Origin of the sequence: Rathayibacter sp. AY2B5 (assembly GCF_002931645.1) — a bacterium.
Lineage (GTDB): Bacteria > Actinomycetota > Actinomycetes > Actinomycetales > Microbacteriaceae > Rathayibacter.
The window spans coordinates 1-55,286 of sequence record NZ_PSUE01000023.1; the positions used below are offsets into that span (position 1 = coordinate 1).

Genomic DNA, 55,286 nt, shown 5'->3' on the forward strand with positions numbered 1-55,286 from the left:
CTGATCCCCTCTCCACCCGGCCCGGAGCGCCCCCGCGCGACGGGCCGGGGGAGGAGCGCTGCGGGACGCTCCTCCCCCGGCCCGTCGCGCGGGGGCGCTCCGGGCCGGGTGGAGAGGGGATCAGCTCGCGAAGGTCCAGGTGAGCGGGAGCGAGGCGGACAGGCCCTGGTAGGCGTTGGTGGCCGACGAGTCGAGGGTCACGGCGATGGAGAAGGGGGTGGAGGTGCCGGGGGTGACCGGGGCGGTGTTGAGGGTCTTGACGGCGGAGCCGGCGAGGGTCGCGGCGGTGCCCGTGAAGACGGTGGTCCCGCCGGAGGTGATCACGACGTTGAGCTTGCCGCAGAAGTCGGTGGCGGAGCCGGAGGCGCCGGCCGCGACGTTGTTGCTCTGCGAGCAGGTGGCGCCGGGGGTCAGCGTGAAGGTGTTGGCGGCGACGGTGCCGGTGTTCTTCAGCGTGATCGCGGTGGTGACGGTCTGGCCGGGGACCATCGTGGTCGATCCGCCGAACTTGTTGATGGTCGCGCAGGTCGCGGTGTTGGTGCTGATCGAGCCGCCGTCGGTGCTGAGGCAGGTGATGGGGCTGGCGCCGGTCGACTTCTCCTCCATGACGAGCGAGCCGGAGGCGGCGGTGTTGCCGGTGTTGGAGATGCTCGCGACGAAGCCGGACAGGGTGCCGGACATCGAGACGGAGAGGAGAGCGGCGGCGGCGATGCTCGTCGCGATGGCGAGGGGAGCGAAGCGGACGCGCTTGGACTTGGCGGTGTGGGTCGACATGGCAGGACTCCTGATCGGGTGGGGCGGGCTGATGCTGAAGGGGGAGGGTCCGGCTGGTGTTCCGCCGAACTCGATTGACCGCTAAGTTACTTGATGGCAAAGATACATTGCAATCGTTCTTTCACCCCCTGTCCGGGTGACAGGCCGGGACCCCCGAGGGCGACCCGTACGATGACCCCAGCCCTACCCCGAGAAGGACGAATGACCACCGAGAGACCGACCCCGCGCGACGTCGACCAGGACGCGCCCGCCGTGCAGCTGCGGCAGTCGCTCCGCCTGCTCGAGAACGCGCAGCGGCACCTCCGCGCGAGCATCGCCGCGGGCGTGGGCGTGGGCATCTCGGAGCTCACCGCGCTCGAGGTCCTCGGCGAGTCGCCCGACCTCACGCCGAAGTGGCTGGGCCTCGAGCTCTCCCTCTCGACGGGCGCCGTGACCGCGCTCCTCGACCGGCTGGCGACCGCCGGCCACGTCGACCGGCTCGCCAACCCGCAGGACCGCCGCAGCGTCCTCCTGCGCCTCACCGCCTCCGGGGAGCAGCTGCTCGCGCAGGTGGACGAGCGCTACGACGAGGTCAGCGCGGAGGTGCTGAAGGCCTCCCCCGGGCTGAACGGCATGGCGGACGACCTGGCGCGTGCCGCCGCGGTCATCACCGCGCACACGATCCGCTGATCCGCGCCAGTCGCTAGGAGTCCAGCGCCCGGGTCAGGGTCCAGACGTTGCGCCCCTCGGAGCGCTCGTGCTCGAACGTGGTCGTCAGCGCCTGGATGAGGGCGAGCCCGCGGCCCGACTCGGCGAAGACGTCCGGCATCTCCCGCGGCCCCGTGCCGATGTCCGGCGGATCGGCCGTGTCGACCAGCTCCGCGTGGATCGCGTCTCCCTCGACGCGCACGACGAGGCGGCAGACGATCGTCGTCGTCGACGTCGCGTGCTGGATGACGTTGTCGACCAGCTCGACCAGCGCCGTCTCGACGGCCATGCGGTCGCGGGTCGGCAGGTCCGGGCGCTCGCCCCAGAGCTCGGCGAGCATCTCGTGGACGACCTCGCTGTCGTCCGGGGGCGTGCGGAACCCGACGCTGCGCTCAGTCACGGTACGCGTCGCCGGCCGTGTCGAAGAGGGTGAGCACCCGGTCCAGATTGGACAGCTGCAGCACCATCACGACCTGCTCGCTGGGCGCCGCGATCCGCAGGTCGCCGCCCGCCTGCCGCGCGGTCTTGAGAGCGCCGACCAGGGCGCCGAGGCCGGAGGAGTCCATGAACGTCACCGCGCTGAGCTCGACGACGATGCGGGGGCTGCCCTCGTCGATCGCCCGGCGGACGGCCGAGCGCAGCTCCGGAGCCGAGGCCGCGTTGAGCCGCCCCTCCCCCCGCAGCACGGCGATGTCGGGGGCGGTCGTCTCGGTCGTGAACGTCATGCGGGGTCCTTCTCGGCGGAGCGGTCGGCGCCCGTGCGGGTCAGCACGAGGGCGGTGATGTCGTCGGACGCGGAGCCGGAGGCGGCGAGCGCCCTCAGCGCCTGCAGGAACTCGGCGGTGTCGGCGGAGTCGCGGGCGAGGTCGACCGCGCGCGCCAGGGACTGCAGGGTCCCGTCGTAGAGGTCGAGGACGCCGTCGGTGAAGGCCAGGAGCGAGTCGCCGACCGCGAGCTCCACGGTCTGGGTGATCCAGCCGCCGTCCTCCGCGATGCCCAGCGGGAGGCCCAGTGCCGCGAGCCGCTGGAACGAGCCGTCGGCGCGGAGGAGGACGGTGAGCCCGTGGCCCGCGTCGACGAAGTCGATCCGGCCGGACGCGGTGTCGAGGCGCCCGTGGAAGAGGGTCGCGAAGGTCTCGGTGGCCGTGAAGTCGTCGTGCAGCTGGGCGCTCACCGCGCTGACGACCGCGTCGGGGTCGCCGCCCAGGCGCGCCCGGAACGCGGAGCGGATCGACGCGGCCACGATCGCCGCCGCCGTCCCCTTGCCCATCACGTCCACGAGGGTCAGGTCGACCGTCTCGTCGTCGCCGCGCCAGCTGTAGAAGTCGCCGGTGATCGTCCACCGCGGCAGCGAGAGCCCCGAGAGCTCGTAGCCGGCGGGGTGGTGGAGGGAGGAGGGAGCCATCTGCGTCTGCATGTCGGCGGCGCGGTCGCGCTCCGCCGTGTCGCGCAGCTCCCGCTCGACCCACTCGCCGAACTCCTCGAGCAGCTGCCGCTCGTCCGGGGTGAGGCTCCGGGGCACGAAGTCGATGAGGCAGAGGGTGCCCAGCTGCAGGTCGCCCTCGACCGACAGCGGCCGCCCGGCGTAGAAGCGGACGTGCGGGTACCCCGCGACGTGCTCGTGCCCGGCCCACGCCTCGTCGGCACCGAGGTCCGGCACGACGAAGGTGGTGCGCTTCTCGAGCGTCGCGTCGCAGAAGGTGCCGGCGCGCGGGTAGGCGAGCACGGCGTCCGGACGCTGCGGGGACTTCGTGAACAGCGTGGTGTCGTCGAGGAAGTGGATCTCGGCCACCGGCACGCGGAACAGCTCCTCGGCCATCCGCGTGATCCGGTCGAAGCGCTCCTCCGGAGCCGACCCCATCATCTCGAGCGCCTCGAGCGCCACCAGCCGCGGATCCTGCTCGGCCTCGATCATCCGTGCCCCCTTCCCCCTGCGCGCCGCGCCGGGACTCCCCGGAGCGCACACGCACCTCCGACCGTATCGCCCCGCTTGACGGGTGGGGGACCTTCGGCGCCTCTGTACCCCTCACGGGGTACGGCTGTCGCAGATCGCGCGGTCGGGAGCGTCGGCGGTGGCCGATCCCGGCCGTCCTCGCCTCCGCCTCTTGCCGCCGGACGGAGCGGACCCCTACTCTTCACCCGACGCTCCCCCGGCGACCCGCGAGCACCCGAAGCCCGCAGGCTCGTGGGCGTCGCCTCAGGAGCGCCCGTGCCCACCCAGCCGCGTCCCCTCCGCCGATCGCGCGCGGAGACGAACCGACCCTCTCGATCCGACGCGCCCCGGCGCGGGAGCCCGCTCGCTGCGGCGCTCCTGCTGGTGACCGCCCTGATCCTCCCGCTCGCCACCGCGCCGACAGCGTCCGCCGTCGACTCGGCGGGCGACGAGTACGACGCGATGCGCCTCGCCCTCGTCGCCGATCTGACGGGCACGATCCCGGGAAGCGGGAGCGTCGGCGGCCTCGCCGCGGCGAAGGGCCGCCTCGTCGCCGAGGCCGAGGGCTACTGGTCGACGCTCGAGACCGACGGCGGCGAGCCCTGGCCCGACCTGGTCACGGGCACCTCGGCGGTGGAGGTGTGGGCCGCCTACAAGCGGGTCACCGTCCTCGCGACCGCGCTGAAGACCCCCGGCACCGCCCTCAGCGGCGACCCGGCGCTCCTCCGCGACGTCGTCACGACCGCCGACTGGCTCTCGGCGAACCGCTACAACCGCTCCACCACCGGCACCTCCCGCTGGTGGGAGCAGCAGATCGGCATCCCGCTCGAGCTGAACAGCATCACCGCCCTCCTCTACCCCGACCTCTCGGCGGCGCAGGTGCAGGCCTACCTGTCGGCCTCGACGCGCTTCGCCGACACCGTCACCCGGACCGGCGCCAACCGCGTCTGGACGGCGGCGGTCATCGCCGGGCGGGCGGTGCTGCTGAAGCAGCCGGCGAAGATCGCGGAGGCGGCCGCCGGCATCGACCCGGCGCTGCGGACGGTGGCGTCCGGCGACGGCTTCCACGCCGACGGCTCCTTCGTGCAGCACAGCGTCTTCGCCTACAGCGGCGGGTACGGGCTCTCGATGCTCGACACCCTCGACGACCTCTACGCGCTGCTCGACGGCTCCCGCTGGGAGATCACGAGCCCGGAGGGGCTCGGCGTGTACGACCGGCTCGCCTCCTCCTTCGCCCCCGTCACCTGGTGCGGCGCCGTGATGTCGACGGTCCGCGGCCGCGAGACGGCGCGGGCGGAGTCGGAGGACGGCGACGTCGGCGTCCAGCTGCAGGCGGCGGTGCTGCGCCTCGCCGACAGCGCCCCTCCCTCGGCCAGGACACGGACGAACGCGCTGGCGAAGAGCTGGCTGGCCTGCAACTCCGGCAGCCCCGTGAGCATCGAGACGGCCGGATCCGTCAGCGACGTCGTGCGCGCGCGGCTCGTCCTCGCCGACACGGGCCTGACCGCGACCCCGATCGGCTCGGGCGTCCGGGCCTTCGCCGGGATGGACCGCTTCACGCGGACCACGGCGACCTCGGGCTTCGCCGTCGGCCTGTCGAGCACGCGGATCGCGCGCTACGAGTCGCTCAACGGCGAGAACCGCAGCGGCTGGTACACCGGCGACGGCGCGACCTCGCTCCACCTGGGCAGCGGGCGCCAGTACGACGACGGCTACTGGGCCACGGCGAACCCGTACCGGATGCCCGGCACCACCGAGGACACGATCGTCCGGAGCGCGGGCGAGGGCGCGTCGTCCCGCCCGACGACGACCTTCACCGGGAGCCTCGAGAGCCCGTCGCGGCGGACGGGGATCGCGGCGCTCGACTTCGACGCGGCGTCGGTGAGCCTGGTCGCGAAGAAGGCCTGGTTCACCTTCGACGACGAGATCCTCGCGCTCGGCTCCGGGATCACGGCGACCGACATGTCCGGGACCGGCTGGGACGGGGCGCGCCGGCGCGCGGAGACGGTGATCGACGACCGCCGCGACGTCGCTCCCGATGCGAGGCTCCGCGTCGACGGCGTCCTCCGCGGTGCGGAGGCGACCGCCACGAGCACCGCCCGCTGGGCCTCGATCACCGGCTCCGCGGAGTCGGTGGGCTACGTCTTCCCGTCGCCGATCGCCCTGACCGCGCAGGGACGGACCCGCACCGGAGCCTGGAGCGCCGTGAGCGCCGCCGGTCCGACGGCGCCGGTGACCGGCCACTACTACTCCCTCACGACGAGCCACGGCACGAACCCGACCGGCGCCTCCTACGCGTACACGGTCCTCCCCGGCGCCTCCGAGGCGGCGACCGCCGCGTACGCGGCGGACCCGGACGTGACCGTGCTCAGCAACACACCCCAGCTGAGCGCCGCCCGCGACCGCTCGACCGGCACCGTGAGCGCCGTGTCGTGGAAGGCCGGGACCACGAGCCCCGTCCTCGTCGGAGGCACCCGGGTCGCGAGCATCACCGGCGCCGGACTGGTCTCGATCCGGGAGGACGCGGACACGGTGACCGTCTCGACCGTCGACCCGACGCAGGTCTCGACGAGCGCGCTCACCGTGACGCTCGCGCGGCCGACCGCGGGCACGGTGTCCTCGAGCGCCGCCCTGAGCGTGACGAGCAGGACGAGCACCGCGACGACGATCACGTTCCGGCCGAGCGGGCTGAAGGGAGCGACGGCGTCCATCGTGCTCGCGAAGAGGGCCGCCACTCCGGTGCCGACGGCCACGCCCACGCCGACCGCCACCGCCGCGCCGACCTCGACGCCGACCGCCACCGCGACTCCGCTCGCCGCCGTCGGGGCCGGCACCCACCAGAACGGCTCGCCGGCCGTCGCCGTCACGGGCACCTGGTCCACGACCTCCTCCTCCGCGGACAGCGGCGGCGGCGTCTCCTTCTCGTCGACAGGGGGCGCCTCGGCGACCCTCCGCTTCACCGGCACCGGAGTCTCGTGGGTGAGCCGCCGGTCCAGCACGTCCGGGATCGACGAGGTCCGCCTCGACGGCGTCCTCGTGGCCTCGGTCGACCGCTACAGCGCCACCATCCGCTCCGCCCAGACCGTCTGGACCAGCGGGACCCTGCCCGCCGGCACCCACACCGTCACGATCACCCGCGGCAGCACACGGAATCCGGCGGCGACCGGGGGCAACCTGATCCACGACGCCTTCGTCGTGAGGGGCTGACGGCCCGGCTATCACCGGCCGCGGTGCCTGGCCAGGCCGCCCCCTCTCCTGATAGGCACACCGTCTCTCTATCCCTCCGGCTCCTGCGCGGGCCGCAGTCGTCTCGGACCACACCGCGAGATCGCCTACCGGCCGCCCCCCGAAGCGACCTCGGCCGCCGGGCGGAAAGTAGCGGTGAGGCAGAACTACCGTCGATAATGGTTCGGGTCGTCGGCCGAGCAGCCCTTTTTGCTACTCCGTCTCAATAACAGCGTCACGATCAGCAGCGCAGGGAGTCTCGAATGACAGCGTGGGTAGTTCGAGCCGGGGCGAGTGGCGAACGCGACTCCTGGACCCTCGAGAAGTCGATCGCAGGAGGCGGGTTCCACGAGGTCGAGGACCTTTCCCACCTCACTTTACGGGGCCAGATCGCCGCATCAGTGGAAGCGGGGTTCCCAAGGGACTCGCAGCCGGGTCGGCTCGCGAACTACACCGGTCAATTACTCGCCCTCCGGACCCTCATCGAGCCGGGCGACATCGTTGTGACTCCACTGAAGTCGACGAAGCGAATCGCGATCGGGGTGTGCACTCGCGGCTACAGCTTCGATGCCGACGAGCCTGATCCGACACGCCGCCATACCATCGGGGTCGAATGGAGAAATTCGGAAATCTCCCGCGGTTCCCTCAAGGACGATCTTCTCAACACGGTGAATGGCGCAATGACCATTTTCCGCGCAACGAAGAACAATGCAGAGGCAAGATTGCGAAGCGTGATGCAGACAGGGGTGGATCCGGGCTCCGGACCGATCAGCGCTCCCCAGAGCTCCGCGGTTTCCGCTGGAATGGACGAAAGGCGAAGCACGGTCGAGGACGTAACGGACCCTCGAAGCGTTCCCACTCTTCAGGCAATCCGCGACAGGGTGAGGACTCACCTCATCGAGAACTTCGGCGGCCACAAGTTGAGCCACCTTGTCGGCGATCTCCTGAGGGCCGAGGGCTACACCTGTGATGTGTCACCCGAGGGGCCCGATTTCGGGGTAGACATCATCGCCGGACGCGGTCCGCTCGGTCTGGATTCTCCGACCCTCATCGTCGAGGTCAAATCTGAAGCAGGTCAGATAGGTGCGCCTGTTGTACGAGGCCTCCAGGGAGCGATGGCTTCGAACAAGGCTGATCAGGGTCTGCTCGTAGCCTGGGGCGGTCTGAATCGTCAGGCGCGCACCGCCATTCGCACCGATCGCCTGACGATCCGCGTCTGGGACTCAGAGGACCTTCTTGATCGTTTGTTCATGGTCTACGAGCGCTTGCCCGAAACCACTCGATCGAGAATCCCACTGACGAGGACGTGGATTCTTGACGAGGACATCGACTCTTGAAGACCTGAAGGTACTTGGCGGCAAGCAGGATCTGAGAGCCTGCGCCGCTTCTCCCGAAACTCCCGGGTCGATCCGTTTCGCCTCACCCGAGGGGCGATCAAAATGGTCATCAATGCCTACTCGAGCAAGTGGACGCGTTGAACACGGTGATTTCTGCGCGCAGGTAGTATTCATGCATGACAGTCGCGAGTCCGCCACGCCACAATCGCCCCGCCTCCTTCTGGGTGGCACTCATCGGTGCTGTGATAGTCGCCGTCCTTGCCGCTGTCGCGGTCGCAGTGACAGTCGTCACACAGCAACAGGAACTCGCACGAGCGTCTGAGGCGGCGACGAATTACGCAGCTCAAGTGGACGACCTGCGGGACGCCCTGGACGAGGCGGACTCGCGTCTCGACGTCTGCGAGGCGGAAGCAGACCTCCTTGCAGCGAACTTCGACTCGGCTCTGGCCTCATTCACCGCGATGCTCGCCGCCAGTGACTCGCGAGATGACGCCGCTTTCGCAGAGAGCTACGCGAATCTGGCTGTGTCTCGTGACAGTCGAGATTCGTATATCGGCTGCTGATCCGAAGGTTTCAGCCCATTCGGCGTGAGCCTCGGTCGCCGGTCCTCGGGCTGAGGGTGTCTTGGCCAGGGAGTGCCCCGTCGCTATGGTGCAGATCTCCAAAATTCCCCATTGGCGACGCAAGGGCTGTGTCTGGCCCGATCGCTCCTCCAGCTCGCCACTCACGACCGCCCGGCTATCACCGGCCGCGGTACCTGGCCAGGCCCTCGCCCGGCGGCGGGCGGGCGCGTAGCGTCGCACGGACCGATCGACCCGCCGGGGTCACGACGAGAGGACGCGCCATGAGCAGCACGAGCGACATGATCCGGAGCCACCCCGAGGAGCTGCGCGGCGTCGATCCGGAGGTCCTGGCCGAGTGCATCGACGCGTGCGGCGCCTGCGCGCTCACCTGCACCGCCTGCGCCGACGCGTGCCTCGGCGAGGAGTCGGTCGCCGAGCTGGTCCACTGCATCCGCACCGACCTCGCCTGCGCCGACGTGTGCGCCGCGACCGGCGCCGTGCTCTCGCGCCGCGGCGTCGTCGGATCCGCGGCCGTCCGCGCCCTCGTCGAGGCCTGCCTCCTGGCCTGCCGCGCCTGCGCCGACGACTGCGAGCAGCACGCCGAAATGCACGAGCACTGCCGGATCTGCGCCGAGGCCTGCCGCCGCTGCGAGCAGGCGTGCGAGAGGCTGCTCGCGCAGCTCTGAGCGCGGGCGCCACCGCGGGACACCTCCCCCACCGGACTCGACGGGCGGCTGTCAACCGTCCTGCCCTGAGCGTCCGGCGCTCCTACGGTCGGTGGCGAGCACGGCGTCGTCGGGGCTCGGAGCGATTGCAGGCGGTCCTTCCGTCCCCGACGATCCGCAGACGCTCGAGATGGAGGACGACCGTGGCCCAGACCAGCACCGAGCGCGACCGCACCGCGCCCGACCCCGACGACTCCCGCAAGCCCGACGGACCGACCGAGGTCACCAAGCGCTCCTGGGGCTACGTCCTCAAGAAGACGCTCCGCGAGTTCGGCGCCGACCAGTGCACCGACATCGCGGCCGGCCTCACCTACTACGCCGTCCTCGCGCTGTTCCCCGGGCTGCTCGCGATCGTCTCGATCCTCGGCCTCTTCGGCCAGGCCGAGACGACGACCTCGACGGTCCTCGACCTGCTCGGCGGTTTCGTCTCCGCCGACGTCCTCGACACGGTCCGCGGCCCCCTGCAGGAGCTCACCTCGGCCCCCGCCGCCGGTCTGGCCTTCGTCACCGGTGTCCTCGGCGCCCTCTGGTCCGCCTCCGGCTACGTCGGCGCGTTCGGGCGCGGCATGAACCGCGTCTACGAGATCGACGAGGGCCGCCCGATCTGGAAGCTGCGCCCCACGATGCTCGCCGTCACCCTCGTGACGGTCCTCCTGCTCGTGATCGCCGGCCTGATCCTCGTGCTCAGCGGACCCGTCGCGCAGACCATCGGCGACGCCGTCGGCCTCGGCGAGGTCGCCCTGACCGTGTGGAGCATCGCCAAGTGGCCGGTTCTGATCGCGATCATGGTCGTGATCGTCGCGGTCCTCTACCACTGGTCGCCGAACGTGCGGCAGCCGAAGTTCCGCTGGACCAGCATGGGCTCGATCCTCGCCCTCGCCGTCTGGGCGCTGGCGTCGGCCGGCTTCGCGTTCTACGTCGCCAACTTCAGCAACTACAACAAGACCTACGGCGCCCTGGGCGGTGTGATCGTCTTCCTCCTCTGGCTCTGGATCACGAACCTCGCCCTGCTCTTCGGGGCGGAGTTCGACGCCGAGCTCGAGCGCGGCCGCCAGCTGCAGGCCGGCATCGAAGCCGAGGAGCACATCCAGCTCCCGCCCCGCGACACCCGGCAGAGCGACAAGAAGGCGGAGAAGCACGCCGAGGACGTCGCCGACGGCCGCGAGCTCCGCGAGAGCGCCGGGCGCCCCCAGCGGTGATCCCGATCGGGCGGGACCTCGGGGCCCATTAGGGGAGCCGCCTCCCCGCGGCAACCCTCTTGAGGGCCCGCGGGCGGCGCGCGGAGGCTGGACGCCTGCGGAAACTGCACTACTCCAGCGGCCACCTCCTCGTCGGCGACCTGACCTGCAAGGCGGTCCTCCGGTACGCCCGGGCCCTCGCGGACGTCAACAAGTCGGACGTCGTCTCGGTGCCTGTCCTGACCGAGGGCGGCGGCCGCGCCTACGCCCACCTGCTGATCGGGCCGGCGAGCCAGCTCTGGTCGCTGCCGATCGACAGCAGCGAGGTGGAGGAGCCGGACGACGCGGAGGTCATCGCCCACATCGAGCTCGAGACGCGCCGCATGCAGCCGGCCCGCCCCTCCTGGAGCGAGGAGATGACGGACATCCCGCCGCTGGACTTCCTCGAGTACACGGACATCGCCGACCTCGAGGACGCCCGGCGCGACCCGACGGACTAGGCCGCCGCCGGCTCCTCGGTGGAGCGGGAGTCGCTGAGGGACAGCGAGCCGATCGTCGCGATCACGCCGACGAGGACCGCCACGACCAGGAAGGCGACCCGCTCACCCGCGAAGAAGCTCCGGACGAGGTCCGCGCTCCACGCGCCCGCCGGGAGGGTGGTCGCCACCAGTGCGGCGATCAGCGTGCCGACGACGGCCGTGCCGATGCTGGTGCCGATCTCCTGGGCCGTGTCGTTGAGCGCCGCACCGATCGACGTGCGGTTCGCGGGCATCGCCTCGACGAGGGCGACGGCGCAGATGGTCATGATCGTCCGCAGGCCCACCGTCATCACGACCATCATCACGGCGATCGCAAGGTAGCCCCGGTCCACCGCCCAGGACATCCCGAGCAGCGCGCCGACCAGGAGCCCGGTGCCGATCAGGCAGGCCGCGCGGTGCCCCAGCTTCGCGGCGAGGCGCTCGGTGATCGGAGTGGCGGCGAGCATCGTGACGATGACGGGCAGGTTCGCGAGGCCGGCGCGCACCGGGCTCCAGCCGTAGGCGTACTGGAAGTGCAGGATCAGGCCGAACAGGACGCTCGCGAAGGCGACCGAGGCGCCGAGCTGCGTGAGCGCCGCTCCCCGCGCGGGGCCGGCGCGGAAGATCGCGAGGTCGATCATGGGCGAGACGGCGCGGCGCTCGCGGACGACGAATCCCGCGACGGCGGCGACGGCGCCCGCGGCGCAGGCGATCGTGAGGAGCGACAGCCAGCCGTTCTCGACTCCGCTGGTGAGTGTGTAGCAGCCGAGCCCCACCGCGGCGACGGTGAGGGCGGTCCCCGGCAGGTCGAGCCGACCGGAGGTGAGGTCGGCGCGCTGGTCCGCGGGGACTCCGAGGCGCACGCCGATCCAGACCAGCAGCGCGATCGGGGCGTTGACGACGAGCAGCCACTGCCAGCTGACGGTGCTGAGGATCGAGCCGCCGAGGAGGGGGCCGAGGACCATGCCGGACATCCCGACGATCATCACGATCGTGATCGACCGCATGCGGAGCCTCTCGTCGTCGAAGAGCCGGAACACCAGCGACATCGTGACGGGCGCCATGGCGGCCGCGGCGCAGCCGAGCGCCGCGCGGAGGGCGATCAGCTGGCCGATGTCGGTGACGAGGACGACGGCGAGGCTGATCAGCCCGAACGCGGCGAGGCCGGTGAGGAGCACGCGGCGGCGGCCGAACCGGTCGGCGGCGGACCCGGCTGTCAGCAGCAGCCCGCCGAAGGTCAGGGAGTAGGCACCGGTCACCCACTGCAGTCCGGCGGTCGACCCGTCGAGTGAGCGTCCGATCGTCGGGAGGGCGATCGAGAGCAGCGTGTTGTCGACCATCTCGACGAAGAACGCGAGGCAGAGAGTGGCGAGCGGGAGTGCCGCGGAGCGGAGGGAGGTGTGAGCGCGGGACTCGGCGGAGGTGGTCGTCGGAGCGGACATCGAGGCGCCTTTCTATCGAACGCCGTTCGACTCTCGTACGGCGTTCGAAAGTATGGAACGCCGTTCGGTAAGATGCAAGCCATGCCTGCAGATCGCCCGACGGAGACCGCTGCCGCGCCCTCCCCCGCCCGGGGCCGCCGCCGAGCGTCGCACTCGCTCGACGCCGTGCTGGCCGAGGCGATCGCGATCCTCGACGAGTCCGGGGAGTCGGCCCTCACGTTCCGCGCGCTCGCGGCCCGACTCGGCGGCGGCGTGGCGAGCATCTACTGGTACGTCGGCAGCCGCGACGAGCTGCTGGAGCGGGCGACCGACGAGGTCATGGGTCGGGTCCTCGCCGACAGCGAGCCGCTCACCCACGGGCCGGACCCGATCGACAACGTCCGCGCCGTCGCACTGGCCCTCTTCGACGAGTGCGTCCGCCGACCCTGGTTCGGCCTCTACATGCTCCGCACGACCGGGGTGCAGCCCAACTCGATGGCGATGTACGAGCGCCTCGGGCAGCAGCTCATGGCTCTCGACCTGACGCCCCGGCAGCGGTTCCACGCCGTGTCGTCCATCGTCAGCTACGTCGTCGGAGTCGCGGCCGACCTGGCGCAGCCGCCGCCCCGCGAGTTCCTCGAGAGCGGGATGGAGAGGGGCGAGTTCCTCGAGCACCTGGCCGACCGCTGGCGCGCCCTCGATCCGGAGGAGTTCCCCTTCGGCCACCACGCGGCCGACGTCATGGCGACGCACGACGACCTCGACGTGTTCCGCTCCGGCCTCGACCTGCTGCTGGCCGGGCTCCGGCTGCAGGCGGGGCGGGGCTGAGGCCGGGTCAGCTCCCCGAGGTCCGCCGGATCGCGACCACGGTCACGTCGTCCGCCAGCAGCCCCTCGGCCGCCAGGCGGGTGACGCCGGCGACCGCGTCGGCGGCGGTCGCGGGGGCGGCGACGGCCGCGTCGGCCACCCGGTCGAGGGCGGCGAGGGAGCCGTCGAAGAGGTCCAGCACGCCGTCGCTGCAGATCAGCAGCAGGTCGCCGGGGTGGAGCCGGAGGCCGGTCGGCTCCCACTCCTGCGTGCCGAGGAGGCCGAGCGGCAGATGGGCGGAGGGGATGCGCTCGCGCGAGCCGTCGGCGCGGCAGACGATCCCGAGTCCGTGCCCGGCGTCGACGAGGGCGATGTCGCCGGTCGAGGCGCTGAGCCGCAGGTGGAGGAGCGTGACGAACGCGTCGTTCGCCGACAGGTCCGGCTCGACGACCCGGTCGATGAGCGCCATCGTCGCCGCCGGGCCGAGGGCGGGAGGGGTGACGCGCAGGGCGGCGCGGACCGTGGCGGCGATCATCGCGGCGCCGACGCCCTTGCCCATCACGTCGGCGACGGTGACGGCGAGCCCGTCGGGCGTGCAGCGCCAGTCGAAGAAGTCGCCGCTCACCGTCCCGCTGGGCACGCAGGCGCCGGCGACGTCGTAGCCCGGGAGGTCCGGGACCGAGCGGGGCTCGAGCCGCCGCTGCACCCTCTCGCCGTCGGCGAGCTCCTGCCGCGAGCGGGCGGCGCCGGCGGTGAGCATCTGCGCGACCTGCTCGCCGCTGAGTGACGCCATGCTGAACGACACCACGACCAGCAGCACCAGCGTGATCAGCGTGGTGGTCGGGGTCCCGAACCAGGTCGCGAACAGCTCGCTGCGCAGCCCCGCGGCCAGGAACACGGCGAACCGGAGCGCGTAGTAGAGGGAGAGGGCGCCGGAGCTCAGCAGCAGCGGCCAGCGCGTGCGCGAGCGCCCGGCGCCGAGCAGCGTGATCTCGCGGGTCGACAGGCCGATGAGGAGCGCCATCGAGGCGAGGTAGAGCAGCCCTCCCGACCAGTCGTTGACGGCGGGAGAGTCGAGGCTGGACACGCCCGTCACCACCACGGTCGGAGCGACCACCAGCCACCACGGCGTCGGTCGGCCGCGGAGGGAGCGGCTCGCCGCCCAGACCGCGGCGGCGCCGGCCACGATGAGCCCGTTCCCGAGCGGATTCGCCCACACCTGGTCGGCCGTGCCGTCGCGGAGGTAGGCGAGCGAGCCGCCCATGAACAGCGCGAGCGCCGTGCACCACCAGAAGCTGAAGGACGAGCGCGTCGACCGGTAGGTGACCAGCGCGAACAGCAGGAAGAGGGTGAGGGCGGTGACCCCGAAGGCGACGCGGAGGGTCGTGGCATCGAGCAAGGCGGGTCCGTGGCCCTTCCAGGAGACCGAGCGGCGGAGCGGCGGACGGGCGCCGTGATCAAGGGGATCCTGGCACGGCGCGCGGGCCGCTCGGGGCGCGCCGTGGAGGCCGGCCCCGGGGATCCGCGGCAGTGCGGCCCGTCCGCCCACCCGACGGGGGGAGCAGGAGGGGGGGCTCGCACGTTCGAGGAGAGACCACCGCCCTCGCGCTCGATACAGCATCGCGTGTACCGTCGCTCCCGTGCTCGCCACCGCGACCCTCACCCACTCCGCTGCTCTCGCGCGCCTCGGATCCGCCCTGGCCGACGAGACGCGGTCCCGGATCCTGCTCGCGCTGCGCGAGGCTCCGGCCGTCCCCTCCGACCTCGCGGACGCGCTCGGGGTCTCGCGGCAGGTGATGTCGAATCAGCTCGCGTGCCTCCGCGGATGCGGGCTGGTCGAGGCCGTGAAGGACGGCCGGTACACCTGGTACCGGCTGGCCGAGACCCGGATCGCCGGGGCGCTCGACCACCTGCTCCGCCTGGCCCTGGTCGTCGATCCGGACTGCTGCTCCGGCGACGACTGCCGCTGCGCATGACCGCCCTGCGCACTCCGCTCCTCCCCGCCCGCCGCCGCGTGCTGCAGAGGCGCATCCGCTGGATCGTCGGCGCGACCATCGGCTACAACGTGGTGGAGGCGATCGTGGCCCTCGCCGCCGGGACGGTCGCCTCGTCCACCGCGCTCGTCGCCTTCGGCCTCGACTCCGTGGTGGAGGTGCTCTCCGCCGCGGCCGTCGCCTGGCAGTTCTCGGGCCGCGATCCGGAGGCGCGCGAGCGCACCGCTCTGCGGGTGATCGCCGTCTCGTTCCTCGGCCTGGCCGCGTTCGTCGCCGTCGACTCGGTCCGGGCGCTGCTGGGATTCTCGGAGGCCCAGCACTCCCCCGTCGGCATCGTGCTGGCCGCCGTCAGCCTGCTGGTGATGCCGGCGTTCTCCCTGCTCGAGCGCCGGACCGGCCGCGAGCTCGGCTCGGCCTCGGCCGTCGCGGACTCGAAGCAGACGCTCCTCTGCTCGTACCTCTCCGCCGCCGTCCTGGTGGGCCTGCTGCTGAACAGCACGCTCGGATGGACGTGGGCCGACCCCGTCGCCGGCCTCGTGATCGCCGCGGTCGCCGTCCGCGAGAGCCTGGAGGCCTGGCGCGGCGAGTCCTGCACGACGCCGATCTCCGCGCTCACGAGCGAGGACTCCGAGGCCTGCGGCTGCTGCTGACGGGGCGGTGCTGTTCCCTCGAGGAGGGCGGGCTGGGACGCTCCCCCGGACCGGTCGCGACAGCCGCGCGTCGGATCGCGCGCAGCCGTTGCACGCGGCGTGGGCCGCGGGCAGGCTGAGGCGCATGTTCGTGGTGGATCCTGGACCGTCCGAGGAGTTCGAGCTTCCGACGCCCGACGAGGTGACGGCACGCTTCGGCGGGCCCCTCTTCGCGCTGACGCCTCAGCCGTCGATCGAAGAGCTCGGCGTCTCGACCGTGAGTACCACGTCGGAGGGGCGGACCCACCTCGAGTCCGCATCCCTCTCCTACGCTCTGTGGCGGAATCCGGACGACCGCAGCGATCCGGTGAACCTGGCCGACCTCGACGACGACCTGCGGGCCGAGCTCGACGGGCCGCCGCGTCGGCCGCTCCCCGACAGCCTGATGAAGGTCCGCGAGCAGATGAGGCACCCGATGCTCTGGGAAGCCGTGAGGACCACGGTGCCCCTCGACTCCGACGGGCCCTGGGCTACTCCCGAGCAGGCGCTGGTGCAACACCTCGAGCACGTGCTGATCAATCAGTTCCGGAACGAGCGGGTGCGCGGCGGCCTGCCGGGAGACCTGCTCGGGCCCGTGACCGAGTCGGCCGTCGAGCACGGCGTCCCGGTCCTGGTGGACGGCGTGGCACGCGACGGGATGCGCGTGGACACCGACGCCCTCGTGGTCGGCCTCGGCGTCGCGTTCGAGGACCGCGTCCTCACTGCGGTCTTCGCCCGCGCCGAGCTGCCCTACCTGGAGACAACTTTCATCACGAGGCCTGCGGCCCTCTAGACGCCCGGCAGGTGGGTCTCGACGGGCGCTCGGAGGGGCGTCCGACCGCCACATCCCTCCTCCGAGCCGCGTCTTCTGGTCGGTGAGCTCGACGGATCGGCCGGGAGCGATCGCGGGGCGCCATACTGACCGGATGGATCGAGCGGAAGCCGACGAGCGGCGTCGGCTCAGAGCGCGGCGGAGCGAGCTGCGCTCGCGGATCGACGCGGATCCGCTCGCCCTCGAGGCGCGGCAGCTGCTCGCGCAGACCTATCGCGACGAGGGCTACGACGATCAGGCCGGCCGCTGGGGCGTCCTCGTGCCCGGGTGGACGACTGCTCGCGAGCGCCGGCTCTTCGTCGCAGTGATGGAGCGGACCGGAGCGAGCACGGAGGAGCGCCTGCGGAGACTGCTGGCGCTTCCGCCGGAGTCGCCGCTGGACCTCGGGGATCTCGGGGAGCTCATCGCGGACTTCGAGGCGGAGCAGGCCGAGGTCGAGCGGCCGCATCCGGACCTCGACGGGTGGCGGTGGATCGCGAACACCGGGCGGATCCTCTGCGGGATCGCACTGGTGCATGCGGTCGCGGCGATCCAGATGCTGCTGTCGGAGGCTCCGATGGAGGAGTTCCTCGTGGCCGCCCGACTCCTGCTCGTCGGAGTCGCGGCGCTGCTCGTCCTCTCCGCCGCCTTCTTCACGGCGGTCGTGGTCCGGCAACAGCGTCGCCGCCGACGGGAGAAGTGAGCGGCGGCGCTGTCGGACGGGCCTCGAGCCGTACACATGCCCGCGCTCAGGCCTCGAAGGGCAGCCTCTGCACCTGGCTGATCAGCGGCTCGGCGAATCCGGGAACCCGCACGACGATACGGAGGGCGGAGTAGGCCGCGGTGAGCGTGGCGGGGATCCGGGCCCGGAAGATCCCCGACGCGTCGGTGCTCGGTCGGAAAGCCGTGACCCAGGCGTCCGTGCCGCGGGGAACGCCCTGGAACTCGAACTGCTGCTGGAGCGGCGTCCCGTCGCCGGCGAGGAGCTCCAGGAAGACGTCGCCCGAATCGCCCACGCCCGTGAAGAAGACGTAGAGGGTGGGAGCCGCCGAGGTCGACGCCACCGCGGCGGGAGCGCCGACGACGGCGATCACGACCGGAGCGGCCCACGCGGCCTGCACCAAGGAGCGGCGCCGCGGATCGGCGACGGCGGGGCGGTCGGAGCTGAGCGGCATGCCGGGTCCTGTCGGATCGGGAGGGAGGCGCGGAGTCGCTGCGGAGAGCGGCCTCCCCAGTCTGAGGTCAGCCGCCCGCTCGCACACGGATCAGGGCACCCCCCGTTCAGCACCGCGGAGACGCCGATCAGCCGACATCCCGGCATCCCCTCACCGACCGCCGACCCGCGCCTCGACGACGTGCCGGCACCCGACCCCGCCGCGCTCCAGCTCCTCGCGCTCGCGGCGGAGCCCGACGCGGACCCGCCGCGCCTCGGCCAGCGGCAGCACCGCCTCCGGATCGACGGTCGCCAGCAGGACCGCCGCCCGCGACCTCGCCGCCACCCGCACGTCGAGGCACGGCGTCGCCTCGGCGAGTCCGAGCAGCGCGGCCACCAGCAGCTCCAGCTCGACCGCCGTCGCGTGGAGCACCAGCACCCGCGAGGCCGGGCTCGACGGGCGGCGGACGAGGAGCGTCGCTCCGGTCATCGTCGCCGCCCTCCCCTGCCCGGGACCGGTCCGGGAGGTCCGCCCCGCCTCGGCCCTCGGCGACCGCCCGCGCGACGTCGGCGTGCACGCATGGGGTTCCTTCTCTCGTCCTGCTGCGGTGCGAACCGCGCCGCACCTCCATCCCACGACTCGGGCACCCGGCCGGGGAGAGGGTTGCCACGCGCGCGTCGGCGGGTCAGGAGGCGCCGGGGCGGCCGGGGATGAGAGGGTTGCGCGATGTCCACTGCGAGCGTGCCGTCGCCGCGCGCCGGAGTCCGGACCCGGCGCTTCCGGCGCCTCGCCCGCACGGGATTCGCCGTCAACGGACTGATCCACCTCCTGATCGGCGGCCTCGCCCTGCGCGTCGCGGTGAGCGACGAGACCTCGCGGGAGGCGGACGCGTCCGGAGCGATCGGGCGCATGGCCGACTCCCCCGTCGGGCTCGTGGTGGTCTGGGCCGCGCTGGTCGGGCTGGTCGCGCTCGGCCTCTGGCAGCTCTCCCTCGGCGGGCGCTCCTCCGCGCCGGGGCTCCCCGCCCGCCTGGGCCGCCGGATCGTCGAGTCGGGCAAGGGCTTCGCCTCGCTCACGCTCGCGGGCACCACGCTCGTCTTCGCGCTCGGCGGCTCGACGAGCTCGTCGGCGACGATCCGCCGCATCAACACCGAGCTGCTGACGAGCACGGTCGGCGTCGTGATCCTCGTGATCGTCGGCGGGATCGTGCTGGGCAGCGGTATCGGCTTCGTCGCGATCGGGATCCGGCGCGGCTTCCGCAAGCTCGTCCGCATCCCCGAGGGCCCGACGGGGACGGCAGTGCTGATCCTCGGCGCGACCGGCTACATCACGAAGGGGCTCGCTCTGGGCCTGGCCGGCGGGATCTTCGTGGTCGCGGCGCTGACCGGCGACGCTCGCCAGGCGACCGGGCTCGACGGGGCCATCCACTTCCTCGACGTCCCTCCGTACGGCACGATCGCCCTGACCCTCGTCAGCGCGGGACTGGTCATGTACGGGCTGTTCCTCGTCGCCCGGGCGAAGCTCGCGAAGCTCTGAGCCGACGCGGCAGTCGTTCACAGTCGCCACCCATATCGCTGAGTATCGTTCGGAGAAACAGGAGGTCATCATGAACGGATCGTCATCGACCGGCGCGTTCGGCACCGGCACGCCCATCGAGAGCATCTGGCGCGCGATGGAGCAGGCCCGCTCCCGCATGGAGAAGCGCGTCGGCTCCCGGGTCGGCCGCGGGGACGTGCGCACCGCGGTGCTCGCGCTCCTCGCCGAGCAGCCCATGCACGGCTACCAGATCATCCGCGAGATCGAGGAGCGCAGCGGAGGCGACTGGAAGCCGAGCCCCGGCTCCGTCTACCCGACCCTCCAGCTCCTCGCGGACGAGGGCCTCATCACGGCCGACGAGCAGAACGGCCGCAAGACCTACACGCTGACCGACGCCGGCCGCGCGACGGTCGCCGAGCACGGCACCTCGACCCCGTGGAACGACTCCGACCACGTCGACTTCGGCGCCCTGCCCAAGGCGGGCCTCGAGCTCGCCCAGGCCGCGGCCCAGGTCGGACGCTCGGGCACCCCCGAGCAGATCCGCAAGGCCGTCGCCGAACTCGAGGACGTGCGCCGCCGCCTGTACGCGATCCTCGCGCAGGACTGACCCGGGTGGCCTCGGTCAGCCCGGGTCCTGCCGCCCCGGGCCACCGAGAGCGGGAGGACCGGCGGCGCTACCGCCGGATCCTCCGCTTCGCCGCGTGGCATCTCGCGGTCACCTGGTTCTTCGACCTGCTCCTGCCGCGGGTGGGGCTCACGCGCGTCGCGCTCCGCACCCGGCCCGGCCGGATGCGCCGCTTCGCCCGCAGCTTCCACGTGCTCGCGGTCGACCTCGGCGGCCTGATGATCAAGGTCGGCCAGTTCATGTCGTCGCGCCTGGACGTGCTGCCGCCCGAGATCACCCGGGAGCTGGAGGGGCTGCAGGACGAGGTCCCGCCCGTCCCGTTCCCGCGGATCCGGGCGCTGGCCGAGTCCGAGCTCGGGCTGCCGCTCGAGCGCGCGTACGCCGGAGTCGACGAGTCGCCCGTCGCCGCCGCCTCTCTCGGGCAGGCTCACCGCGCCCGGCTCTCCCCCGTCGACGCCGAGGACACCGGCTACTCCGCCGCCATCATGAAGGTGCAGCGGCCGGGGATCGACCAGATCGTCGAGGTCGACCTCGCGGCTCTGCGCCGCGTCGGCGGCTGGCTCAGCCACGTGCGCCTCGTCTCGGACCGCGTCGACGCCCCGGCCCTCGTCGAGGAGTTCGCGGTCACCAGCCTCGAGGAGATCGACTACCTGCAGGAGGCGGCCAACTCCGTCCGCTTCGCCGCCGACTTCGCGGGCGACGCCCGGGTGGCCGTCCCGGACGTGGTCTGGGAGCGCTCGACCCGCAAGGTCCTCACGCTCGAGGACGTCACCGCGATCAAGATCACCGACCACGCCGCGCTGCTGGCCGCCGGGATCGACCCGCGGGAGGTCGCTCCGGTCTTCGCGGCCGTGATGTTCGACCAGCTCTTCACCAACGGCTACTTCCACGCGGATCCGCACCCCGGCAACGTCTTCGTCACGCCGACCCCCGGGGGCGAGCTGCCCTGGCGCCTCACCTTCATCGACTTCGGGATGATGGGCGAGGTGCCGCCGAGCACCCGCGCGGGCCTGCGCCGGATGCTGATCGCCGCCGCCTCCCGCGACGGCAAGGGGCTCGTCGACGCGGCCCGAGCGGTCGGCGTCCTCCTCCCCTCGGCCGACTCCCGCGAGCTGGAGCGGGCGCTCACGCAGCTCTTCGCCCGCTTCGGCGGCATGGGCTTCGCCGAGCTGCGGGAGGTGGATCCGCGCGAGTTCCGCGACTTCGCCGTGCAGTTCGGCGACGTCGTGCGCGCGCTGCCGTTCCAGCTCCCCGAGAACTTCCTGCTCGTCATCCGCGCGATGTCGCTGACCTCGGGCGTCTGCAGCGCGCTCGACCCGGCCTTCAACCTGTGGGACTCGGTCGAGCCCTACGCGCAGCAGCTGATCCGCGAGGAGCGCGGCTCCGTCGTGCAGGACGTCGGCAAGCAGGCCGTCGACACGCTCGGCCTGATCTGGCGCCTGCCGCGCCGGCTCGACGAGCTCGTCACGACCCTCGACGACGGCGAGCTCGCGGTCACCGTCCCCACCATCGAGCGCCGGCTGAACCGGCTCGAGGGCACCGTCCGCCGCGTGATCTCGGCCGTGCTGTTCGCGGGCCTGCTGATCGCGGGCGCCGTCGTGCGCCCGGACGACAGCGGCTTCGGGACCGTGCTGATGACCGCGTCGGCGCTGCCGCTGCTGCACGCCCTGCTGGCCCGCGGCCCGCGCGGCTGAGAGCCGCCGTCAGGCCGCGGCGGCCGCGTCGCATCCGTCACCTCCTCCGCCCACCTCACCGGCGGCGCGGTCGACATCGGCTACACGGACGCGGACAGCTGGCTCGCGCAGCACGGCACCGACTACGGGCTCTGCCAGACCTACGCGAACGAGATCTGGCACTTCGAGCTCGCCACCGAGCCGGGCGGCGACTGCCCGGAGCAGCTGCCCGACGCGAGCGCGACCTGAGCCGCTCTCCCGCGCTCCCGGGATCCGATGCGTCGCGAACGGTCGTCATCGGAGCCGCGTGGGAGCCGTTCGCGACGCATCGATCGCGCAGGCGGCCGGGCGACCGGGCTCAGCGGCTGGTGAGCAGCTCGACGAACTCGTCGGCCATCGCGAGCTGGGCGCTCAGCGCCTCGCGGCGCTCGCGGGCCTGCGCGACGAAGGCGTCGAGCTGCGCGCGGACCTCGGCCGGCGCGTCGTCGCCCTCGGCCTCGAGGGTGTCGATCACGCGGAGCAGCGCGGCCATCTCCTCCAGCGAGAAGCCGAGCGGCTTCATGCGGCGGATGAGGATCAGGCGGTCGTAGTCGGTGGACGTGTAGAGGCGGAAGCCGCCCTCGGTGCGGCCGGACGCCTTCACGAGGCCGATCTCGTCGTAGTGGCGCAGGGTCCGGAGCGAGAGGCCGGTCCGCTCGGCGAGCTCGCCGATGTGCATGGTGCCGATCCTGCTCACCCCTTCAGATCTACCCTTACGTGAGGGTAGGGTTGCACGTGCTGCTGACACGCCTCTGCAAGCTTGGCATCCCCGCCCGCTTCCGCCGACCCGATGCCGCAGTCCTCCGCGCTCCTCGTCGAGCACCCCTCCCACTCCCTGGAGCCGCCGCGATGGCCCTCGCCTCGAAGACCCCTGCCCGCCCGCACGCCGAGCCCACCGTGATGACGGCGCTGCGCACCCCCCGCATCCTGACCCGCGAGGTCCTCGCCGGCCTCGTGGTCGCGCTCGCGCTCATCCCCGAGGCGATCTCGTTCTCGATCATCGCGGGCGTGGATCCGCGGGTCGGCCTCTTCTCGTCGTTCGTGATGGCCGTGTCGATCGCGTTCCTCGGCGGACGCCCCGCGATGATCACCGCCGCCACGGGCGCCGTCGCCCTCGTGATCGCCCCCGTCGCCCGCGACTACGGGATGGACTACTTCATCGCGACGGTGATCCTCGCGGGCGTGTTCCAGATCGTGCTCGGGCTGCTCGGAGTGGCGAAGCTCATGCGCTTCATCCCCCGCAGCGTGATGGTCGGATTCGTGAACGCGCTGGCGATCCTGATCTTCTCGGCGCAGATCCCCAACCTGATCGGCGTGCCCTGGCTGGTCTACCCGCTGGTCGCCGTCGGCATCGTGATCATGGTCGTGATGCCGCGCCTGACGAAGGCCGTTCCGGCGCCTCTCGTCGCCATCGTCCTGATCACCGCGGCGGTCGTCGTCACGGCGGTCGCCGTCCCGACCGTGGGCGATCAGGGCGAGCTGCCCCGCAGCCTCCCCGAGCTGTTCGTGCCGAACGTGCCGCTGACCTGGGAGACCTTCACGACCATCGCACCGTACGCCGTCGCGATGGCGCTCGTCGGGCTCCTCGAGTCGCTGATGACCGCGAAGCTCGTCGACGACATCACCGACACCCCCTCCCGCAAGACCCGCGAGTCGCTCGGGCAGGGCGCCGCGAACGTGCTCTCCGGCCTGTTCGGCGGCATGGGCGGCTGCGCGATGATCGGCCAGACGATGATCAACGTGAAGGCGTCCGGCGCCCGCACCCGCATCTCGACCTTCCTCGCCGGCGTGTTCCTCCTGATCCTCGTCGTCGCGCTCGGCGACCTCGTCGCGATCATCCCGATGGCCGCGCTGGTCGCGGTGATGGTGATGGTCTCGGTGGCGACCTTCGACTGGCACAGCATCCGCCCGTCGACCCTGAAGCGGATGCCCGTGGGCGAGACGGTCGTCATGATCGCCACGGTCGTCGTGGTCGTCCTCACCCACAACCTGGCGATCGGAGTCGTCATCGGCGTCCTGGCCGCCATGGTCGTCTTCGCCCGCCGGGTCGCCCACTTCGCCACCGTCGAGCGCACCCTCTCGGCCGACGGATCGACGGCCCACTACACGGTCACCGGCGAGCTGTTCTTCGCCTCCAGCAACGACCTCACCACGCAGTTCTCCTACGCGGAGGACCCTGCGCACGTCGTGATCGACCTCTCCGGCTCCCACATCTGGGACGCCTCGACCGTCGCCGCGCTGGACGCCGTCACGACCAAGTACGAGCGCCACGGCACCCGCGCCGTGATCGCGGGCATGAACGACGCCTCCACCCGGATGCACGGCCGCCTCGCCGGGAATCTCGGCGCGGGGCACTGAGGGTCGGGGCTGCGGGACCGCACGCGCAGCCCCTCAGAGCGGCGCGAGCACCAGCGACCAGAGCCAGCGCCCGCCGACGACCCGGTGCACGACCACGAACAGGGCGGTGATCGCGAGTCCGACCGGCAGCAGCACGGCGCCGGCCGCGAGGCGGTCGGGGGGCACGGCGAGCAGCAGGCCGAGCGGCACCGACGCGCAGGCTGCGACCAGCGCCGCGACGAGAGCGGCGCGGCGGTCCCGGGTCGGCTGCGGCACGACGCCGATCCGGCGCCGGACCAGCCAGTGGGCGAGGGCCCACGCGGCCGTGGTCCCGAGGGCGGTGCCGCCCGCGATCGCCGGCACGACGAGTTCGGCAGGCAGGAGGAGCCCGCCGACGAGCGCCCCCACCGCGACGCCGACGGCCGAGACGACCTGGGTCGCCAGCGAGTCGCGGGCCCGACCCAGCGCGAACATCGCCCGGTTGAGGACGTAGGTCTGGCTGAAGCCGACCAGGCTCAGGGCGAGCAGCTGCAGGACTCCGCCGATCACCGGTGTGCCGAAGACGAGCTGCGTGAGCAGTGGCGCCGCCGCGACGAACAGGAGCGTCGCGAGCAGAGTGACGGCGAGCACCGCGTCCTCGGTCCGTCGGAGGTTCACCGCCGCGGCCGCCCGATCGCCGCGGTGCAGGTCCCGGCTGAGCGGCGTGAACATCGCCGTGGCGACGGAGACGACCAGGATGCCGTGCGGCAGCAGGAGCAGCAGCTGCGCGCTCGAGAAGGAGTTGAGACTCGGCCCGTCGACGCCGGCGCGGTTCATGGCCTGGCCGGCCGCCGTCGCCGCGTTCGAGACGACGATGTACGACACCTCCGCGACGAGGGCGCCGAGGAACACCCAGACCGCGTCCCGCGACACTCCGCCGAGCCCGGCGACGCCGAAGCGCGGCCGCAGGCGGACGCCGACGGACCGCGAGAACGCGACCGCGATCACCCCCTGCACCACGATCGCCGCAGTGGCAGTGCCGCACAGGAGCGCCACCATCTCCGGCGTCCACTCGTCGGCGGGTGTCGACGCCGCCTCGGGGTGGATCAGGAGGAACACCGCGATCCCGAGCACCGAGATCACGTTCGCGCAGGCGGGCGCCCACGCGCCCGGCCCGTACTTCTCGGCGGAGTTGAGCAGCTGAGAGAAGACGGCGAAGACGATGTAGAAGAAGATCTGCGGCAGGCACCAGTAGGCCATCTGGGTGGCGAGCAGAGCCCAGTCGGCCGACCAGCCCCCGGCGTAGAGCCCGACGATCAGCGGTGCCGCGAGCGTGCAGGCGGCCGTGAGGAGCGCCGCTCCGCCGAGGCACACGGTGAGCAGCCGCTCGAGGGTCCGCACGCCCTCCGGTCCGTCGGCCCGCGCCCGGACCATCTGCGGCACGAGCACCGCGCCGAGCACCCCGCCCGCGATGAGCCCGTACAGGTAGGTGGGCGCGGAGTTCGCGACCTCGAACACCTGCCCGCCGACCGACGCGCTCGTGCCGCCTACCGCCACGATCAGGAGCGCCAGCCGGACGAACCCGAGGATCCGCGAGACGAACGACGCGACCACCATCCCCCCGGTCGCGCTGCGCATCCGGGCAGCATAGGCGGTGCGACCCGGGTCGCCACCGACCGCGGCGCCCGCCGGGGTCGATGCGTCACGAACGGTCGTCACGGGCGCGGGAGAGGGGCCGTTCGTGACGCATCGATCCCGAGGGGGGGCGGGGTGGGAGGGCGAGCGGGCGGCGCTAGACGCGCACGGGTGCGACGGAGGCGCGGCGGATCAGCCGCGTCTCCAGCTCCATGCGGGTGGCCGAGGCTCCCGAGGCGAGCGGGGTCGCCGACCGGTGCGCCTGGTGCAGCATCCGGAAGGCGATGGCGCCCATCTCGCCGATGGGCTGCTGGATCGTGGTCATCGGCGGGGTCGCCCAGGCCGACTCCTCGACGTCGTCGAAGCCGATGACGCTGAGGTCGCGGGGGATGCGGAGGCCGGCGTCGTCGGCGGCCTCGTAGACGCCGAGCGCCATCACGTCGGAGCAGGCGAAGAAGGCGGTCGGCGCGTCCGGCTCGGCGAGCATCAGCCCGGCGGCCTCGCGGGCCAGCTCGCGGTCCCAGTCGCAGTAGGCGACCCGCGGATCCTCGACCCCGGCGGCGCGGAGCGCGGTGGTGAAGCCGTCGATCCGGGCGCTGCTGTAGAGCTGGGTGCGGGTGCCGCCGAGGACGCCGAAGCGGGTGTGGCCGGCGTCGAGGAGGTGCTCGGCGGCCATGCGGCCCCCGTCCCAGTTGGTCGCGCCGACGCTCGCGACGTCGGCCGGCGGCCGCGTGCTGGGGTCGACGACGACGACGGGCAGCTCGGCGGTGGTCAGCAGGTGCAGCTGCGCGGCCGAGACGTTGACCAGCACCACGATGGCGCCGAGCGAGGGGCGGCGGAGGAGGCGGCTGATCCAGGCGCCGTCGTCGCGGGCGCGGGTGAGCACCAGGTCGACCCCGGCGGCGGAGGCCTCGGCCTCGATCCCCTCGAGGACCGGTCCGATCCAGGTGCCGCCGATGTGGCCGACGACGACGTCGACGATCTGGGCGGAGTGCGGATCCTCGACCGGCGGGCGCAGGCGCGGGCGGCGGCGGTAGCCGAGCGCGTGCGCCGCCTCCATCACGCGCAGGCGGGTCGCCTCCGAGACGTCGGTGCCGCCGTTGAGCACCTTCGAGACGGTGGGGACGCTCGTCCCGGCGCGCTCGGCGATCAGCGCCATGGTCGGGCGGGTGGTCGCTCCGGAGACGTCGTCGTGGTCGGGCATGTGCTCACCGTAGCGGATACCGACTTTCGCAACTAGCCCTGCGCCAGGACGGCTTGCTCCGCCGGGAACCGCGGTGCATGATGGTCGGACGCCGGGGCTCCCGCACAGAAGTTGCGCAAGTCCTGTTCGATGACGAACCGCGGAGCGATCCGCCCGCACGTGAGGACGACGATGACCGACCACTCCCCGACCACTCCCGGCAAGACGGCCCTCGTCGTCCGAGGGGGCTGGGACGGCCACCAACCGGTCGAGGCGACCGAGCTGTTCCTGCCGTTCCTCCGCGACAACGGCTACGACGTGCGCGTCGAGGAGTCGACCGCCGTGTACGCCGACGAGGCCTACATGCGGACGGTCGACCTGATCGTGCAGTCGAACACGATGACCTCCATCCAGTGGGAGGAGTTCCTGGGCCTCCGCGCGGCGGTCGAGCGCGGCACAGGCCTCGCCGGCTGGCACGGCGGGATCGCCGACTCCTACCGCGACAACTCCGACTACCTGCAGCTGATCGGCGGCCAGTTCGCCTCGCACCCCGGCAAGCACCCGGACGAGCGCACCGGCGAGCAGTCGGACAACTACATGCCGCACACGATCGAGATGACGGCCCTCGCCGCCGACCACCCGATCACGCAGGGCATCACCGACTTCGAGCTGGTCACGGAGCAGTACTGGGTGCTGCACGACGACTACAACGACGTGCTCGCCACGACCACGCAGGCCGTCCGCCCGTGGGACCCGTGGAAGCGCCCCATCACCTCCCCCGCGATCTGGACCCGCCTCTGGGGCGAGGGCCGCATCTTCGTCTCGACGCCGGGCCACCGCGTCGAGATCCTCCAGGACGACAACGTCCGCACGATCATCGAGAGGGGAATGCTGTGGGCGTCCCGCTGAGAGTCGGCATCATCGGCGTCGGGAAGATCAGCGAGCAGTACCTCGCGAACCTCCCGACCTTCCCCGGCCTCCGCCTCGTCGCGGTCGCCGACCTGAACCAGGAGCGGGCGCAGCAGGTCGCCGACGAGCAGGGCGTCCGCGCCCTCACCGTCGACGCGCTGATCGACGACCCGGAGATCGACGCGGTGCTGAACCTCACGATCCCGGCGGCGCACGTCGAGATCGGCACCCGCGCCCTGAAGGCGGGCAAGCACGTCTTCGCCGAGAAGCCGCTCGGGCTGAACCCGGCCGAGGCCGCGCCGATGCTCGACCTCGCGGACGAGCTGGGCCTGCGCTTCGCGAGCGCCCCGGACACGGTGCTCGGGACCGGCGTGCAGACCGCGCGCCTCACCCTCGACTCCGGCGCGATCGGCACCCCGATCGCCGCGCAGGTGCACTGGGCCGCTCCCGGCCACGAGCGCTGGCACCCGGCGCCCGAGTTCTACTACCAGCCCGGCGGCGGCCCGCTGCTGGACATGGGCCCGTACTACCTGACGGCGCTCGTGCACTTCTTCGGGCCGGTCGTCCGCGTCACGGGCCTGGCCACCCGCTCCGACCGCCCGCGCACGATCGAGACCGGGCCGAAGGCGGGCACGCCGATCGAGGTGACGATCGACACGCACATCACCGCGCTGCTCGAGCACGCGAGCGGAGTCGCCACCACCGTCACCGTGAGCTTCGAGGTCTGGCGCAGCCGGGCCCCGAAGTTCGAGGTCTACGGCACCGAGGGCACCATCTCGGTCCCGGATCCGAACATGTTCTCGGACCCGGTCGAGGTCGCCGTCCGCGACGAGGACTGGCGGGTCGTCCCCGACTCCGCCGGCGTGATCGACACCGGTCGCGGAGTGGGACTGGCCGACCTCGCGGAGGCGATCGCGGAGGACCGCCCGCACCGCGCCTCCGGCCGCGTGGCCCTGCACGTGCTCGAGATCATGGACGCCGTGCTCCGCTCGAACGAGGAGAAGGCGGTCGTGACGATCGCGAGCACCGCCGAGAAGCCCGACGTGATGCCGCTGCGCACGGCGGGCTCGATCGGCGCCTGACAGCGCCGGGGGGCGACGACGGGAGGCGGGGGATCGCCGCCAGCGCGTCGCTCCCCGTTCGGGGGTGACGGCGGGGGGCGACGCCGTAGACTCGGCGGATCGACGGTCCTCAGCCGCCGCCGCACGCGGAGGGGGATCGGCCGTGGCAGTCGGCTTCCGGCGGAGCGGTGAGCTCCGTGCCCTCGCGCGCCCCCGGCTCCGGGCGGCCGGCGACCCGCTCTCCCCCGAGGACCACCGCTCCCGGCTGTCCGGTTGGCTCAGCATGCCCGGCGGGCCGGGTCTCGTGCGCCCCTCCGCCCTCGCTCCGGCGTGGGAGGCGCCCCTGCTCCGGCTCGTGCGCGCCGGGGCGCCGGCGGAGGACCTGCACGAGGCGACCACCGGCTCCCCCGAGGGCTCGCGCCTCGCGGCCGTCGTCGAGCTCGTCCGCGACGCCCTGCACTCCGCGGACGACGATCGCGCTCTGCGGCTCACCGGCTGGCTGGTGCGCATCCGCTACGACCCGTCGGCCGACTCCTTCCTCCGCCGCTACGGGATCGCGCTGACCGTCCGCCTGCCGCTGAGCGGCGGCCTCGACGTGGAGGTGCCGCTCGACGCCCCGGCGCTGCGCCTGCTCTACGCCGAGCTGGCAGCACCGATGGATCCGACCGCGGCTGTCGTGGCGGTCGAGACCCTGGAGCCGTCGACCCTCGCGGCGTCGACGCTCGCCTCCCTCTACTCCGCCCGCCGCCGCTGGAGCGACGTGGCCGAGTTCTCGGCGCCCGTCGAGAACGTGGACGCCGCCTCCGCCGCGGTGCTCATCCGCCGCGGCGTCGCTCTCCGCGAGCTCGGCCCGATCGAGGGCGCCCTCGAGGCGTTCGACCGCGTGGTGCGCCCGACCGTCACCAGCGCGCGTCCCGTGGAGCTGCGGGCGGAGGCGCTGCTCGAGCGCGCGAGCACGCTCCTCTCGGACGGGCGCACGGCTCCTGCTCGGCGCGATCTGGAGCGCGTGCTCTCCCGCTACCCGGACAGCGCCGCGGCGCACGAGCTGCTGGCGGTCACCGGGCGCTGACGCGACGGAGGGGCGCACCCTCTGCAGGATTCGTCCCTCCGGGGAGTGCGTCGGCTCAGTGCGTCGGCTCAGCCCTCGGCCTTCGAGGGCTTGCCCTCGGCGGGCAGGACCTCGTGCGGGGTGTCGCGCTCGTCCTCGCCCTCGGCCTGCGACGGCTTGTCGGACTGGTCGTCCGGGTCCTCGACGGGGCTCGGGGTCTGGTCGCTCATCGGAGTCCCTCCGGCTCGTCGGACGTGGCGGACGGCTCGGGGTGCGCCTCGAACTCCATCCAGGCGCGGTCCAGATCGGCCTGCGCCGACTCGGGCTCGCTGGCGAAGTAGCCGTCGTAGATCGCGCGGCCGCCGTGCTCGGGCAGGTCGTCGCGACCGCCGAAGGCCTGCGCGAAGCGGCCGACCTCGTCGTCCCTCTTCTGCTGATCCCGCAACCAGGCGGGGAAGGTCTGCGTCATGGTGACACCTCTCTCTCCTGCCCTCCAGCCAATCGCCCGCCGCGGATCCGGGCAAGCCCTTCCGCCGCGGGCCCCGAGGGGCCAGGCTCCGCCCTGGAGGAGCGGCGCTCCGCCCTCTAGAGGACATGTCCGCTACAGGGCGCCCCCGCCCCCGCCGCGGAGGAGAGCCGGCCCCTAGCGTGAGCCCGTGACCGACCCCGCTTCTCCGCGCCCCGCCCGTACCGCCGCGGGCCTGCGCCGCACTCTGCTCGCTCTGACCGCGACCGTCGCGCTGCTCGCCGGCACCGCGGCTCCCCTCGCCTCCGCCGAGCCGGACCCGGTGCCGGTCGGGAACGACCACCTCGCCAACGGCGTCGCCGCCTGGGGGCGCTACCTCAACGGGGAGTGGGACGTGCCGGCGGGCATGTCCGACCTCACGGACGTCGCGAGCAGCTACAGCCACACCCTCGCGCTCCACACCGACGGCACCGTCGAGGCCTAAGGAGCGGATCTGGAGGGCGAGCGGGACGTGCCGGCCGGGCTCCGCGAGGTGACCGCGATCTCGACCGGGTACCTCCACAGCATCGCCCTCACGATGGAGGGGACGGTCGTCGCGTGGGGCGACGACCGTCAGGGCCAGACCGACGTCCCGGCCGGACTCGGCGGCGTGACCGCCGTCGCCGCGGGCAGCTACCACACCCTCGCTCTGCGGGGCGACGGGACCGTGGCGGCCTGGGGCTCGGATCAGTTCGGAGCGACCGACGTGCCGGCGGGTCTCTCCGGAGTGGTCGCGATCGCCGCGGGCGGCTGGAACAGCCTCGCGCTGCGCGCCGACGGGACGGTCGTGGCGTGGGGCGGCGACGACAGGGGCGCGTACACCGCCCCGGCAGGCCTCCGCGACGTCGTCGCCGTGTCGGTCAGCTACTCCCACAGCCTCGCCCTGAAGCGGGACGGCACCGTCGTCACCTGGGGCGACCCCGCCGACTCCGGCTTGCCGCGGGTCCCCGCCGATCTCGGCGGCATCACCGCGATCGCCGCCGGCATCGGCTTCAGCGTCCTGCTGACGTCCGACGGCACCGTCGTCTCCCTGCACCCCGACGGCGACACGGAGCTGGACGTCCCGGCCGGGATCACCGGCGCCACCGGCATCGCGGTCGGCTTCAACCACGCCTTCGCGATCGGCCCGCTGCCGACCCTCACCGCCGACACCGCCGAGACGCTCGTCACGACCGGGACCCGCTACTCCGCGACCTTCACGGCGTCCGGCCCGGCCGCGACCTTCGAGGTCTCGTCCGGCGCCCTTCCCGCGGGGGTGGCCCTCTCGCCGGAGGGCGTCGTCTCGGGCAGGCCGACCACCGCAGGCGACTCCACCTTCACGGTGAGCGCGCGGAACGCGTACGGCACCACGGCCGGCGTGCCGCACACGGTCACCGTGGTCCACGCGAACACCCCGCCCGTCGTGACGGTCGCCTCCGCCACCGACGGCGCCTCCTACGAGAAGGGCTCGGAGCCGAGGGCCGCCTGCGCGATCACGGATGCGGAGAGCGGAACGTTCAGCGAGGAGGCCGTCGTCACCGGCACGCTCGTGAACGGCCTCGGCACCCGCACGGCGACCTGCACCTGGACCGACCCCGGAGGACTGACCACGACCGCCACCGCGACCTACCGGATCGTCGACACCGGCGTCCCCACCATCGCCGCGACGACCACGCCGACGGCTCCGAACGCCGCGGGCTGGTTCCGCTCCCCCGTCTCCGTCGGCTTCTCCTGCGCCGACGGCAGCGGCTCCGGGATCCGCAGCTGCACCCCCGCGCGGATCCTGCGCGAGGGCCCCGGCCAGAGCGTCACCGGCACCGCCGTCGACAACGCGGGCAACCGCGCCACGACGACCCGCAGCGGCATCGCCATCGACACCACGAAGCCGCAGCTCTCGTTCACGTCGAGGCCCGAGGGGTCCTACCCCTTCGGCACCGTGCTCCCGGAGGCGCGCTGCCTCGCGGACGACGCGCTCTCGGGCCTCACCGGCGACTGCGTGATCACGGGCGGCGGCCGCTCCGTCGGACCGCACGTCTACCGGGCGACCGCGACCGACCGGGCGGGCAACGTCTCGACCCTCACCGCGTCCTACACCGTGACCCCGTGGGTGATCGGCGGGCTCAGCACCTCGGTGAAGAGCGTGGCCGCCGGAGCCGCGACCGGCATGACGTTCCAGGTGACCTCGACGTCCTCCGCGGGAACGTTCCGCCACTCCGCCCTCGCCGACGTGCGCAGCGTCACGCAGAAGCAGACCTCCTGCACCGCCGGCGCCGTCCTCACCGAAGCGCCGACGACCACCCTGACCGGACGCCTCCGCTACGACACCGCGACGAACCGCTACGTGAAGGCGTGGACGGTGCCCGCGAAGCGGGGCACCTGCTGGACGCTGACGGTCACGACGGCGGACGGCAGCACGGGGAGCGCCCGGTACTCGGTGAAGTAGCGGCGCCGGACGGCCGCCGCGGTCCGGTCAGGCTCCCGCCGCGGCGTACCGCTCCGCGAGCACGCGGAACGCGGCGGCCAGCTCGGGCGGCTCGGCCCCGGCCATCGGAGCGTCGAACCGGCCGAACGACGCGGCGAGCGCCTCCCACGACCAGGCGCCGAGGGCGAGTCGGCAGCCCGCGTCGCCGAGGTCCTCCACCTCCCCGTCGCCCGCGTAGGGCAGGACCTCGGCGGCGGGCGCCTCCAGCACCACCGAGCCGCGGCACGGCCACCCCTCCCCGGGCGCTCCGCCGCGGAACCGCGCCTCCAGGAACTCGGCGGGACTCCGGACCGGCAGCGCCCGGCGGCGGAAGCGGGCACCGCGGGGTGAGCGCGGCTCGAGCCGGTCGACGCGGAACACCCGCCAGTCGTCGCGGTCGAGGTCGAAGCCGATGAGGTACCAGCGGCCCTGACGCGCGACCAGGTGGTGGGGCTCGACGCGGCGCACCGCCTCCGCGTGCGCGAAGCGGAGCACCTCCGAGGCCCGGACGGCCGCCGCGACCGCGACCAGCCGCTCCGAGGGGACCGCGGGAGCCGGCGCCGCCGCGACCGTGAAGCGCAGCGCATCAGCTCGGGGCCGGAGCCGGGCGGGCAGGACCTGCCGCACCGTCGCCAGCGCACGGGCCGACGCCTCCTCGAGCCCCGCGATCGGCGCGCGCAGGGCGGCGGTGAGGGCGAGCACCTGCTCGTCGTCGAAGAGCAGCGGCGGGAGCTCGGCGCCGGCCTCGAGCCGGTACCCGCCGTCGGGGCCCTTCGCCGCGTCGATCCGGTAGCCCATCGTGCGGAGTCGGTCGACGTCGCGACGCACCGTGCGCGGCGCGATCCCCAGGCGCTCGGCGAGCACTCCGCCCGGCCAGTCGCGGCGGGTCTGCAGGAGGGAGAGGAGCAGGAGGAGCCGCTCGGTCGTCGTGGGCACGTCCCGAGGGTATTCCGAGAAGAGGACCGTCACCGTCCTCTTCTCCTGGGAGCGTCGGGGCACCGGGTGTTCGACCCGGCACGACTGCGAGGAGCGCACCATGAGCATCACCACGACGACCCACCTCAACTTCCGCGGACAGGCCCGCGAGGCACTGGAGTTCTACGCCTCGGTCACGGGAGGCCGGGTCGACGCGATGTCCTACGCGGACGCGAACGCTGTCACCGCGCCCGACGAGGCCGACCAGCTGATGTGGGGCCAGGTCGTCTCCGAGGCCGGCTTCCGCGTCATGGCGTACGACGTCCCCGCGCACACGGCTTACGACCCGGGCACGATCCCGGTGTTCGTGTCGCTGCGCGGCTCCGACGCCGACGAGCTGCACCGCCTCTGGGACGGCCTCTCGGAGGGGGCGGCGATAGTCGTGCCCCTGGCCCCGGCGGCCTGGTCGCCCCTCTACGGGATGCTGCGCGACCGCTTCGGAGTGACGTTCGTCGTCGACCTCGAGGTCGCCTGGGGCTGAGGCCCGCGGGCTCGGCGGCGGGGCGCGTCCCACTGCGGACGCGCCGGCCGCCGACTCGGTACGCTCAGCACCGGATCCGGTCGGAGGGACGCTGCATGCTGGAGACGATCTCCGAGGCCCTCTCGCTGGTCACCCTCCCCCTCGGCGTGCTGTTCCTGCTCGCCGCGTTCGTCGCGGCGCTCATCGACGGACGCTGGCTGACGACGACCGCCTACCTCGAGGAGGGTCCGCCCCTCGCGCTGCACTGGGTGACCCGGGCCGGCGAGGTCCGATCGCGTCCGCTGTCCGCCGGGGACCCGCTGACGCCGACGCGGTCGGACCAGCGGGAGGTGCACTACCGCGAGGAGGATCCGCACCGCATCCGCCTGCACCGGTGGAGCGACGCGGTGCGGGCGCTGCGCCTGACCGGCCTGATCCTGCTCGGGGCGGGCGTCGTCCTCGGGATCCTGTCGACGGTGCTGGCGGTCCTCGCCTAGGCGGCGCCCCGTGCGCGAGGATCGGACCCGTGGATGCGGAACGGGTTCTCGGAGACGGACGGGCCGACGGGGTGTGGTGCCGGCTCGGGGAGCCGCTGACGGTCGCGCAGATCGCTCGCGGCGGGCCCGCGTGGCTGTGCCTGGACGCGCAGCACGGCGCGTTCGACGACGCCGCGGTCCTCGCCTCCCTTCGCGCGCTCGGCGTCGTGAGCGGAAGGCCGCCCGTCGGCGTCCGGGTCGCGAGGCTCTCCGACGCGCTGATCGGCAGGGCGCTCGACGCCGGAGCGGACGTCGTCGTCGTCCCGATGATCGAGACGGTCGAGGAGGCGCTCGCGGCCGTCCGCGCCGCGCACTACCCGCCGCTCGGCCGCCGCAGCTGGGGGCCGATGTCCGATCTCTGGGGCGCCGCTCCCCCGTCGGCCGCCGAGGCGCGCACCGCGCTCTGGGTCATGATCGAGACGCAGGCCGGCCTCGACGCCGTCGATCGGATTCTCGCGGTGCCGGGCGTGAGCGGAGTCTTCGTCGGCCCGTTCGACCTCGCGATCGGCCTCGGACGGGACCTGTCCGACCTGCTCGCCGCGGACGGACCGGACGACCCGCTGCCGAGGATCGCCGCGGCGGCCCGGCGCGCGGGCAAGGGCGCCGGGGCCTACGCGGGCGACCGCGAGCGCGCCGGGCTGCTGCGAGCGCTCGGCTTCCCGAGGGTCGCGGTCGCGACGGATCAGTCGCTGATCGCGCTCGGCACCGCGGCGGCGCTCGACGCGGACGCCGCCGACTCCGGCTGCTGAGCCCGAGGCCGGGCACGGGGCCGGCCGCCGGTCACCGGCGAGGGCTCCCGCCGGGGGGATGCACGGGCTCCGGCGGCTCGGGGACGAAGCGGAGGCCGCCGGCGGAGTTCGCGAGATCGGTGAGCGCCGAGATCCAGGCGGGGTTGATGCGGGGCATGCGGCCGCCGGCGTAGGTGTAGCGGAGCGTGTGCGAGGAGTGCAGCCAGATCGCGCTGCGGCCGTCGCTCATCCCGTTCTCGTCGCGCCAGGTGAGCAGGCACGACTCCCCCCGGCGCAGCTTCGCGGTGAGGACGATCTGCAGGTGGGCGAGCACCCGGTCCTCGACGTCGATCTCGACCGATCCGTCGTAGTGCAGCTTCCCCATCGGCGTCTCCCGGCCTCGTCCTCGGAGGACGGGCGCGCCTCCGGCCCACCATCCTCGGATGTCGTCCAGTGACCAGTTCGGGGCGGCGACAACCGGCGGATCAGCTGGTATCGGCGGATCCGCTGGTCTCGACGGGGCGGGGCTCAGGCCGGCGGGTTCGCCGACATGAAGTCGCGCATCGGCAGCAGGTTCTGGAGGGGCGCGAAGTACCCGAAGCGGGGCAGGTCGAAGACCACTCCCGCGACTCCGGAGGATCCCATCGCCGCGATCCACTCGAGCGCGGCCGGCATCGGCACCTTCAGCACGCGCGACGCGTCCTCGTCGGAGAGGCCGGCGTGCAGCGCCCCGGCGCGGGCGCGCTCCCCCGTGGTGAAGGCGAAGACCATCGGCCCCGACTCCAGGCCGCCGACGAAGGGGGTGGGCGCGTCGTCCGGCCCCCGCGCGATGAAGCACCACATCGGCAGGGCGTAGACGCTGCGCCAGAGCGCGTCCATCGCGGCGAAGCTCTCGGGGTCGGCGCGCAGGGCCTCCGCCCGGGCGTCGATCTCGACTGTCTGATCCATGGGGCTCCCCTCGGCGCCGGCGATCGGCGCGGACCTCCACGCTAACGATGCTCCCGTTGGGCCGCACCCGCGATCGATCCGTCAGCAGCGGCCCGTCCCGGCGGCGGGCACGGGCCGCGGGCGACGGATGGATGCGGTGGTGGCTGTGCGAGCCGTCCGCTGATCCGCTCGGCCACTGGCCCCGTCCAGGCGGTTAGGTTAGGTTAACCTTCGCAACCCCCACCACCCCCTTCGAAGGATCGCCGTGCCCGCCACTCGCACCCCCCTCCGCCTGACCGCCGTCGCCTCGCTCGGCCTCGCCGCGCTGCTGCTCACCGCCTGCTCGGGAGGAGCCGACGCCGGCTCCGAGGGCACGTCCGAGAGCAGCGCCGCCGAGAGCGGCGAGGGCTTCCCCGTCACCGTCGACCACGCCTTCGGCAGCACCACCGTCGAGTCGGCCGACCGCGTCGTCGCGACGAGCTGGACCAACCAGGACGTGGCGCTCGCGCTGGGCGTGACCCCGGTCGGCTTCACCCGCGCCTCATACGGCGACGAGGACGGCGACGGCCTGCTGGTGTGGACGAAGGAGGCGCTCGACGCCTCCGGCGCCGAGACCCCGACCCTGTTCGACGAGACCGACGGCGTGCCCTTCGAGGCGATCTCGGACCTCAGCCCGACCGTGATCCTCTCGGCCTACTCCGGCATCACCCGGCAGGACTACGACACCCTCAGCCAGATCGCCCCCACCGTCGCCTACCCGGGCCTGCCCTGGGGCACGACCTGGCAGGACTCCGCGAAGCTCGACGGCGCCGCGCTGGGCCTCGAGGACGAGGCCGTCGCGAAGGTCGGCGAGATCGAGAGCGACATCACGCAGACCACCGCGTCCTACCCGCAGCTCGCGGGCACCACGTTCATGTACGGCTGGTACGACCCGACCGACGCGAGCACCTTCACCTACTACACGCCGAACGACGCGCGCGTGAAGTTCGTCGAGGACCTGGGGCTCGACGTCGCCCCGAGCGTCGCCGAGCTCTCCGGCGACTCGGAGGCGTTCAGCGGCACGATCAGCTCCGAGAACGCCGACCAGCTCGACGCCGACGTGCTCGTCGTCTACGGCGACGACACGACCCTCGCCGCGCTGCAGGCCGACCCGCTGCTCTCCAAGATCCCGGCCGTCGAGCGCGGCTCCGTCTACGTGCTGGAGGACGGCTCCTCCGCCGCCATGGCCACCTCGTCGCCGAACCTGCTCAGCATCCCGTGGGTGCTCGACGAGTACACCGCCGGCCTCGCCGCGGCCGCCGACAAGGTGTCGTGACCCGCACCGCACCCACCCGGAAGACGAGGGCGACCGCGCTGGCGGTCGCCCTCGTCGCGCTGGCCGTCGCCTCGGTCCTCTCGCTCGTGTACGGCTCCCGCGAGATCCCGCTCGGCGAGGTCTGGCCGGCGCTGACCTCGCCCGATCCGGCGTCCATCGTCGACGCGGCGGTGCAGGGGCGGGTGCCGCGGACGGTCCTCGCGATCCTGGTCGGCGCCGCGCTCGGGCTCGCCGGAGCCGTGATGCAGGGCCTGACCCGCAACCCGCTCGCCGATCCGGGCATCCTCGGCCTCAACTCGGGCGCCTCGCTCGCGGTCGTGCTCGGGATCGCCGGGGTCGGCGCGACGAGCCTGCCGCAGTTCATCTGGCTCGCGTTCCTCGGAGCCGCCGCCGCCGGGGCGTTCGTCTACGCGGTCGCGTCGCTCGGCCGCGAGGGCGCCACTCCGCTGAAGCTCGCCCTCGCCGGAGCCGCCACCGCCGCCGCGCTCACCTCCCTCATCAGCGCGGTCCTGCTCACCCAGGAGACCACGCTGAACCGCTTCCGCTTCTGGCAGGTCGGCGGAGTCGGCGGCGCCGAGACCGCGAGCATCCTGCAGGTCCTCCCGTTCCTCGCGGTCGGCGCGGTGCTGGCCCTCTCCAGCGCGCGAGGGCTCGACGCCCTGGCGCTCGGCGACGACCTGGCGACCGGCCTCGGCCGGCGCGTGGGGCGCATCCGCCTGGTCGCGGGGCTCGCGGCCGTGCTGCTCTGCGGCGCCGCGACCGCGATCGCCGGACCGATCGGATTCATCGGCCTGGTCGTCCCGCACCTCGCCCGCCGCGTCACCGGCCCCGCGCACGCCTGGCTGCTGCCCTCCTCCGCTCTGCTCGGCGCCCTGCTGCTGCTCGTCGCCGACGTGGTCGGCCGCGTGGTCGCCCGGCCGAGCGACGTCGAGGTGGGCATCGTGACCGCGCTGATCGGCGCCCCGGTGCTCATCGCGATCGTGCGCCGCTCGAAGGTGCGGGCGCTGTGAGGACCGCGGAGGCGCCCGCCGCGGTCGGCATCGCGGCCGGCCGCACGCTGCGCCGTCGGCGCACGGTCATCGGCTGCGCGGTCCTCGCGGTGCTCGTGCTGGCGCTCGTCGTCGTCTCGCTCACGGTCGGCAGCACGGTCTACTCGGTGCCGGAGGTCGTCCGCGTGATCCTCGGCGAGACCGTGCCGGGCGCCTCCTTCACCGTGGGCACGCTGCGGCTGCCGCGCACCATCACGGCCGTCCTGGTGGGCGTGGGCTTCGGAATGGGCGGCGTGATCTTCCAGACGATGCTGCGCAACGCCCTCGCCAGCCCCGACATCATCGGCATCACCTCGGGGGCGAGCGCGGCGGCCGTCGTCGCGATCGCGTTCTTCGGGCTCTCGGGCGGCGCGGTCTCGGTGATCGCGGTCGCGGCCGGGCTCGCGACCGCCCTGATCATCGCCGGACTGGCCGAGGGCGGCGGAGTGATCGGGGCGCGGCTGATCCTCATCGGCATCGGCGTCGCGGCGATGTTCCAGAGCGTGATCGCCTACGTGCAGACCCGCGCCGACTTCGAGGACGTCCAGGAGTCGCTGCGCTGGCTGACCGGCAGCCTCAACTCGGCCGCCTGGCCCTCCGTCCCGCCGCTCGCGCTGACGATGCTCGTGCTGGTGCCGCTGGCGCTGCTGCTCTCGGGCCGGCTCGGCGTGCTGCAGCTCGGCGACGAGTCGGCGACCGCGCTCGGGCTCGACGTGCGGCGCAGCCGGCTGGCCCTGCTCGCGGTCGGAGTCGGCCTCGTGGCCGTCGCGACCGCCGCCACCGGCCCGATCGCGTTCGTCGCCTTCGTCTCGGGGCCGATCGCGCGGCGGATCCTGCCGAGCGCGCGCACGCTGCTGATCCCCTCCGCCCTGGTCGGCGCGGTCGTGGTGCTCGCCGCCGACCTGCTCGCCCAGTACGTCGTCGGCGCGCTGTTCTCGGGCGCGCGCTTCCCGGTCGGCGTCGTCACCGGCGCCCTCGGCGCGCCCTTCCTGCTCTGGCTCCTCGCCCGCCGCAACCGCTCCGGAGGCTCCCTGTGACCGACGCCCCGCCCACCCTCGCCGCCGACGCGGTCACCCTCGCCTACGACGAGCGCGTCGTGGTCGACGGGCTCTCGCTCGCCGTGCCGCCCGGCCGGATCACGGTGATCGTCGGCGCGAACGCCTGCGGCAAGTCGACGCTCCTGCGCGCGATGGCGCGGCTGATCACCCCGCGCTCGGGGAGCGTCCTGCTCGACGGGCGCGCGATCCACCGGCTCCCGACGCGCCAGGTCGCGCAGCAGGTGGGGCTGCTGCCGCAGACCCCGATCGCCCCGGAGGGGATCGCCGTCTCGGACCTGGTCGCCCGGGGCCGCTACCCGCACCGGGGCCTCTTCGGCCGCGGCTCCGGATCGGACGACGACGCGATCGTCGAGGAGGCGCTGCGCGACACCGGCACGCTCGAGCTCGCCGACCGCCCCGTGGACGAGCTCTCGGGCGGGCAGCGCCAGCGGGTGTGGATCGCGATGGCCCTCGCCCAGCGGACCGACGTGCTCCTCCTGGACGAGCCGACGACCTACCTCGACGTGTCGCACCAGGTCGAGGTGCTCGACCTGCTCACCGACCTCAACCGCTCGCGCGGGACGACCATCGTGATCGTGCTGCACGACCTCAACCTCGCCGCCCGCTACGCCGACCACCTCGTCGCCGTGCGCGACGGAGCCCTGTACGCCTCGGGCACGCCCGCCGAGGTGGTGACGCCGGAGACGGTGCGCGCGGTGTTCGGGATGGAGTCGCGCGTGATCGAGGACCCGGTCTCGCGGACGCCGCTGGTGCTGCCGATCGGGCGCCACCACTCGGGCTGAGCCCGGCCGGTCAGACTGAGCGGTCAGGCCGGGGCCGCGGCCAGGGAGGCGCCGTCGACGAGCGTGCAGCGGAGGAGCTGCTGCTCCCGTCGCGCGGGGTCGCCCTCGATGAGGATCTGCACGGCGCGGCGGCCCATGTCGCGCCGGGGCAGCTCGAAGCCGGCCTGCCAGCCGGTGCGATCGGCGGATCCGGAGAGCGACACCAGCGACAGGTCGCCCGGCACCGCCACCCCCTCGGCCTCGGCGGCCTCCTGCAGGAGGACGAACTGCTCCTCCTGCTCGGCGAGGACGACCGTGACGCCCTCGGCGGCGATCCGGCGGATCCACTTCCGCGGCGACGCCTCCGGCCCCGGGACGAGGTGGAGGAAGCCGTCGCCGAGCTCGGCCCGCGCGCCGGCCATGCGGTCGGTGTACGACTCGACGCCCTCGCCGTGGCCGGCGTAGGCGAAGCGGGTGTGGCCGAGGGCGCGCGCGCAGGAGATCAGCTCGCGGACGATCGACGCGTAGTCGGCGGCCACGTAGGGCACGGGCCCGCCGGCGTCGTCGCGGCGGCCGACGCTGACGAAGGAGAAGCCGCTCGCGTTGAGGAACTCGAGCTCCTCACGGGGCATGCGCTGCCCGAGGAGGATGCAGGAGTCGGCCAGGCGCAGCCGGGTGGTGCCGCCGCTCAGGCCGCCGCGGCGGCCGCCGACGCGGCCGCTGGTCAGCAGGAGGAGGTCGATGTCGCGGTTCTGCGCCTCCTCCTCGATGCCGGCGAGGAACGGATGGAAGAAGTCCTCGCGATCGAGCGGGAACAGGCTCTCGTAGGTGTAGACGCCGATCATGCCGGTGCCGACCTGCTTGAGGCGGCGCGCGATGGGGTCGGCGACGTACCCCGTCTCCTGGATCGCCTTGAGGATCCGCGCCCGCGTCGCCTCCGGGACCCGGGCGAGCTGCTCGCCCTTGTCGTTGAGCACGAACGACACCGTCGTCTGGCTGACTCCCGCGAGACGCGCGATGTCCTTCTGCGTGATCCGCGGCACCCGGACACCCCCGCTTCATCCTGGTAATAGGTATTACGTCTTGACCTCAGGCTACCGATGACGAAGGATCGCCGTACGCCCATCCGGGGCGAGAGAGGGCGGAACGTCGACGATGATGAATCCCGCAGACCCAGACAACCAGACCACGGCCTCCCCGAGGCCCGATCGGCAGCACAAGCCCGATCACCAGCCCGAGCACGATCCGCAGCGCAGGCCCGACAACTCGCGCCGCCTCTTCCTCGCTGGGGGCGCCGCCGCCCTCGCCGGCGCGGCAGGAGCCGTCGGCGCCGCCACTCCGGCCGCCGCCGCGCCCCCGGCCGACGCTCCCGGGCAGAAGAAGCGCCTGAGCGTCACCGAGGGGCCGATCTCGCCGCTCGACAAGGAGTTCCGCTGGGACGACCGCGCCGGCGCCGACAACACCCGCGCAGTGCAGGCGGCCATCGACAAGGCGATGACCGCTCCGGGCGGCGAGGTGTCGCTGCCCGCCGGCGAGATCCGGGTGACGGGCCTCGCGGTCGACTACCGCGGCTACCCGGTGCAGCCCGAGAACGGGCCGCCCTACGGCTACGCCGGGCCGAAGATCGTCGGCGCCGGCATGCGCCAGACGAGGATCGTCCAGATCGAGGGCTCGACCCGCGACATCTTCACCGTCTCCGGCCAGACCGGCGACGCGGCCGGCCCCGCCAACAACAACAAGGCCACCGGCGTCGTCCTCGCCGACTTCGAGATGACGGGCACGTCCTCCGGCGGCCACGGGATGTCGCTGCGCTCGCTGGTCAACTGCGAGTTCCGCAACCTGTGGATCCAGAAGACCGGCAAGTCGGGCATCTTCCGCGAGCGCGCCACCTTCGTCTCGGGCGTCGACGACGAGTACTCGTACGCCAACTCCTGGAACAAGATCAAGATCGTCGCCCCCGCGGGCTGGGGCGTGGAGGACTCGGGCAAGGCCTCCATCGGCGGCTCGATGACCAACGTCGAGGCGATCAGCCCCGCCCTCGGCGGCTTCCTCCTCGCGCCGACGAACATGACGCTGCTCGACTGCCAGGCCATCGGCGGCACGGTCGGCCTCCGGTCGATCCGCAACGAGAACCGGCGCTCGGTCAACTCCGGCCTGACCCTGATCAACTTCCGCTCGGAGGGCTCCCGCGACGGCTGGGAGGTGCTGATCGAGGCCGGCACGAGCCACATGATCGTGAACCCGAACTTCTTCCCGACCTCGGGCGCGAACTGCCTCGGCGTCGGCCTGACGAACGGCGGAGCGGACTTCGAGGTGCGCAACCTCACCGTCCTCGGCGGCTTCTACGGGCTCAGCCTCGGCCGCTTCCCGCAGCAGAAGGCGATCGTGCTGGGCAGCGACTCCTCCCAGACGCGCCTCGTGAACCCGTTCATCGAGCGCGGCGCCGCGGGAGTGGACGAGGGCTCGCTGATCGTCGACGAGGGACGCCTGACCTCGTTCGAGCTCGGCCGCGGCCGGGTGGAGCGCGCGGCCGGCTACACCACGATCGCCCGCGCCCCCGAGACCATCCCGACCCCTCCGGCCGGGCAGGTCAACGAGGGCTGGGAGCGCTCCGGCGACACCTGGCGGAAGGTGGCCGTCTTCCCCGACGGGCACCGCGTCGTCATCGCCTCCTGACCCCGGGCGGCGGCGCCCTCCGCGCCGCCGCCCTCCCCCACCGCACACGGAACGAGCACCAGAACGCATGCATGACGACAGCACCCGCATCGAAGCCCGCATCGCCCGCTTCCGCGCCGAGAGCCTCCGGCCGGCGATCCACCGGGCGGTCGAGCCGCTCGGGATCGAGTCGTGGACCGCTCCGGGCGAGCCGGTCCCCTTCGAGCAGGCGCGGGCCGCGTCCTACGCGCCCGCCCGCATCGGGGAGCCGTGGGGCGCCCCCTGGGGCACCGTGTGGTTCCACGTGCGCGGCGAGATCCCCGCCTCCTGGGTCGGCGTCGACGGCTGCGAGCCCGAGCTCGTCGTCGACCTCGGCTACACCGGCGCCCAGTCCGGCTTCGAGGCGGAGGGGCTCGTCTTCACCGCGACCGGCACGGTCGTGAAGGCCGTCGAGCCGTTCAACCAGTCGGTCCCGCTCGACCGGCTGCCCGGCCGCGAGGCGGGCGACCGCACGGTCGAGCTCTACATCGAGGCCGCCGCCAACCCGAACATCACCGGCGACTGGTCCTTCACCCCCACGGCGCTCGGCGGCCGCCCCGCCGACGGCGCCCTGCCGTCCGACCCGCTCTACCGCCTCCGCCGCCTCGAGCTCGGGCTGCTCGACCGGGAGGTCTGGGAGCTGGAGCAGGACATGGCCGTGCTCGTCGGGCTGATCGGGCAGCTGCCCGAGTCCTCCCAGCGCCGCGCCGAGATCGTGCGCGCCCTCGACCGCGCCGTCGACGTCCTCGATCCGGACGACGTGTCCGGCACCGCCGCCGCGGGCCGGGAGGCGCTGCGGACCGTCCTCGAGCGGCCCGCCTCGGCCAGCGCGCACCACCTGCACGCCGTCGGCCACGCCCACATCGACTCCGCCTGGCTCTGGCCCGCCCGCGAGACCGCCCGCAAGGTGGCCCGCACCTTCTCGAACGTCTGCGACCTGATCGAGCGCGAGGAGGGCTTCGTCTTCGCCGCCTCCTCCGCGCAGCAGTACGCGTGGCTGAAGCGCGACCACCCGGAGCTGTTCGAGCGCGTCCGCGGCCACGTGCTCGCGGGCCGCTTCGTGCCGGTCGGCGGGATGTGGGTCGAGTCGGACACGAACATGCCCGGCGGCGAGGCGCTCGTGCGCCAGCTGCTCGAGGGCAAGCGCTTCTTCCTCGACGAGTTCGGGATCGACACCGAGGAGGTCTGGCTCCCGGACTCCTTCGGCTACTCCGCGGCGCTGCCGCAGATCATCGCCGGAGCGGGCGGGCGCTGGTTCCTCACGCAGAAGATCTCGTGGAACGAGACCAACACGATGCCCCACCACACCTTCTGGTGGGAGGGCATCGACGGCACCCGCGTGTTCACGCACTTCCCGCCCGTCGACCTCTACAACTCCGACCTCTCCGGCGAGGACCTCGCCCGCGCCGAGCGCCAGTACGCCGAGAAGGGCAGCGGCACCATGTCGCTCGTGCCCTTCGGCTACGGCGACGGCGGAGGAGGCCCCAACCGCGAGATGATCGCGGCCGCCCGCCGCACGCGCAGCCTCGAGGGCTCGCCGACCGTCGAGCTGTCCACGCCCCGCCGCTTCTTCGAGGAGGCGCAGGCCGAGTACCCGGACGCGCCCACCTGGTCGGGCGAGCTCTACCTCGAGTTCCACCGCGGCACCTACACGTCGCAGGCGCGCACCAAGCAGGGCAACCGCCGCAGCGAGCACCTGCTCCGCGAGATCGAGCTGTGGGCGACCACGGCCCTCGTCCGCGCCGGGGTCCCGTACCCGGCCGACGAGCTGCGCGAGATGTGGCGGACGGTCCTCCTGCAGCAGTTCCACGACATCCTGCCCGGCACCTCCATCGCCTGGGTGCACCGCGAGGCGGAGGAGAACTACGCCCGCATCGCGCAGCGGATCGAGGAGATGATCGCCGAGGCCGTCCGGGCCCTCGCCGGCGAGGGCTCCGCGGAGCTGCTGGTGAACTCCTCCCCCTTCGCCGTCGGGGGCGTGCCGGCGCTCGGCGCGGCCGCGGCCGACCCCGCCGCGGAGCACTCGGCCCCGACGCTCCGCTCCGACGGCGACGCCCACGTGCTTGACAACGGGCTCGTCCGGGTGCGGATCGGCGCCTCCGGGCTCCTCGAGTCGGTCGTGGACCTCGCGAGCGGCCGGGAGGTCGTGCCCGCCGACGCCGCCGCGGGGCTCCTCCAGCTCCACCGCGATACCCCGAACAAGTGGGACGCCTGGGACCTCGACGACAACTACCGCCGCACGGTGGAGGACCTCGTCGGCGTCGACTCGGTCCGCGCCGGCACCGTGAGCGACCCGCTCGGCCGCGAGGTGCCGGCGGTCGTGATCACCCGCTCGTTCGGCGGCTCCACGGTCGTGCAGACCGTCTCGCTGCAGATCGGCCGGGCGGCCGTCGACCTCGACCTCGACATCGACTGGCACGAGCGCCGCAAGCTGCTCAAGCTCGCCTTCCCGCTCGACCTGCTCTCGGACCGGGCGACGTCCGAGATCCAGTTCGGCCACGTGCACCGCCCGACCCACGTGAACACGACGTGGGACGCCGCCCGCTTCGAGACCGTCGCGCACCGCTGGGTGCACGTCGGCGAGCCGGGCTTCGGCGTCGCGGTCGTCAACGACTCCACCTACGGGCACGACATCACCCGCGACCGGGCCGCGGCCGGCACCCCGACGACCACGGTCCGGCTCTCGCTCCTGCGCGCGCCGCTGTTCCCCGACCCGGACGCCGACCAGGGCCGCCACCGCCTCGCCGTCTCGCTCGTGGTCGGCGCCGAGCTGCCCGACGCCGTCGAGGCCGGCTACGCGCTGAACACCCCGGTCCGCAGGCTCACCGGCGCCGCGCCCGTCGCTCCCCTGGTGTCGATCGACGACCCCTCGGTGATCGTCGAGGCCGTGAAGGCGGCAGACGACGGGAGCGGCGACGTGATCGTGCGGATCTACGAGTCGCTCGGCCGCCGCGCCACAGCGACCCTCCGCGCCGCCTTCGCCGTCCGGGCGGTCACCCGCACCGACCTGATGGAGCGCCCGACCGAGCAGGTCCGCATCGAGAGCTCCGTCGAGGCGGAGTCGGCCGACGTGCGGCTCGAGCTGCGCCCGTTCGAGATCGCGACGGTGCGCCTGGCGCGCTGAGCGCGAGGGGACGCGGGGCGGGAGCAGGCCGGGCCGGCTTGCTCCTGCCCCTGCGTCATGTGGTCTGCTCGATGCACAAGGTCCCGATCGGAGAGGTCCCCCATGCAGTCGTTCCCCGCCCCGCCCCGCCAGGTGCAGATCGGCGACGCCGCCGCGTTCGCCGGCGTCACTCCGCGGGCGATCCGCCACTACCACCGGCTCGGCCTGCTCCCCGAGCGCGAGCGGGGCGGCGACGGCCGCAGGCGCTACGGCTACGACGACATCATCCGGCTGCTCTGGATCCGCCGCCTGGCCGACGCCGGGGTCGCACTCGAGGACATCCGGGACGCCTTCGCCGTCGCAGCCCCGGCCGGCGCCGAGGACAGCGCCGACCGCGAGGACGAGGTCGCGGGCGTCCTCGCCCGGCTGGACGACGCGCTCGCCGCGCAGGAGGAGGAGCTGCAGCGGAAGCGGGCCTCGGTCCGGCGCATGCGGACCCTCGGCGGCCGGCTGGGGCTGCTCGACGACATCGTCTCGCGCCGCCTCGAGGGCGCACCCGAGGGCTCGCTGCGCCAGGCCGACCTCGACACCCTGCTGGTCACCGAGCGGATGTTCGGTCCGCTGGGCGCCGTCTCCCAGGCCGGCCGCTTCGTCGTCCTGGCCGCCGATCCGGCGCTGCGGGCGGAGGCCGACCGCGTCGACGCCGCCGAGGAGGCCCTCGACGACACGGTCGCCGAGGACGACCCCCGGGTGGAGCAGGTGGCGCGGGAGCGGCACGCCTTCGAGGCCCGGCTGATGCGCGTCGTCGAGGAGTCCGGTCAGCTCGAGGAGGACGAGGCGATCTTCGACGCGTGGGACGAGGCGCATCCGCCCGAGGACCCCGCGCCGGCCCCCGATCCCACGCAGGGCTCCCGCGCCCGGAGCGCCGGCGAGATCATCCGGAGCCTGCCCTACGACGTCTCGCCGGCCCGCCTGCGTGCCATGGACCTGGCGATGCGGCTGGGGATGGAGGAGGCGCCGACGCGCTGAGACGCGGGGTCACGCCCGTCCGGTCACCCGAGGACCTCCCGCAGCACCTCCAGCGCCCGCTCGCGGTCGCCGACCCCGCCGCCCTCGTGCCCGCTGTACGGCCACACGTCGATCGACGTCTCGCCGCCGGAGACGTTGTGGGAGGCGAAGACCGTCGAGGGCGGGCAGATCGGGTCCATCAGGCCGACCGAGCGGTGCACCCGGCAGCGCAGGCGCCGCGAGAAGTGGACGCCGTCGACGTAGGAGAGGGTCCGCTCGACGGCGTCGAGGTCCTCGGGGCGGGTCGCCAGGTAGCGGGCGATCTCGACGTAGGGCGCCTCGTTCGTGACGGTCGTGGCGCGGAGGACGTCGGAGAGGAAGGGCACCAGGGCGATCGCCGCGCGCACCCGGGGGCGCAGCGCCGCCGCGGCGGTCGCGAGCGCTCCGCCCTGGCTGCCGCCGAAGACCGACACCCGGTCCGGGTCCAGCCCGGGGAGCGCCTCCACGGCGTCGACGGCGAGCGCCGCATCCGCGATCAGGCGCCGGTAGTAGTAGGTCTCGGGCGACTCGATGCCGCGGGTCGTGACCCCGGGGTACGCGGGTCCGCTGCCGTGGGGGTCCGGGGTGGCTCCGGAGCGGGCGAGACGGCCGGCTCCCTGGCCTCGCGCGTCGACGACCAGGTGCGCGTACCCGGCGGCGGCGATCCAGAGGTGCTCGATCGGACGGCCCCGTCCGCTGCCGTACCCGGGGTACTCGATCACCACGGGGAGCGGGGCGCCCGGGTCGACCGCGGGGGTCACCAGCCAGGCGGCGATCGGCTCGCCCGCGAAGCCGGGGAACCGCACGTCCCGCACCCGCACCAGCGGGAGGCCCGCGTCGACCGGCGCGGCGCTGACGCCGGGGCCGCCCTCCCGCCCGAGCGCGAGGGTGGCCCGCCAGAAGGCGTCGAAATCGTCGGGCTCCGCGACCTCCGCACGGAACTCGCGGAGTGCGGCGAGGGGGCGATCCGTGAACACCGGGTCAGCCTTTCAGACCGGAGTGCGCGAGCCCTTCCACGAACTGCCGCTGAGCGAGGAGGAACACGGCCAGCACGGGCACGACCGTCATCGTCGCCGCGGCGAGCTGCACGTCCCACATCTCCCCGCCGTAGGCGTCGGTGAAGCGGGTGAGCGCCTGGGGCAGGGTGAAGAGCTCGGGTGAGGTCAGGTAGACCGTCGGCTCGAGGTACATGTTCCAGGACCCGAGGAAGGTCAGGATCGCGACGGCCGACAGCGCGGGCTTGGACAGCGGCAGGAAGATGCGCCGCCAGATCCCGAAGCGGCCGAGGCCGTCCAGGCGCGCGGCCTCCTCGAGCTCGCCGGGCATCGCGATGAAGTACTGCCGCATGATGAACGTGCCCAGCACCGCCGGCGCTCCGACCATCGGCACCAGCAGCAGCGGCACGTGGGTGTCGATGAAGCCGAGCTGCCGGAAGATCTGGAACAGCGGGATGATCGTCACCTCCGTCGGCACCAGCAGGCCGGTCAGGACGACGAGGAACACCGCGTTGCGTCCCGGGAACGGGATCCGGGCGAAGGCGTAGCCGGCCAGGCTCGACACCAGCAGCGTGACCACGGTGACCGTGACCGCGATGTAGAGGCTGTTCCAGTACTGGAGCGCGAACGGCTGGAACCGGAACGCCTCGGCGTAGCCCGCCAGGCTCGGCGAGTCCGGCAGCAGGGTCGGCGGGTTCGAGAAGATCTCGTTCACCGGCTTGAACGACGAGGCGATCATCCAGAACGTCGGCACCGCGAACGGCAGCACGAGCAGGATCAGCGTCACGACGAGCAGGGCGGTCATGAGCGGGCTGCGGCCGCGGCGGCGCTTGACGGGCGGCTCCGGGACGGCTTCGAGGCGTGGCGTGAGCGGGGTCCCCTGCTCGACGACGGCGTCAGTTCTCATAGAAGGCCCATTTCCTGCGCAGCTGCCACTGCACGACCGTGAGGATCAGGACGAAGAGGAGCAGCATCAGCGAGAGCGTCGCGCCGTAGCCGATGTCGCTGAACTCGAAGGCCTGTTGGAACACGTAGTAGACGAGCACTGTCGTCGACAGTTCCGGCCCGCCCTCGGTCAGGACGGCGACCTGCGCGAACGCCTGCAGCGAGCCGACGATCGTGAGGATGCCGGTGAGGAGCAGGGTGGGCGAGATGAGCGGGAGCGTGATCCGGAAGAAGATCGCGCGGGGGCTCGCGCCGTCCAGGCGGGCCGCCTCGTAGAGGTCGCCCGGCACTCCCTGCAGCGCGGCGAGGAAGAGCACCATGTTGACGCCGACGCTGCGGATGACCTGCGTGACGATGACGCTCGCCATCGCGGTGGGTCCCTCCTGGAGCCAGTTCGGCCCGTCGAGGCCGACCAGCGAGAGCAGGCCGTTGATCGCGCCGTTGTCCTGGAGGAGGAAGCCCCAGACGAGGGTCCAGGCGACCACCGAGATGACGACGGGCGAGAAGAAGAGCGTGCGGAACAGGGCGCCACCCGGGATCCTCCGGTTCAGCAGCACGGCCAGGCCCAGCCCGAGGGCGAGGTTCAGGACGACCACTCCCCCGGAGAAGACCGCGGTCGTGCCGAGCACCGCGCCGATGCTCGGGTCGTTGATCGCCCGCTCGTAGTTCTCGCCGCCCACGAAGGTCATGGAGCCGGTGAAGACGTTCCACTCGTTGAGGCTGAACCAGACCGCGAGCCCGACGGGCAGCAGCACGAACACGATCACACCGAGCAGCTGGGGCGCTATGAAGAGCCAGCCGGCGAGCGCGTCGCGGCGCCGGAGGTTCCAGTAGGCGCCGGCGGGAGCGGATCGGCGGCTGTCCGTCGAGGTCGCGGTCACGGGATCACTTCCCCTGGAGGACGGGCGCGATGGCGTCGCAGACGCCTCCGAGCACCTCGGCGACGTCGGCGTCGGCCGACCACATGCGGTCCAGCGCCGTCTTGCCGACCGAGGTGATCTCGGCGGGGCTCGTCACCGGAGGGGTGGCGGACACGTCGGCGAGCTCGTCGACCACGACGCGGTCGAGCTGCTCGGCGCTGAGGCGCGTGTTGACCTTCGCCAGCTCCTCACCGGACAGCAGCGACTCGCGGGGCGGCGGGAAGAACTGCGCGAGCTTGGCGGAGTTCTCCGGGTTGGTCATGAACGAGAGGAAGCCGGTCGCCTCCTCCACGTGGTCGCCGCCCGCGAGCGCCGCCATGCCGGCCTGGCCGATGTTGCCGTACTCGCCGGCGGGGCCGACGGGCAGCGGGTAGATCTCGAACGGGAACGAGCCGTCGAGCAGGCTCGCGCGCGAGACCTGCGCGGTCGTGAACGCGGCGTCGCCGGCGAAGAAGTCCGCCGTCACGCCGGGTCCGGGGGTCGCGCCGCTGACGTAGACCGAGTCGTGGAAGAACTGGAACGCCTCCACCATCTCGGGCGAGTCCATCGTGCACTGGGTCCCGTCGTCGCTCCACGGCTGGGCTCCCCAGCCCGCCCAGAGGTTCGCGAGGCTCAGCCAGCCCGAGAAGTCGAAGTCGCGGATGATGTAGCCGGCCTTGCCGGTCGACTCGTTGACGGCCGCGCCGATGCGGTCGACGTCCTCCCAGCTGAGCGTCGCGGGGTCGACGGTCTGCCCGGCCTGCGCGATGAGGTCCTGGTTCACGTACAGCGCGAACGGCGAGTTGGAGAACGGGTACGCGTAGAGCTCGCCGTCCTGGCTGAACGACTGCGCCACGCTGGGCAGGATGTCGTCGTACTCGTAGCCCTCGGTCCCCTCGAAGGTCTCGGTCAGTGGAGCGAGCGCTCCGGCGTCGATCAGGTCCTTCGCGATGTCGCCCACCCAGGCGAGGTCGGGGGCGTTGCCGCCCGCGGCCTGCGTGGTCAGGGTCGAGTTGTAGTCCGCGAACGGGAGGGACTCGAAGGTCACGGACTCGATCTCGGGGTGGTCGGCGATGTACTCGTCGGCCATCGAGTCGAACAGGGCGAGCTGCTTCTCGTCGGAGGTCCAGACGGACATCCTCAGAGCGACGGGTGCTGAGTCGTCCCCGCCGCCGGCGGCGCCGCAGCCCGAGAGGGCGGCGATCACTCCGACTGCGGCGAGCGAGGCCATCAGCTTCTTCGCTGGTCTCATCGTCTCTCTTTCTCCAATGGTCTTCTCGGTGTTCCCGGTCAGTACCCGACGACGTCGGGCCAGTGGGTCTCTACGCCGCGCGACTCGAGCCTCGCCTGCAGGCGGGCGACGAGGGCGGGGTCGGCGGCGATCTCGTGGGGCGACAGGTCCTCGGCGAGGGCGAGGGCCGCCAGCTCGCCGACGGCCTCGCCGATGTTCCACTCCACGGGGTGGAGGCGGTACGCGCCGTTGGTGATGTGCGTCGTCCCGATGTTCTTGCCCCCGGGCAGCAGGTTCGTCGGGGTGCGCGGCACGAGGGCGCCGAGCGGGATCTCGAACGGCGAGCACTCCACGTCGAGGTAGTTGTCGCCTCCGGTGGTCGGGTGCAGGTCGATCCGGTACATGCCCACGCCGACGGAGTCGTCGAAGCGCGCAGGGCTCCCCGTCCCGCGGGCGGCGACGGAGACGTCCTGCTCGCGCACGGTGGTGAGCGCGCGGATCCGGCGGGACTCGCGGATGTAGGGGGCCTGCGCGAGGCCGTCGGCGGTGCCCATCACGTCGCCGCGGAGCCGGAGCCCGGGCCAGCCGCGGCCGCCGTCGGGCCGGGGCGCCTCGGTCTGGAGCCAGTAGAAGTACGACAGCGAGAGCGCGCGGGCGCCGGCGAGGTGCTTCTCCGGCTCCGGCACGTCGAGGATCGAGCTGTCGAGGTAGTCGAGCATCGGCCAGTTCGCGAGCACGATGTCGCTGTCGAGCGCGCCCGGTCGGAGGGTCTCGGTCGCGAGGATCCGGCGGAACATCCAGAGGTCGGTGTCCCCGCCCTGCGCGCGCTGGTCCGCGGTGCGGGTGTCGCCCACGGCGTTCACGTGCATCGTGCGGGTCTCGGGGCGCAGCGTCCTCGGGTTCGGCGCGGTGAAGGAGAGGAGCTTCCCGCCCCAGAACGGCACCTCGTACTCGTGCCAGTAGTCGTAGTCGGCCGGGCGCTCGATGGTGTGGTCGCCGTCCGCGCTGTCGAAGCCGAAGCACCAGGTGACGGCCTGCACGTTCATCGGGTCGGCGACGGCGGGAGCGCTGGGCTCGCCGTGCTCGTCGCGCGACTCGGACCCCGTGACGTAGTCGACCTCCGCGAGGGGGAGCAGCTCCCCCGTCTCGGTCGCGTCGACCACGTACCGTCCGGAGACGGCGAGCTCCTCGCCCGAGACCGGGTCGCGCAGCAGGACGCGCTCGATCCGGCCCGGGCCGCCGTCGACGGCGAAGGGGACGACGCCGGTGACGACGCGGATCGCTCCGCTCGAGCGGTAGGGGGCGAGCATCTCGTCGAGCACGGCGACGGCCACTCGGGGCTCAGCGCAGAGCCGGCTCACGAGTCCGCGGCCGGGGTTCAGGCGGTCGTCGCGCATCGCCTCGGCGGTGAGGGGGTAGTTGCGGCGGTAGTAGCCGCGGATGCCGTCGCGGAGGCGCCGGTAGTCGGCGGTGACGCCGAACTGCTCGACCCAGGTGTGCTCGTCCGGCGGGACGCCCTGCGAGGTGAGCTGACCGCCCAGCCACGGGTACTGCTCGGTCAGCACGACCGAGAGGCCGTTGCGGGCGAGGGCGATCGCCGCGGCCACTCCTCCGAGTCCGCCGCCGATCACGGCGACATCTGCTTGCATCGGGGTCACGCGTCCGCCTCGTCCTCGTCGACAGTCTGGGTCATCGGCCTACTACCCGCGGGTAATACGTATTGCCGATTGGTTAGACCGTAACGCACGAGTGTCCGGTTGGCAACGGTCTCCGCCGTTCCGAGCGACGCCGCGGCGACCCGCGGGCGTCCTCAGCCGGGAGTGGGCCGGATGTCAGGGCTCGGTGGCATGCTCGACCCCGAGCGCGGCCGGCGGGCGGCGGCGCGGAGCGGAGCAGCATGATCGGGTTGGATCTCACCGGGCGCACGGCCCTCGTCACGGGGTCGGGGCAGGGCATCGGGCTGGCCATCGCGACCACCCTCGCGGAGGCGGGCGCCGAGGTGATCGTGAACGCCCGCTCCGAGCGGTCGATCCGCCGGGCGATCGAGGCCGTCGGCGCGGCGGTGCCGGAGGCGCGGGTGCGCGGAGTCGCGGCCGACGTGTCGACGGAGAAGGGCACGGCCTCCCTCCTGCGCGCGGCCGCGGAGGTGGACGTGCTCGTCAACAACCTCGGGATCTTCGGCTCCGCCGATGCGCTCTCCATCGACGACGACGAGTGGCGCCGCTACTTCGAGGTCAACGTGCTCACCGGCGTGCGCCTCACCCGCGCCTACCTCCCGGGGATGATGGAGCGCGAGTGGGGCCGCGTCCTCTACATCGGCAGCGACTCCGCCGTCGTCACGCCCGCCGAGATGATCCACTACGGAGTGTCGAAGACCGCACTGCTGGGCGTCTCGCGCGGCTTCGCCAAGGCCTCCGCCGGCACCGGGGTGACGGTGAACAGCGTGCTCGCCGGGCCGACCCACACGAGCGGCGTCGAGGACTTCGTCTACGAGCTGGTCGACCGCGAGCTCCCGTGGGAGGAGGCGCAGCGCGAGTTCATGCGCCTGCACCGGCCGCAGTCGCTGCTGAAGCGCCTCATCGAGCCGGAGGAGATCGCCCACATGGTGGCGTACCTCGCCTCCCCGCTCGCCTCGGCCACCACGGGCGCCGCCGTGCGCGTCGACGGCGGCTACATCGACTCGATCGTGCCGTAGCGCGCGCTCCCGGGGCTTCCCGGGGCGCCGGCCGTCAGCGCGGAGGGGCGACCGAGCCGCCGGGGCGCCACGGGCCGCCGATGCGCTCCTGGAGGAGCGGCGCCGCCGGGTCGGCGAGGCGGGCGAGCAGCGCCTCCACTCCGCGGCGGCCGAGCTCGCGGCCGGGCGCGACGAGCAGGTCGAGTGCCGGGTCGGCCAGGTCGGCGACGTCGGGGTCGGAGGCGAGCAGGACGATCGAGAGGTCCTCGGGCACGCGCAGCCCGCGGTGCCGCACCTCGTGCGCGAACCCGACGGCGGCGCCCCCGTTGACGATCACCACGGCGGTCGCGGAGGCGGGGTCGAACGAGCGGGCGAGGGTGCGGCCACCGGCGGGCGACTCCTCGCAGCGCAGCAGCACGCCCTCGACGCCGCGGGCCGCGCAGGCGAGCGCGAACGCCTCCTGGGTGCGCGCATAGGGGCCGAAGTCGGCCGCGGCGTCGCGGTCCGGGCCGAGCACGAGCGCCACCCGCGCGTGCCCCAGGCCGGCGAGCCGGCCGAGCGCCTCCTCGACCATCCCCTCGAAGTCGATGTCGACCCAGTCGAGGGCGGACGGGTCGCGGGTGCGCCCGATGAGGGCGAAGGGCGTGCCGGAGTCCCGCAGGACCGGCACGCGCTCGTCCTCGCTGGTGACCTGCATCAGCACGACGCCGTCGATCAGGCCGTCGGCGCGCAGGTCGGCGAGGCGGTCGGAGCCGCCGACCGTCGGCCACAGGACGATCGAGTGGTCCTGCTCCGCCGCGGCCTCGGCGGCTCCGAGCAGGAACGAGGTGGCGGTGTTGAGCGGCCGGCTCGACACGAGCGGATAGACGACCGCGACGATCCCCGAGCGGCGCCGCGCGAGGGCGCGGGCCAGGGCGTGCGGCCGGAAGCCGAGCTCGTGCATCGCCGCCCGCACCCGCTCGCGGGTCTCGGGCGAGACGGGCTTGGTGTCGTTGACCACGAACGAGACCGTCGCGATCGAGACCCCCGCGAGGCGCGCGACGTCCCTCATCGTGGCCACCGCGCCTCCTCCGCTCGCGCCGCCCGGCCGTGGTTGACGTGGGGCGGACGTCTCCCGCATCCTAGGAGACGCGGCCGGTAAAGCG

At 73.0% G+C, this 55,286-nt stretch carries 55 protein-coding genes; 32 read left to right on the plus strand and 23 right to left on the minus strand.

Translation table 11 applies throughout. The features are described from left to right. Nucleotides 1–120: 120 nt before the first annotated feature. On the minus strand, nucleotides 121–774 hold the full coding sequence (locus tag C5C30_RS17750; protein WP_104234050.1) for a hypothetical protein: 654 nt from the start codon (nucleotides 772–774) through the stop codon (nucleotides 121–123). Between the two features lie 201 nt (nucleotides 775–975). Between C5C30_RS17750 and C5C30_RS13410 the strand changes: the two genes are divergently transcribed. Further along, nucleotides 976–1,443: a MarR family transcriptional regulator gene (locus C5C30_RS13410; RefSeq protein WP_104224277.1), complete on the plus strand. Its 468-nt coding sequence runs from the start codon at nucleotides 976–978 to the stop codon at nucleotides 1,441–1,443. Nucleotides 1,444–1,456: 13 nt separating this feature from the next. Here the strand turns inward: C5C30_RS13410 and C5C30_RS13415 are convergent, their stop codons facing one another. The 3 genes from C5C30_RS13415 to C5C30_RS13425 are packed head-to-tail and all read right to left on the minus strand — an operon-like array spanning nucleotide 1,457 to nucleotide 3,376. Continuing rightward, nucleotides 1,457–1,861, minus strand: coding sequence for an ATP-binding protein (locus C5C30_RS13415; RefSeq protein ID WP_104297716.1), 405 nt, complete (start codon nucleotides 1,859–1,861; stop codon nucleotides 1,457–1,459). Further along, nucleotides 1,854–2,186: an STAS domain-containing protein gene (locus C5C30_RS13420; RefSeq protein WP_104227127.1), complete on the minus strand. Its 333-nt coding sequence runs from the start codon at nucleotides 2,184–2,186 to the stop codon at nucleotides 1,854–1,856. The genes C5C30_RS13415 and C5C30_RS13420 overlap by 8 nt, the downstream gene beginning before the upstream one ends. Continuing rightward, entirely contained in the window at nucleotides 2,183–3,376 is a 1,194-nt protein-coding gene (locus C5C30_RS13425; protein WP_104224280.1) for a PP2C family protein-serine/threonine phosphatase, read from the minus strand. Before C5C30_RS13425 ends, C5C30_RS13420 begins: the two co-directional genes overlap by 4 nt. A gap of 402 nt (nucleotides 3,377–3,778) precedes the next feature. Here C5C30_RS13425 and C5C30_RS13430 point away from each other — a divergent pair, with 402 nt between their 5' ends. From C5C30_RS13430 to C5C30_RS13455, 6 genes are all read left to right on the plus strand, one after another. Beyond that, a complete protein-coding gene (locus C5C30_RS13430) occupies nucleotides 3,779–6,601 on the plus strand; it encodes a polysaccharide lyase 8 family protein (protein ID WP_146081550.1) in 2,823 nt (940 codons plus the stop codon). Between the two features lie 281 nt (nucleotides 6,602–6,882). After that, nucleotides 6,883–7,956 carry a restriction endonuclease gene (locus tag C5C30_RS13435; RefSeq protein WP_258065958.1) on the plus strand — a complete coding sequence of 358 codons (1,074 nt, stop codon included), beginning with the start codon at nucleotides 6,883–6,885 and terminating at the stop codon, nucleotides 7,954–7,956. A gap of 176 nt (nucleotides 7,957–8,132) precedes the next feature. Continuing rightward, nucleotides 8,133–8,519 (plus strand): hypothetical protein, encoded by a 387-nt coding sequence (locus tag C5C30_RS17390; protein WP_146081551.1) that lies wholly within the window; start codon nucleotides 8,133–8,135, stop codon nucleotides 8,517–8,519. Between the two features lie 281 nt (nucleotides 8,520–8,800). Continuing rightward, on the plus strand, nucleotides 8,801–9,205 hold the full coding sequence (locus tag C5C30_RS13445) for a four-helix bundle copper-binding protein (protein WP_104227130.1): 405 nt from the start codon (nucleotides 8,801–8,803) through the stop codon (nucleotides 9,203–9,205). A 182-nt stretch (nucleotides 9,206–9,387) separates the two neighbouring features. Then, nucleotides 9,388–10,443 carry a YihY/virulence factor BrkB family protein gene (locus tag C5C30_RS13450; RefSeq protein ID WP_104333933.1) on the plus strand — a complete coding sequence of 352 codons (1,056 nt, stop codon included), beginning with the start codon at nucleotides 9,388–9,390 and terminating at the stop codon, nucleotides 10,441–10,443. A 59-nt stretch (nucleotides 10,444–10,502) separates the two neighbouring features. After that, nucleotides 10,503–10,922 carry a hypothetical protein gene (locus tag C5C30_RS13455; protein ID WP_104333934.1) on the plus strand — a complete coding sequence of 140 codons (420 nt, stop codon included), beginning with the start codon at nucleotides 10,503–10,505 and terminating at the stop codon, nucleotides 10,920–10,922. Here C5C30_RS13455 and C5C30_RS13460 read toward each other — a convergent pair. After that, on the minus strand, nucleotides 10,919–12,382 hold the full coding sequence (locus C5C30_RS13460) for an MFS transporter (RefSeq protein WP_104333935.1): 1,464 nt from the start codon (nucleotides 12,380–12,382) through the stop codon (nucleotides 10,919–10,921). The genes C5C30_RS13455 and C5C30_RS13460 overlap by 4 nt on opposite strands. 81 nt (nucleotides 12,383–12,463) lie before the next feature. On the opposite strand from C5C30_RS13460, the gene C5C30_RS13465 reads away from it, so the two are divergent. Further along, nucleotides 12,464–13,189 (plus strand): TetR/AcrR family transcriptional regulator, encoded by a 726-nt coding sequence (locus C5C30_RS13465; RefSeq protein ID WP_219827803.1) that lies wholly within the window; start codon nucleotides 12,464–12,466, stop codon nucleotides 13,187–13,189. A gap of 7 nt (nucleotides 13,190–13,196) precedes the next feature. On the opposite strand, the gene C5C30_RS13470 is transcribed toward C5C30_RS13465, so the two are convergent. Further along, nucleotides 13,197–14,567, minus strand: coding sequence for a PP2C family protein-serine/threonine phosphatase (locus C5C30_RS13470; protein WP_104335922.1), 1,371 nt, complete (start codon nucleotides 14,565–14,567; stop codon nucleotides 13,197–13,199). Between the two features lie 241 nt (nucleotides 14,568–14,808). Here C5C30_RS13470 and C5C30_RS13475 point away from each other — a divergent pair, with 241 nt between their 5' ends. The 4 genes from C5C30_RS13475 to C5C30_RS13485 all read left to right on the plus strand — a co-directional run bounded on the left by C5C30_RS13475 (nucleotide 14,809) and on the right by C5C30_RS13485 (nucleotide 17,344). Further along, nucleotides 14,809–15,144 carry a helix-turn-helix transcriptional regulator gene (locus tag C5C30_RS13475; RefSeq protein WP_104333938.1) on the plus strand — a complete coding sequence of 112 codons (336 nt, stop codon included), beginning with the start codon at nucleotides 14,809–14,811 and terminating at the stop codon, nucleotides 15,142–15,144. After that, entirely contained in the window at nucleotides 15,141–15,812 is a 672-nt protein-coding gene (locus C5C30_RS13480) for a cation diffusion facilitator family transporter (protein ID WP_104333939.1), read from the plus strand. The genes C5C30_RS13475 and C5C30_RS13480 overlap by 4 nt, the downstream gene beginning before the upstream one ends. A 130-nt stretch (nucleotides 15,813–15,942) precedes the next feature. Next, nucleotides 15,943–16,623 (plus strand): hypothetical protein, encoded by a 681-nt coding sequence (locus tag C5C30_RS17395; RefSeq protein WP_146079002.1) that lies wholly within the window; start codon nucleotides 15,943–15,945, stop codon nucleotides 16,621–16,623. A gap of 133 nt (nucleotides 16,624–16,756) precedes the next feature. Then, complete coding sequence (locus C5C30_RS13485) at nucleotides 16,757–17,344, plus strand: hypothetical protein (protein ID WP_104227138.1); 588 nt, start codon at nucleotides 16,757–16,759, stop codon at nucleotides 17,342–17,344. Between the two features lie 46 nt (nucleotides 17,345–17,390). On the opposite strand, the gene C5C30_RS13490 is transcribed toward C5C30_RS13485, so the two are convergent. Together C5C30_RS13490 and C5C30_RS13495 are read right to left on the minus strand one after the other, a co-directional pair. Further along, on the minus strand, nucleotides 17,391–17,816 hold the full coding sequence (locus C5C30_RS13490; RefSeq protein WP_104333940.1) for a hypothetical protein: 426 nt from the start codon (nucleotides 17,814–17,816) through the stop codon (nucleotides 17,391–17,393). Nucleotides 17,817–17,966: 150 nt separating this feature from the next. Further along, on the minus strand, nucleotides 17,967–18,284 hold the full coding sequence (locus C5C30_RS13495; protein WP_104333941.1) for a hypothetical protein: 318 nt from the start codon (nucleotides 18,282–18,284) through the stop codon (nucleotides 17,967–17,969). 237 nt (nucleotides 18,285–18,521) lie between these two features. On the opposite strand from C5C30_RS13495, the gene C5C30_RS13500 reads away from it, so the two are divergent. From C5C30_RS13500 to C5C30_RS13510, 3 genes are all read left to right on the plus strand, one after another. Then, nucleotides 18,522–19,331: a DUF1206 domain-containing protein gene (locus C5C30_RS13500; protein ID WP_104224291.1), complete on the plus strand. Its 810-nt coding sequence runs from the start codon at nucleotides 18,522–18,524 to the stop codon at nucleotides 19,329–19,331. A 70-nt stretch (nucleotides 19,332–19,401) separates the two neighbouring features. Then, entirely contained in the window at nucleotides 19,402–19,938 is a 537-nt protein-coding gene (locus tag C5C30_RS13505; RefSeq protein ID WP_104224292.1) for a PadR family transcriptional regulator, read from the plus strand. Between the two features lie 5 nt (nucleotides 19,939–19,943). Further along, entirely contained in the window at nucleotides 19,944–21,650 is a 1,707-nt protein-coding gene (locus tag C5C30_RS13510; RefSeq protein ID WP_104333942.1) for an AarF/ABC1/UbiB kinase family protein, read from the plus strand. A gap of 337 nt (nucleotides 21,651–21,987) precedes the next feature. On the opposite strand, the gene C5C30_RS13520 is transcribed toward C5C30_RS13510, so the two are convergent. Continuing rightward, entirely contained in the window at nucleotides 21,988–22,347 is a 360-nt protein-coding gene (locus tag C5C30_RS13520; RefSeq protein WP_104227142.1) for a MerR family DNA-binding transcriptional regulator, read from the minus strand. Between the two features lie 170 nt (nucleotides 22,348–22,517). Here C5C30_RS13520 and C5C30_RS13525 point away from each other — a divergent pair, with 170 nt between their 5' ends. Continuing rightward, nucleotides 22,518–24,026 carry a SulP family inorganic anion transporter gene (locus C5C30_RS13525; RefSeq protein ID WP_104288667.1) on the plus strand — a complete coding sequence of 503 codons (1,509 nt, stop codon included), beginning with the start codon at nucleotides 22,518–22,520 and terminating at the stop codon, nucleotides 24,024–24,026. 33 nt (nucleotides 24,027–24,059) lie between these two features. Here the strand turns inward: C5C30_RS13525 and murJ are convergent, their stop codons facing one another. Then, nucleotides 24,060–25,622, minus strand: a complete 1,563-nt coding sequence (gene murJ, locus C5C30_RS13530; RefSeq protein WP_104333943.1) for a murein biosynthesis integral membrane protein MurJ — start codon at nucleotides 25,620–25,622, stop codon at nucleotides 24,060–24,062. A 154-nt stretch (nucleotides 25,623–25,776) separates the two neighbouring features. Beyond that, entirely contained in the window at nucleotides 25,777–26,823 is a 1,047-nt protein-coding gene (locus C5C30_RS13535; RefSeq protein ID WP_104224297.1) for a LacI family DNA-binding transcriptional regulator, read from the minus strand. Nucleotides 26,824–26,994: 171 nt separating this feature from the next. On the opposite strand from C5C30_RS13535, the gene C5C30_RS13540 reads away from it, so the two are divergent. The 3 genes from C5C30_RS13540 (at nucleotide 26,995) to C5C30_RS13550 (ending at nucleotide 29,841) form a co-directional block, all read left to right on the plus strand. Continuing rightward, nucleotides 26,995–27,711 (plus strand): ThuA domain-containing protein, encoded by a 717-nt coding sequence (locus tag C5C30_RS13540; protein ID WP_104227162.1) that lies wholly within the window; start codon nucleotides 26,995–26,997, stop codon nucleotides 27,709–27,711. Then, nucleotides 27,696–28,793 carry a Gfo/Idh/MocA family protein gene (locus tag C5C30_RS13545; protein ID WP_104255953.1) on the plus strand — a complete coding sequence of 366 codons (1,098 nt, stop codon included), beginning with the start codon at nucleotides 27,696–27,698 and terminating at the stop codon, nucleotides 28,791–28,793. The genes C5C30_RS13540 and C5C30_RS13545 overlap by 16 nt, the downstream gene beginning before the upstream one ends. A 142-nt stretch (nucleotides 28,794–28,935) precedes the next feature. Then, nucleotides 28,936–29,841 carry a tol-pal system YbgF family protein gene (locus tag C5C30_RS13550; protein WP_104288670.1) on the plus strand — a complete coding sequence of 302 codons (906 nt, stop codon included), beginning with the start codon at nucleotides 28,936–28,938 and terminating at the stop codon, nucleotides 29,839–29,841. A gap of 68 nt (nucleotides 29,842–29,909) precedes the next feature. On the opposite strand, the gene C5C30_RS17755 is transcribed toward C5C30_RS13550, so the two are convergent. Both C5C30_RS17755 and C5C30_RS13555 read right to left on the minus strand, forming a co-directional pair. Beyond that, nucleotides 29,910–30,050: a hypothetical protein gene (locus C5C30_RS17755; protein WP_159940045.1), complete on the minus strand. Its 141-nt coding sequence runs from the start codon at nucleotides 30,048–30,050 to the stop codon at nucleotides 29,910–29,912. Further along, on the minus strand, nucleotides 30,047–30,289 hold the full coding sequence (locus C5C30_RS13555) for a hypothetical protein (protein ID WP_104227148.1): 243 nt from the start codon (nucleotides 30,287–30,289) through the stop codon (nucleotides 30,047–30,049). Before C5C30_RS13555 ends, C5C30_RS17755 begins: the two co-directional genes overlap by 4 nt. Before the next feature lie 187 nt (nucleotides 30,290–30,476). On the opposite strand from C5C30_RS13555, the gene C5C30_RS13560 reads away from it, so the two are divergent. Then, a complete protein-coding gene (locus C5C30_RS13560) occupies nucleotides 30,477–30,770 on the plus strand; it encodes an RCC1 domain-containing protein (RefSeq protein ID WP_104333944.1) in 294 nt (97 codons plus the stop codon). 27 nt (nucleotides 30,771–30,797) lie between these two features. Then, entirely contained in the window at nucleotides 30,798–32,747 is a 1,950-nt protein-coding gene (locus C5C30_RS13565; protein ID WP_104333945.1) for a PxKF domain-containing protein, read from the plus strand. A 27-nt stretch (nucleotides 32,748–32,774) separates the two neighbouring features. On the opposite strand, the gene C5C30_RS13570 is transcribed toward C5C30_RS13565, so the two are convergent. Then, the gene (locus C5C30_RS13570) at nucleotides 32,775–33,701 is read right to left on the minus strand and encodes a YafY family protein (protein WP_258063344.1); all 927 of its coding nucleotides are present in this window, start codon (nucleotides 33,699–33,701) and stop codon (nucleotides 32,775–32,777) included. 100 nt (nucleotides 33,702–33,801) lie between these two features. Here C5C30_RS13570 and C5C30_RS13575 point away from each other — a divergent pair, with 100 nt between their 5' ends. From C5C30_RS13575 to C5C30_RS17765, 3 genes are all read left to right on the plus strand, one after another. Further along, complete coding sequence (locus C5C30_RS13575) at nucleotides 33,802–34,221, plus strand: VOC family protein (protein ID WP_104333947.1); 420 nt, start codon at nucleotides 33,802–33,804, stop codon at nucleotides 34,219–34,221. Between the two features lie 95 nt (nucleotides 34,222–34,316). Then, nucleotides 34,317–34,697 (plus strand): hypothetical protein, encoded by a 381-nt coding sequence (locus C5C30_RS17760; RefSeq protein ID WP_159940051.1) that lies wholly within the window; start codon nucleotides 34,317–34,319, stop codon nucleotides 34,695–34,697. Nucleotides 34,698–34,726: 29 nt separating this feature from the next. Beyond that, nucleotides 34,727–35,485, plus strand: a complete 759-nt coding sequence (locus tag C5C30_RS17765; protein WP_181131586.1) for an HpcH/HpaI aldolase/citrate lyase family protein — start codon at nucleotides 34,727–34,729, stop codon at nucleotides 35,483–35,485. Between the two features lie 31 nt (nucleotides 35,486–35,516). Here C5C30_RS17765 and C5C30_RS13585 read toward each other — a convergent pair whose 3' ends face one another. Together C5C30_RS13585 and C5C30_RS13590 are read right to left on the minus strand one after the other, a co-directional pair. Beyond that, nucleotides 35,517–35,849: an ATP-dependent DNA ligase gene (locus tag C5C30_RS13585; protein ID WP_104333949.1), complete on the minus strand. Its 333-nt coding sequence runs from the start codon at nucleotides 35,847–35,849 to the stop codon at nucleotides 35,517–35,519. 143 nt (nucleotides 35,850–35,992) lie between these two features. Beyond that, nucleotides 35,993–36,412 (minus strand): hypothetical protein, encoded by a 420-nt coding sequence (locus C5C30_RS13590; protein WP_104333950.1) that lies wholly within the window; start codon nucleotides 36,410–36,412, stop codon nucleotides 35,993–35,995. Between the two features lie 244 nt (nucleotides 36,413–36,656). Here C5C30_RS13590 and C5C30_RS13595 point away from each other — a divergent pair, with 244 nt between their 5' ends. The 4 genes from C5C30_RS13595 to C5C30_RS13610 are packed head-to-tail and all read left to right on the plus strand — an operon-like array spanning nucleotide 36,657 to nucleotide 40,574. Continuing rightward, nucleotides 36,657–37,706, plus strand: coding sequence for an iron-siderophore ABC transporter substrate-binding protein (locus C5C30_RS13595; protein WP_104329680.1), 1,050 nt, complete (start codon nucleotides 36,657–36,659; stop codon nucleotides 37,704–37,706). Next, nucleotides 37,703–38,716, plus strand: a complete 1,014-nt coding sequence (locus tag C5C30_RS13600) for an iron ABC transporter permease (protein WP_104224306.1) — start codon at nucleotides 37,703–37,705, stop codon at nucleotides 38,714–38,716. The genes C5C30_RS13595 and C5C30_RS13600 overlap by 4 nt, the downstream gene beginning before the upstream one ends. After that, nucleotides 38,713–39,771 (plus strand): iron chelate uptake ABC transporter family permease subunit, encoded by a 1,059-nt coding sequence (locus tag C5C30_RS13605; RefSeq protein WP_104261585.1) that lies wholly within the window; start codon nucleotides 38,713–38,715, stop codon nucleotides 39,769–39,771. Before C5C30_RS13600 ends, C5C30_RS13605 begins: the two co-directional genes overlap by 4 nt. Next, nucleotides 39,768–40,574 (plus strand): ABC transporter ATP-binding protein, encoded by an 807-nt coding sequence (locus C5C30_RS13610; protein ID WP_104224308.1) that lies wholly within the window; start codon nucleotides 39,768–39,770, stop codon nucleotides 40,572–40,574. Before C5C30_RS13605 ends, C5C30_RS13610 begins: the two co-directional genes overlap by 4 nt. Nucleotides 40,575–40,597: 23 nt before the next feature. Here the strand turns inward: C5C30_RS13610 and C5C30_RS13615 are convergent, their stop codons facing one another. Beyond that, nucleotides 40,598–41,596: a LacI family DNA-binding transcriptional regulator gene (locus C5C30_RS13615; protein ID WP_104224309.1), complete on the minus strand. Its 999-nt coding sequence runs from the start codon at nucleotides 41,594–41,596 to the stop codon at nucleotides 40,598–40,600. Between the two features lie 112 nt (nucleotides 41,597–41,708). Between C5C30_RS13615 and C5C30_RS13620 the strand changes: the two genes are divergently transcribed. From C5C30_RS13620 to C5C30_RS13630, 3 genes are all read left to right on the plus strand, one after another. Further along, nucleotides 41,709–43,229, plus strand: coding sequence for a hypothetical protein (locus tag C5C30_RS13620; RefSeq protein WP_104333951.1), 1,521 nt, complete (start codon nucleotides 41,709–41,711; stop codon nucleotides 43,227–43,229). Between the two features lie 67 nt (nucleotides 43,230–43,296). Beyond that, nucleotides 43,297–46,371 carry a glycoside hydrolase family 38 C-terminal domain-containing protein gene (locus tag C5C30_RS13625; RefSeq protein ID WP_104333952.1) on the plus strand — a complete coding sequence of 1,025 codons (3,075 nt, stop codon included), beginning with the start codon at nucleotides 43,297–43,299 and terminating at the stop codon, nucleotides 46,369–46,371. 102 nt (nucleotides 46,372–46,473) lie between these two features. Then, nucleotides 46,474–47,379, plus strand: a complete 906-nt coding sequence (locus C5C30_RS13630) for a MerR family transcriptional regulator (RefSeq protein WP_219827804.1) — start codon at nucleotides 46,474–46,476, stop codon at nucleotides 47,377–47,379. Nucleotides 47,380–47,402: 23 nt separating this feature from the next. Here the strand turns inward: C5C30_RS13630 and C5C30_RS13635 are convergent, their stop codons facing one another. From C5C30_RS13635 to C5C30_RS13655, 5 genes are read right to left on the minus strand one after another with little or no spacing between them, the layout of a single operon-like run. Further along, nucleotides 47,403–48,374 (minus strand): acetylxylan esterase, encoded by a 972-nt coding sequence (locus tag C5C30_RS13635; RefSeq protein ID WP_104309974.1) that lies wholly within the window; start codon nucleotides 48,372–48,374, stop codon nucleotides 47,403–47,405. A gap of 4 nt (nucleotides 48,375–48,378) precedes the next feature. Beyond that, nucleotides 48,379–49,299, minus strand: coding sequence for a carbohydrate ABC transporter permease (locus C5C30_RS13640; protein ID WP_244229554.1), 921 nt, complete (start codon nucleotides 49,297–49,299; stop codon nucleotides 48,379–48,381). Then, nucleotides 49,289–50,218, minus strand: a complete 930-nt coding sequence (locus tag C5C30_RS13645; RefSeq protein ID WP_104333954.1) for a carbohydrate ABC transporter permease — start codon at nucleotides 50,216–50,218, stop codon at nucleotides 49,289–49,291. Before C5C30_RS13645 ends, C5C30_RS13640 begins: the two co-directional genes overlap by 11 nt. Before the next feature lie 4 nt (nucleotides 50,219–50,222). Continuing rightward, nucleotides 50,223–51,488 (minus strand): sugar ABC transporter substrate-binding protein, encoded by a 1,266-nt coding sequence (locus C5C30_RS13650; protein WP_104224315.1) that lies wholly within the window; start codon nucleotides 51,486–51,488, stop codon nucleotides 50,223–50,225. 38 nt (nucleotides 51,489–51,526) lie between these two features. Beyond that, nucleotides 51,527–53,116: an FAD-dependent oxidoreductase gene (locus C5C30_RS13655; RefSeq protein WP_104315513.1), complete on the minus strand. Its 1,590-nt coding sequence runs from the start codon at nucleotides 53,114–53,116 to the stop codon at nucleotides 51,527–51,529. Between the two features lie 251 nt (nucleotides 53,117–53,367). Here C5C30_RS13655 and C5C30_RS13660 point away from each other — a divergent pair, with 251 nt between their 5' ends. Next, nucleotides 53,368–54,162 (plus strand): SDR family NAD(P)-dependent oxidoreductase, encoded by a 795-nt coding sequence (locus tag C5C30_RS13660; protein ID WP_104333957.1) that lies wholly within the window; start codon nucleotides 53,368–53,370, stop codon nucleotides 54,160–54,162. A gap of 34 nt (nucleotides 54,163–54,196) precedes the next feature. Here C5C30_RS13660 and C5C30_RS13665 read toward each other — a convergent pair whose 3' ends face one another. Beyond that, a complete protein-coding gene (locus C5C30_RS13665) occupies nucleotides 54,197–55,192 on the minus strand; it encodes a LacI family DNA-binding transcriptional regulator (protein WP_258063691.1) in 996 nt (331 codons plus the stop codon). Nucleotides 55,193–55,286 lie beyond the last annotated feature (94 nt).

Excerpts from the sequence above, each read along its gene's own strand:
- C5C30_RS13640 (WP_244229554.1), bottom strand. The coding sequence starts at position 49,299 with ATGAGAACTGACGCCGTCGTCGAGCAGGGGACCCCGCTCACGCCACGC.
- C5C30_RS13505 (WP_104224292.1), top strand. The coding sequence starts at position 19,402 with ATGAACGGATCGTCATCGACCGGCGCGTTCGGCACCGGCACGCCCATC.
- C5C30_RS13410 (WP_104224277.1), top strand. The coding sequence starts at position 976 with ATGACCACCGAGAGACCGACCCCGCGCGACGTCGACCAGGACGCGCCC.
- C5C30_RS13650 (WP_104224315.1), bottom strand. The coding sequence starts at position 51,488 with ATGAGACCAGCGAAGAAGCTGATGGCCTCGCTCGCCGCAGTCGGAGTG.
- C5C30_RS13425 (WP_104224280.1), bottom strand. The coding sequence starts at position 3,376 with ATGATCGAGGCCGAGCAGGATCCGCGGCTGGTGGCGCTCGAGGCGCTC.
- C5C30_RS17390 (WP_146081551.1), top strand. The coding sequence starts at position 8,133 with ATGACAGTCGCGAGTCCGCCACGCCACAATCGCCCCGCCTCCTTCTGG.
- C5C30_RS13435 (WP_258065958.1), top strand. The coding sequence starts at position 6,883 with ATGACAGCGTGGGTAGTTCGAGCCGGGGCGAGTGGCGAACGCGACTCC.
- C5C30_RS13555 (WP_104227148.1), bottom strand. The coding sequence starts at position 30,289 with ATGACGCAGACCTTCCCCGCCTGGTTGCGGGATCAGCAGAAGAGGGAC.
- C5C30_RS13460 (WP_104333935.1), bottom strand. The coding sequence starts at position 12,382 with ATGTCCGCTCCGACGACCACCTCCGCCGAGTCCCGCGCTCACACCTCC.
- C5C30_RS13495 (WP_104333941.1), bottom strand. The coding sequence starts at position 18,284 with ATGACCGGAGCGACGCTCCTCGTCCGCCGCCCGTCGAGCCCGGCCTCG.
- C5C30_RS17750 (WP_104234050.1), bottom strand. The coding sequence starts at position 774 with ATGTCGACCCACACCGCCAAGTCCAAGCGCGTCCGCTTCGCTCCCCTC.
- C5C30_RS13420 (WP_104227127.1), bottom strand. The coding sequence starts at position 2,186 with ATGACGTTCACGACCGAGACGACCGCCCCCGACATCGCCGTGCTGCGG.
- C5C30_RS13535 (WP_104224297.1), bottom strand. The coding sequence starts at position 26,823 with ATGCCCGACCACGACGACGTCTCCGGAGCGACCACCCGCCCGACCATG.
- C5C30_RS13665 (WP_258063691.1), bottom strand. The coding sequence starts at position 55,192 with ATGAGGGACGTCGCGCGCCTCGCGGGGGTCTCGATCGCGACGGTCTCG.
- C5C30_RS13485 (WP_104227138.1), top strand. The coding sequence starts at position 16,757 with ATGGATCGAGCGGAAGCCGACGAGCGGCGTCGGCTCAGAGCGCGGCGG.
- C5C30_RS17760 (WP_159940051.1), top strand. The coding sequence starts at position 34,317 with ATGCTGGAGACGATCTCCGAGGCCCTCTCGCTGGTCACCCTCCCCCTC.
- C5C30_RS13585 (WP_104333949.1), bottom strand. The coding sequence starts at position 35,849 with ATGGGGAAGCTGCACTACGACGGATCGGTCGAGATCGACGTCGAGGAC.
- C5C30_RS13655 (WP_104315513.1), bottom strand. The coding sequence starts at position 53,116 with ATGCAAGCAGATGTCGCCGTGATCGGCGGCGGACTCGGAGGAGTGGCC.
- C5C30_RS13620 (WP_104333951.1), top strand. The coding sequence starts at position 41,709 with ATGATGAATCCCGCAGACCCAGACAACCAGACCACGGCCTCCCCGAGG.
- C5C30_RS13590 (WP_104333950.1), bottom strand. The coding sequence starts at position 36,412 with ATGGATCAGACAGTCGAGATCGACGCCCGGGCGGAGGCCCTGCGCGCC.
- C5C30_RS13445 (WP_104227130.1), top strand. The coding sequence starts at position 8,801 with ATGAGCAGCACGAGCGACATGATCCGGAGCCACCCCGAGGAGCTGCGC.
- C5C30_RS13520 (WP_104227142.1), bottom strand. The coding sequence starts at position 22,347 with ATGCACATCGGCGAGCTCGCCGAGCGGACCGGCCTCTCGCTCCGGACC.
- C5C30_RS13625 (WP_104333952.1), top strand. The coding sequence starts at position 43,297 with ATGCATGACGACAGCACCCGCATCGAAGCCCGCATCGCCCGCTTCCGC.
- C5C30_RS13540 (WP_104227162.1), top strand. The coding sequence starts at position 26,995 with ATGACCGACCACTCCCCGACCACTCCCGGCAAGACGGCCCTCGTCGTC.
- C5C30_RS13465 (WP_219827803.1), top strand. The coding sequence starts at position 12,464 with ATGCCTGCAGATCGCCCGACGGAGACCGCTGCCGCGCCCTCCCCCGCC.
- murJ (WP_104333943.1), bottom strand. The coding sequence starts at position 25,622 with ATGCGCAGCGCGACCGGGGGGATGGTGGTCGCGTCGTTCGTCTCGCGG.
- C5C30_RS13630 (WP_219827804.1), top strand. The coding sequence starts at position 46,474 with ATGCAGTCGTTCCCCGCCCCGCCCCGCCAGGTGCAGATCGGCGACGCC.
- C5C30_RS13575 (WP_104333947.1), top strand. The coding sequence starts at position 33,802 with ATGAGCATCACCACGACGACCCACCTCAACTTCCGCGGACAGGCCCGC.
- C5C30_RS13525 (WP_104288667.1), top strand. The coding sequence starts at position 22,518 with ATGGCCCTCGCCTCGAAGACCCCTGCCCGCCCGCACGCCGAGCCCACC.
- C5C30_RS13490 (WP_104333940.1), bottom strand. The coding sequence starts at position 17,816 with ATGCCGCTCAGCTCCGACCGCCCCGCCGTCGCCGATCCGCGGCGCCGC.
- C5C30_RS17755 (WP_159940045.1), bottom strand. The coding sequence starts at position 30,050 with ATGAGCGACCAGACCCCGAGCCCCGTCGAGGACCCGGACGACCAGTCC.
- C5C30_RS13500 (WP_104224291.1), top strand. The coding sequence starts at position 18,522 with ATGTCCACTGCGAGCGTGCCGTCGCCGCGCGCCGGAGTCCGGACCCGG.
- C5C30_RS13480 (WP_104333939.1), top strand. The coding sequence starts at position 15,141 with ATGACCGCCCTGCGCACTCCGCTCCTCCCCGCCCGCCGCCGCGTGCTG.